This is a genomic window from Synechococcus sp. ROS8604 (genome assembly GCF_014279655.1).
Lineage (GTDB): Bacteria > Cyanobacteriota > Cyanobacteriia > PCC-6307 > Cyanobiaceae > Synechococcus_C.
In genome coordinates, this window is record NZ_CP047946.1 from 1,773,874 (window position 1) to 1,827,414 (window position 53,541).

Sequence of the window (53,541 nt, forward strand, 5' to 3'; positions counted from 1 at the left end):
TTCACGACGATGGGGAAGCCAATCCCTCAGCGCTTCATAGGTGAGCCAACGTCCCAACTCCTCGAGCGCTGTGCGATACAGCGACGGTGGTGTGCCGGCGTGGCGCAACATCGTGAGCCAATGAGCAATGAGTGGATGGGGGGGAACAACCACCCTCAAGGTTTTGGCCATGGCACGTGGAGGGGCAGCTGTCTGCCATAACGTGACCGTACAAGTTACGGCAGCTGCAACCTGAAGCCGGCTGCATCCATATCTGATGCCCCTTCCCGATTTGTTCCGCAAGCAATTGTTATCCGTTCTGTTCGGGTTGCTTCTTACGTCGAGCTTGATCTCTTTTCCCTTCGCTGCTCAAGCCATCACGGCGCCTGAATTGCGTGGTCAATTTGCGGTGCAAGACATCAGCAACGACATGCATGGCCGAGATTTAAAAGAAAAAGAATTTTTGAAAGCTGACCTCCGTGGTGTGGACCTGAGTGACACCGACCTACGAGGAGCTGTGATCAACACCTCTCAATTGCAGGGCGCTGATCTCCATGGAGCGAACCTTGAGGATGTGGTGGCGTTTTCCAGTCGATTTGATGAAACCGACCTCAGCGACGCCAACTTCACGAACGCGATGCTGATGCAAAGCCGGTTTGTGGATGCGCGCATTGAGGGAACGGATTTCACCAACGCCGTCATCGACCTCACGCAAATGAAAGCCCTCTGTGGTCGTGCCAGTGGCGTGAATAGTGTCAGCGGCGTGAGCACCCGCGAAAGCCTGGGGTGCCGCTGATGTCTGAACGCCTTCCAGTCACCGTGATTACCGGCTTTCTCGGAGCCGGGAAAACAACGTTGTTGCGCCATTTATTGATCAACAGCGGCCAACGCCTTGCGGTGATGGTCAACGAATTTGGAACCGTGGGCCTGGATGGCGATCTCATCCGAAGTTGCGGCTTCTGCCCAGAAGATGAAATCGATGGGCGTCTTGTCGAGCTGAACAACGGCTGTCTGTGCTGCACGGTGCAGGACGATTTTCTACCGACGATGGAAACGCTGCTCGCTCGCGCTGATCAGCTCGATGGCATCGTTGTTGAGACCAGTGGTTTGGCACTTCCCAGGCCCTTGTTGCAGGCCCTCGAATGGCCCGCGATCCGGGCTCGTGTTCACGTGAATGGCGTGGTGACTGTTGTGGATGGGGAAGCCCTGAACAACGGAAGCCCCGTGGGAGATCCTGAGGCCTTGGAGCGGCAACGACAGGAAGACCCAAGCCTGGACCACCTCACCGCCATTGATGAGTTGTTCGCTGATCAACTTCAATCCGCTGACCTGGTGTTGGTCAGTCGTTCTGATCGCTTAGAGCCCAACGAACTGGACCAGATTCAGCAATCGCTTGCCCCCAAGCTGCGATCCGGTACATCGGTGATCCCGATGACTCGCGGGCAAGTGGAGTCGAGTTTGCTTCTGGGGGTCGAGCGTGAGATATCTTCCGAACATGAACATGAACACCACGATCACGATCACACACACGATCATCACGATCACACGCACTTGGATGTGGTGGGCGGAAATGTTCGTTTCGAGGGCGTCATTCAACGTGCGGACTTTGAACGCATCCTTCCTCCCTTTGTGACTGAGCATCAGGTCGTGCGCCTGAAGGGACGGGTCTGGTTGCCTGGCAAATCCCTTCCTTTGCAAGTCCAAATGGTTGGTCCCCGTTTAGAAACTTGGTTTGAAGCCGCTCCGGATCAAGCCTGGACTCCCCAAAATAAATCTGGCGTGGATCTGGTTGTGATCGGATTTGATCCAAAGGCCTCTGAAAAACTCACAACTCTCCTGCTTCAGGCGAGTCAATAAGTTCTGGCAAAAGCTCTTAAGCATCCCCCTAAAACGAACGAATCCACAGAGCCATCAGACCCTAATATGACTTCAATCTCTAAGAGATTTTCAAAGAAACTTATATGCAGCTTGCTTAAAAACAAGCTCTGAATCTTTTTCATTGGTCAGTCTTCAACAACCAATAAACGCACATCACGGCCTTTGATTAGCTGAGACAGTTCCAACATGTCGTGTTTACGAATCAGCCCAATACATCCCAAGGTTCCGCTGTTTCCATTGAGCCCTGCGCTGGGGTCTTGATGAATCCCGAGCACCCTTCGGCCCGTGGTGAAGGTTGGTTCAATGCCAATCCAAACGGGGCCTAATTCTGGATAAGCACCATCGGCCAAGGGTTCCACTGGTCCGAGGGTGTAGCTCCCCGTTGGCAGGGGAGCCTTACTGCCCATCTGATCACGGTCCGCGTTCTGGCGATGGGCACGTCCGCTCACTGCGTCGAAATGACGCGCCGGTTCCCCCGGAATCTCAAGCCTTAAATCCCAAATGGGATCTCCTGTAGAGCGAATCTGTCTCTTGGTGCGGCCAAGGACGAGCTGAGGCTCAGGATCCGGTATGGCGACCGGAGGCTCCAAAATCGCCAGCAACCTTGAACTCACCTCAACAGGTGCGGAGCTGTTCAGCACAAAGTCGTTGGCCCAACTCGGAGCACTGATCCCGAGACCTACGCAGACAGCACTGAAGAGCATCAGGGAAGGAGTGGCCCTGCTCGCCAGCCGCTGAAAGGGCATAGACCGAGGCATTCGAAATGATCGAAAAGCGCCCCTTTCTTAAGAGGATTTTTGCGTTCTTTTGAAAAAAAGAAACGGTTGCTCAGCTGGCCCTAGCCCTTGCGCCAATCCAAGCCAGGAATGCGAGGCAGAATTGCTGGGGTATTGGAGCGATAGATCAAGTAGTCGGGATGGACGGCACAAAGCCGCTTTTCTTCTCGGCGGGCCTTGCCGTTGAGCAGCGCAACCAACAGCAAAAACAGCGCCAGGTGAAGCAGGCTTCCCTTCGCAAGCACGACACCAACAGAGCAGATCACAACAGCGCGATAGAGAGGGTGCCGGCAACGGCCGTACACCCCAGACGTGATTAAAGCTGCATTGGGCTTGGGATCCGGCAATGGAGAAAGGCTGGGGCCTAACGCCAAGAAACCCTGCAGAGCCAGGCCAAGCCCAACAACAAACAGCATCAACCCGCTGACATGAAGCCATGCAGGCCAACTCCAGGCATCGAGAAGCTCAGGGGACCAGCTCGGAAGAATGTGCGCACAGATCAAGACCACTTGAGCCAGCAACCACCACTCCCCCTTTTGATTGTTGAGCAATCCAATCCAGCTCAACCCCCAACCCTGAAAGCTCTCACGCCAATCAACCTGTTGCTCTGGCTCCTTGAGCGGAAGACCCTTCTTTTCCATCGTGATCAGCAGGATTAATCCATCGGCAGGTCGCCGCGAGCGCAGACCTGACCCCAGCAAAGCGCACCCTCCTCACTCCAACTGGCCTGCACGCTGTTCCAAGAAGAGCGCTCATTGATCCGCATCCGCATCAAGCCAGTGCCGTCATGCTCGAACTGAATCCTGTGGTCATTAAACGCCAAATTCCAACGGCTACCCACGGGATCGGCCTCAAAACGGCATGGTTCCCAGGCCTCATGACTCCAGCGACACTCCACGTCGACGGCCACCGGCTCAGCCAGTGCAGGTCGAACGATGCCTGGTGCGATCAGCAGCAATGGTGTGATCAGAGTGAGTGTGAATCCGATGGATGGGATCACAGACAAAGGACATGGAGTCGTGGTCTGTTTTCAACCTGAAGAGAAAGTGACTGGAACGGGACTACGGCCTGCCAAGATTTAACAATTCATGCTCCGAGCCAGTGCCGCGTTATCAAGCTCGTGTCCTGGTGCATTTGCGCCCTTCTGTCCTAGATCCAGCCGGTGAGGCCACCCGTTCAGCCGCCAGCCGACTAGGGGTGGAAGGCGTCGAGCGGCTCCGCATCGGCAAGGCTGTCGAGCTGGAGCTAGAGGCATCGGATGAAGCGGATGCACGCCAACAGGTTGAACTCTTGAGCGATCGACTCCTCGCCAATCCTGTGATTGAGAACTGGACCATGGAGCTCAAGTTGTCATGAGCATTGGTGTTGTTGTCTTTCCTGGTTCCAATTGCGACCGGGATGTTCGTTGGGCGACGCAGGGATGCCTGGGTATGCAAACCCAATACCTCTGGCATGAAGAGACAGATCTCAGCGGCCTAGACGCTGTGGTGCTGCCGGGAGGTTTCAGTTATGGCGACTATCTGCGTTGCGGCGCAATCGCCAGATTTGCCCCCGTACTGGGTGCGTTGATCGAATTCGCCAACAAGGGCGGGCGGGTGCTGGGCATCTGCAACGGATTTCAGGTGCTCACTGAGCTCGGCTTATTGCCAGGAGCACTCACCCGCAATAGCGGCCTCCATTTCATCTGCGAAGACGCTCCACTCGAGGTGGTGAGTGCGCGCACTCCCTGGCTAGCTCACGGACAAGCCGGACAAGAAATCCAACTGCCCATTGCCCATGGAGAGGGCCGTTATCAATGCAGCGAAGACACTCTTAAATCCCTTCAAGACAGTGACGGCATCGCGCTGCGCTACACCAACAATCCCAATGGCTCCGTTGCCGATATTGCCGGAATCACCAATCCAGCTGGCAATGTTCTTGGACTCATGCCTCACCCTGAGCGGGCCTGTGATCCTGCGACAGGGGGCGTCGACGGACGCCGATTAATCGAGGCGCTGATTGATCCCTCCTGACCAGAATGAGAATGATCAACTCTAAGAAGACAAGGATTCAAAAAGATTGTTTATCCATGCGGGCTTATAATTAATTCAACAAACGCCTTGATTCTTCGCTTGCATCAGTAAATAAAAAGTATCATCTTTTGCTCGTCAAAGATAAGATCTTCTTAAGATCGAATTTAACCCTAAATAGCATGGTCATACTTGAGTGCAATGGTAAATCAGGCCTTTGATGCGTCGTCGATCATTTTTTACGTTGGGAATCCCGGCGGCCTTGGCGATGGCCGTTCCATTCTCTGCGAATGCATTGGCAGCATCGAGCCCAAAAAAATCCTTCCTACGTCCCCTAAAAAGGGGCTCAAGGCTTCGGGCGGTCAATGCCGGAACTTGGATCGATCCTGATACTGATTTTGGCCTCCTCGTGCAGCGTTGTGAGGCTGAAGGATGGGCGCTTGAGATCCCAGAATCAGTGAGGCGTCAATGGCAATGGTTTTCAGGCACCGATCAACAGCGAGCCGATGATCTTGAGCGTGCCTGGAACAATCCTTCTCTTGATGGTCTGATTTATGTCGGTGCTGGCTGGGGAGGCGCCAGGGTTTTAGAAGTTGGCTTCCGCTTTCCCAAGCGACCTCTCTGGACCTTGGGATTTTCTGACACAAGCTCGATGCTGCTGGCGCAATGGTCGGCGGGTTTGCGTGGCGCTATCCACGGATCCACAACTGGACCGGACCAACAGTGGGAACGAACGGTCCATCTCCTGAAGGGGGAACCGGTCGCGCCACTGCAAGGCCGTGCCGTACGACCCGGGGTGGCCAGTGGTCCACTCGTGGTGACCAATCTCACGGTCGCAACCCATTTGATTGGCACCCCCTGTTTGCCTGATCTGCGTGGATCCATCCTGGTGCTGGAGGATGTGGGAGAAGCTCCCTACAGAGTGGATCGCATGCTCACGCAGTGGCGCAGCTCTGGGCTGCTTCGTGGCCTTGCCGGCGTGGCTACAGGACGGTTCAGCTGGAAAGGGGAGGTGGAGCCAGGTGATTTCTCCATGGATGGGATCCTTGAGGAGCGGCTCTCTGATCTAGGCATCCCCTTGGTCATGAATTTGCCCCTTGGGCATGGACTTCCCAACATGGCTCTCCCCCTTGGTGCAGCAGCCACGCTCGACGCGAACCAAGGAACGCTGCAACTGAATCCTGAGCGCACCCATCGATAGGACAGGCATCGATAGGACACCCATCGATCAACCCATCAAAAAGGGGGGCTGACGCCCCCCCGATTGATTGACTTTGACCGAACAATCAGGCAGCAACTGCTGTCTTGGGGTCAAGGGTGCCTTTTGCATAAAGGCCGGAGTAGAAGTTGATGTCGCGCTGCTTGATCTTGCTGGCATTACCGGCAGCCCAGAACTGCTGGTAGCGATCCAAACAAACCTGCTTCATGTACTTACGAGCCGGCTTGTTGAAGTGACGGGGATCGAAGTTGGCAGGATCAGCCATCGCAGCTTCACGCACGGCAGCGGTGAAGGCCAAACGGTTGTCGGTATCGATGTTCACTTTGCGAACACCGTTACGGATCCCTTCCTGAATTTCTTCCACGGGAACGCCGTAGGTCTCAGGAATTGCACCGCCGTACTTGTTGATCATTTCCAACCATTCCTGGGGAACGGAGGAGGAGCCGTGCATCACCAGGTGAGTGTTGGGGATGGCCTTGTGGATTTCAGCAATACGGCTGATCGCGAGCACTTCACCCGTGGGCTTGCGGGTGAACTTGTAAGCACCGTGGCTTGTACCGATGGCGATCGCCAAGGCATCCACCTTGGTTTTGGCCACAAAGTCGGCAGCCTCAGCTGGATCGGTTAGGAGCTGATCCTTGGAAAGCTCACCTTCAAAACCGTGTCCGTCCTCGGCTTCGCCTTTGCCAGTTTCAAGGGAGCCAAGGCAACCCAATTCACCTTCAACACTCACGCCGATGGCATGGGCAACGTCCACGACTTCCTTCGTGACGTTGACGTTGTAGTCGTAACTCGCAGGCGTCTTGGCATCGGCCTCGAGGGATCCGTCCATCATCACGGAGGTGAAGCCATTGGCGGCTGCTCCGAAGCAAGTTGCAGGGCTATTGCCATGGTCCTGATGCATCACGACGGGAATGTCGGGATAGGTCTCAACAGCAGCCAGGATCAGGTGACGCAGGAAATTCTCACCTGCATAGGTGCGAGCCCCACGGGAAGCCTGGAGGATCACAGGAGAGTCAGTCTCGTGAGCCGCCTCCATGATCGACTGCACCTGCTCAAGATTGTTGACGTTGAAAGCAGGGATGCCGTAACCGTTTTCCGCGGCATGGTCGAGCAGAAGTCGAAGCGGAACGAGCGCCATAGTGAAGTCCTAACGAAGGCCGATCAACGGACATAGGTCCGTAACCGCGCGACTTTACCTTTGAGTCGTGTGAATGTCACGACACTCCGTTGCAGAAATCACGCTGGAGTGCCAACAACTGATCGCTCAGGCAGTGGGGACCGCCCCGAAAAGCTGCTCATCCGCTGATGGTTTGGGGGCTAAGCGGCACGCTTTTGAGGCCTCTGAATTGGCCTAAGCACGCACCAACAGACGGCTTGGCCCGTGTTTCGCTCCCATCGAAACCAGCAAAAGGCCCAAGAGAGTCCCTTGCGCTATTCGTTTCCTCTTTTTTCGTGTTGCTGAGGTGTAGAGACGCCCTTGCAACCCGCCTGATCAAAGAAAAAGTCCAAGTGCATTCGTAACAACACAACGCCCGAACTCTTGATGCGCATGCTTGCAACCATTTGAGAATCGGATTGCTGAGCACAATCGGCTCATGCGTTGGAGCAGTCTTTGCCCCATGAATGGCGCCTAATCATCTATAGATCGCCCAAAAACGTTGGCAAGGGCCGTGCACTCTTTGGAGGATGCGCAGAAAGACCTCCGGATAACCAAGAGCTTGGGACAACAAAGAACTAGGGATGACGCACGAACAATGAAGAATGAAGCAGGCCAAAACCTACCCACAAAATCTCGGCAGAAACCCAATATTGATACCCAGATTTGTACCCAGATCCGTGATCAAGATCCGCAAAGAATGATCATTGTTTCAAGAATCAGTGCGATCCAATTGGATCATGCAATCGATTGATCGCATGCTTGCTGACTAAGCAGACCCTCTGAAAGGCCTGGAACCATAGGGGTTCCGGTTCGAATACTTTGAGCCCACCAGCTCTGGATGCGGGCCACCGGCGCCACACGACCATCACTCCAGGTGGTGGGGAACATGAACTCAGCGTCAGCCTCGATATTGCGCGTGGCTTCTCCCATCGGCGTGTGCCACAGCCCAAAGCCATGGACATAATCCTTTTGGTTTGAACTTCCAAGGGTGAGGCTGCCCTCAGACCCGTAGATCTCGAGCCAGCAACCTCGACCGTTGCGGGCAACAGATGCCAGGTTGACCTGGGCTGGAACCCTCTGATCCGTTCGGCCCTGCCAATCGAGCTGCATCTGAATCAGGGAAACATCTTCAGCGTCCACTGGCGCCATGCCTCCGCTGGGATGAGGACGCTCCTTGATCGACACGCTATTGAGACCTTGGACGGATCGAATCGGTCCGACTAACCAAGCCAGCATGTCGAAGGCGTGGGTACCAAGGGCACCCAGCACACCACCACCGGCTTCCCGTTGTGAATACCAGCTCCAAGGTCGGGACGCATCCGCACGGCTACTCATCAACCAGTCGAGTTTCACCAGCCAGGGAGTGCCGACATCACCTGCCTCCAACATCCTGGCGGCCTGCATGAACAAAGGCACGGCCCGATACTCATAATCCACCGCAACACTGAGCCGGTTCTGGATTGCGACGCGTTGGAGCTCTGCCACCAATTCAGCCTTGAGAGCAACAGGCTTTTCAAGCAACAAGTGTTTGCCCGCTTTCAGCGCTTGAAGGGCCAAGGCAAAGCGTGGCTCCGGAGGGGTGGCAATGATCACAGCTTCCACGCCAGGGTCGCTGAGCAAAGCCTCCCAATCGTCATAACCAGGGAGGTTGTGCTCAAGGCAGGCCTGATCCAGGCGTTCACGGCGGGGGTGCCAGAGCGCTACCGCTTCCAGATCAGATTGAGTGGCAAGGGCTTGCAGATGAACCGATTCACCAAAACCAAGACCCGCAACCGCCACGCCAATGGGGGAAGGGCTTGAAGTTGGGAGCGCCATAAGAAAAGCGGAGTAGGGATCAGGAAAGCGAGGAAAGCTCGTCCGATGAGCACACACCGGAAAGAACACCGTCGATCAAAGGATCAGAACCAGAAGGTTGCCATTCGGCTCTGAATTGAGGCAGACCATTTTTTTGCTTATCTCTGTAGAGCTGTTGGCTGCAGTCAATCTCCATCACAACAAGCGTTCCCAACGCGGGTCGGTCATCCTCCTGGCGCAAGCTGTAGCGGCTCAGAACTGACACGGTGCCATCCTTCTTGAGCCGCAAACTTCCGGCATCCCACCATTGCTGTCCCTCTCCACTGGAAGGCACTTCTCGCCATTCAACCTGACCTGCGTAAACAGGAGCAGCACAAAGAATCAGGGCTAAAGCAACAGCGGCAACTGCCCTCAAACGTGAGGTAAATAAGTGAATCATGAGCTAGCGACCCGAGATTCACAGCCATGCAATCTGAGCAAACTCGCCAAAGTGGATCGCAATTGTGTTCGTGGAACAATCGAATCCACGAATCCATGGTCTTGCAAATACTCGGCAGTCTGAAAATTATCCGGTAATTTTTCCCTAAGGGTTTGTTCAATGACGCGCCTCCCTGCAAAGCCAATCAGAGCCTTTGGTTCGGCCAAAATAAGATCACCCAGCATCGCAAAACTTGCTGTAACGCCTCCCGTAGTGGGGTGAGTGAGCAATGGCATGTACAACACACCCGCCTCGCGGTGGCGTTCCAAAGCACCAGAAATCTTGGCCATCTGCATCAGGCTGAGCATGCCCTCCTGCATCCTTGCTCCACCTGACGCACACACAATCAGGAGTGGCAGTTTTTTGGCGGTTGCCTCCTCCACCAAGCGGGTGATCTTTTCACCAACCACCGAACCCATCGAACCGCCCATAAAACGGAAATCCATCACGGCAAGAGCCATTGGGATGCCCTCGACCTCACAAAGCCCAGTGATCACACCATCGCGCAGCCCTGTACTGGCCTGCGTTTCGCGCAGGCGATCCGCATAGGCCCTGCGGTCTTTAAAACCCAATGGATCCGTGGGTTGCAGCTCTTGATCCATCGCCACGAAGCTGTTGGGATCCACCAACACCGCAATGCGCTCAGTGCTATCGATGCGGTGGTGATAGCCACAGTTGCTGCAAACACTGGCGTTGCTCAGCAGATCCTTGCGATACACCACCTGCCCACACTCTGGGCACTTGCTCCAGAGGCCGTCGCCTTCATCGGGCTCTTGATTCACCTTGCCGACGTACTGACCCTTACGGCGGTCAGCGAACCAGTCGAACAAACTCAAGGTTGATTACTCCTTAACAGCAACAGCAGATCTCAGTTGGCATTGGGGCTTTCGGTTTGTACGAGCGCCACATTGGGGAGATCCGAGGGTACGAATCACTCAAGGCTAGGACAGGGATGTTGCAATTCTTTCAAAGGCCCCCAAACAAGCCGAACCATTGCTGACCCCACCACTCAGCACCTCCGATCCAGGTCAGCCAGATTCCAAGGGCAATAAAAGGACCAAAGGGGAATGGCTGTCTCGGCCCTAACCGTCCAGATAGACGTCCAATCGTGCCAAACAAGGCACCGCTAAAAACGGCGATTGCCAAAGAAACCAAGACACCGCCCAAGCCGAGCCAGGCACCTGCGACAGCTGCCAATTTGGCATCACCAAGTCCGAGCGCAGGTTGTCCCAGCATTCGCTCAGCAGTACCACTTAATCCTTCCAGCGCCAGCAATCCTGCGGAAGCCGCCAACAGATGATTGAGGAGCACGGAACTCGCTTCCGGCCCTGGAATGACCAGATACAGAGCACCCGTGAAGGCAAGGCCGAGCAACACCCCGATTCTGCAAAGAGGTTCGGGCAGCCAGAGATTATCAATATCAATCAACACCAGGGGCAAAAGCACGCTGATCAGAACAATCCCCGCCAACACATTGAGCAAGGCCAGGCCTAATTGATCAGATGCGGCAAGCAATCCATGGCCCCACAACGCGCTCAACCAAAGAAGGGCACTGATCAGTTCCACCAATGGATAACGGCCCGAGATGCCCTGATGGCAATCGCGACAACGGCCCCGAAGCCACACCCAGCCCAGCACCGGCACATTGTCGTGCCAGCGCACCGCCTGGCCACACTTCGGACAGTGACTACCAGGCCAAACCACTGATTCTTGGCGCGGCAACCGCCAGGCCACCACATTGGCGAAGCTCCCCACACAGGCACCGCCAACCACAAGCATCAGGCTGAGCAAACCGGTCAAAGCCCTGACCCTCTTGGTCGATCTCGCCAGCCACGCGGGCGACGCAGCCGACGGCCGATGAGATCGATGCTGATGAAATGCTCTTGTAGCAACAGAGTGGGACTTTCGAACACAACCCTGCCTTCATCTAAGCGCTCATTCACAACAACACCCATCGGTTCAAGTTGCTGCCCAGAGTCACTTAAAAAGCGGAAGTAGATCCGTCGTGCCAAGGCGATTAGACGACGACTATCCACTCTGTCCCAGCGTGGTGGTGGAGTTGTTGATCCACCGGCACCTGCAATTTCAAAGGAGGGAGAGGACAAAAAAAGGACCCACCTGATCATTCAGATGAGTCCACGATAGATGTGATTGCTCAAGATGTTCGGCAGAAGCAATCAGGAGACCTTGCTTTGCTCTTCAATCATGCGGTGAATGATGGGAGTCAAGATGAGCTCCATCGCGAAGCCCATCTTTCCTCCATTCACAACAATGCTGGTGGGACTGCTCATGAAGGAGTCATGAATCATGCTCAGCAGATAGCTGAAGTCAATTCCCCACTTCTCACGAGCTCCTTTGCGGAAGTGAATGATCACGAAGCTTTCATCTGGCGTCGGGATGTTGCGACAGATGAATGGGTTGGAGGTGTCCACCGTGGGCACCCGCTGGAAGTTGATATCCGTGCGGCTGAACTGGGGACAGATGTGATTGATGTAATCAGGCATGCGGCGCAGGATCGTGTCCACGATCGCTTCGGCTGAATAACCGCGCTCAGCGTTATCACGGTGAATCTTTTGGATCCACTCAAGGTTGGTGATCGGAACAACACCCACCAGCAGATCGGCGAGGGAAGCCACGTCGTAACCGTCTCCGACAACGCCGCCGTGGAGGCCTTCGTAGAACAACACATCCGTCCCACCAGGGATGGATTCCCAGGGGGTGAACTGACCTGGATCCAAGTTCACGCCGAGGCGAGCGTTGTGCTCAGCAGCCTCTTCTGGACTGTGGAGGTAATAACGCTTCTGACCTCCACCCGTTTCGCCATAGACGCGGAAGAGCTCTTCGAGCTTGTCGAAGAGGTTGGCTTCGGGTCCGAAGTGGGAGAAATTCTCACCCTTCGCAAGCGATTCAGACATGGCGGCCTTCATCGCCATCCGCTCGAAGCGGTGGTAGCTGTCGCCCTCCACCACTGCAGGAGTGATGTTCTCCCGAGCGAAGATGTGCTCAAAAGCCCTCTTAACAGTGCTGGTGCCTGCACCTGAGGAACCCGTGACAGCCACGACGGGGTGACGCTTCGACATCGACGGAGGAAGATCTGGCCAAATGAGTTTGGCAGGTCAAAGGGCAAATTCCACATTTTTCCTGCCAGGTCGCATCAGAGTGTCTTGAGAAGTTCCTCCCCCATCGCCTGACAGCCCAGGGCAGTACAGCCTTCAGACATCAAATCTCCAGTGCGGAATCCGGCTGCCAAAACGCGATCAACAGCTTGTTCGAGATCGTCCGCTGCTGCGTTTTGTTTGAGACCGGTCCGCAACATCATGGCTGCGGAGAGCACCATGGCCATCGGGTTGGCCTTGTCTTGACCAGCGAGATCAGGGGCTGAACCATGAACGGGTTCATACAAACCAGGCCCTTCACTTCCCAGAGAGGCGGAAGGGAGCATGCCGATCGAGCCGGTGAGCATGGCAGAAATATCGCTGAGAATGTCTCCAAAAAGATTGCCAGTGAGCACCACGTCGAACTGGCGAGGGTCTCTCACCAGTTGCATCGCCGCATTGTCCACATACAAGTGACTGACATCCACTGCGGGGTAATCGCCTTTCATGCCCTCCACGCGATCACGCCACAGTTGGCTGACATCGAGCACATTGGCCTTGTCCACCGAGCAGAGCTGCCCACGTCGTTCACAGGCCAGCTTGAACGCCACCCTGGAGATTCTGTCGATCTCAGAATCCGAGTAGGTCATGGTGTTGAACGCACGCTCTTCACCATCGGCCTGCACACGACCTTTCGGTTGACCGAAATAAATGCCTCCGGTGAGTTCCCTCACCACCATCAGATCCACCCCTTCCACAACTTCGGGTCGCAGGCTGCTGGCACCAATCAGGGCAGGGACAATTTTGACTGGACGGAGATTCGCAAACAGCTCCATGCCAGAGCGCAGGGCCAGCAATCCACTCTCGGGCCGTTGTGCCCGAGGCAAGGAATCAAATCGAGGGCTCCCGATCGCTGCCAGCAAAACGGCATCGGCAGCCTTACACGCTTCAAGGGTGCTCGCTGGTAGGGGTTCACCCGTGGCATCGATGGCAGAGCCACCGATCGGCGCTTCACTGAATTCGAGCGTGAAACCATGCTTGCGCGACACGGCTTCCAAGAGCTGCCTCGCCACAGCCGTGATCTCTGGTCCAATGCCATCACCCGGAAGCAAAACAACGCGATGCAGTGGCATTGGAACTCAGAGGGGGGAGAACAAGAGAGGTTACTGAGCGGCTTTCTTGAGTTCCCGGATCTGCTTCGCCATCTCAGGCAATTTGCTGAACGCGGCCGAACAACGCAGCCAGAGCTTGTTGGGAATCGCCGGATAGCCACTCACCACCTCGCCGGGCTCCACCTCTCCATGGATCCCGCTCTTGGAACTGGCGATCGCACGATCGCCAATGATCGCTCGGTTGGCCACACCAACCTGTCCAGCCAAAATCACCCCATGGCCAAGGCGAGCGCCGCCCGCAATGCCCACCTGCGAGGCCAGAGCACAGCCCCGTCCGGTGACAACGCCATGGCCGATTTGCACGAGATTATCGATCTTGGTTCCCGCCCCAATCCGGGTTTCACCCACGGAGGGACGATCAATCGTGCTGCCGCATCCCACCTCAACACCCTCCTCCAGAACAACGAGCCCCGTTTGAGGCATTTTTCGCCACCCCTTGGCGGTTGGAACAAAGCCAAACCCCTCGGAGCCCACCACCGCGTTGGAGTGGACCACACAATGGTTGGCTAATCGCACGCCTGGGTGCAGCACCGCATTGGCATGCAGTTCGCAGAATTGACCGACCCTCACATCCCCGTAAATCACCACACCGGCATGAAGGGTGCTGTTGGCACTGATGCGTGTGTCGTCACCAATGCAAACGTGAGGGCCAATTGAGACCCCAGCATCGATCTGAACCCTGTCACCGATCACCGCCGAAGGATGGATGGTGGCTTCTGGTCTGGGGCGAGGATGTAAGCGCTCGAGGGCTTCGGCAAAGGCCAAACGGGGATCAGCCATCACAGCCCAAGCCAGCCCGCGCTGCTCAGCCATCGCCTTGAGGTCGTCCTGATTGGGAATCAAAACGGCACCAACATGGCTGGTTTCCAGGCTCTGAATCAGAGCGTTGCCCTTTTCAAGGAAGCTGAGTTGATCGGCTTCGGCTCTCTCCAAAGAGGCCGCTCCTCGGAGCTCAGGATTGCTGCCGAGCTGATGCTCCAGCAGACCTGCCTCTCCATCCTGAAGGACGGCGATTAACTGGCTGAAACGCATCGATTCAGGAGTCTGATGGGCGGATCGTAGGCGTGCTGAGGACAAGCACGTCTCGATGAACCACAACAGGCGAGCTGCCTTGCCGATCGGGTCGCGCTGGCTCTTTAACGAGACGTCGCAGGGACTCACTGCTGAGGGAGCTCAAGCCACGGGCTACTTCAAGGCCCTCATGATCGACGATCCTCACGGGTTGATTGGCCGTGAAGTCTCCGGTTAGGTCCGTAATTCCCACCAACAGCAAGGAGGCACCTCTATCGCACAACGCTTGGCAGGCACCGTGATCGATTTGCAGGCTTCCATGGGGTTGCAAGGCATGGGCCAGCCAGCTTTTTCGATGACCAAGGGGCTGGGGGTGGGGGTGAAACACCGTTCCTCCGCGCCCGCCAGCCAACATGGTTTCCAGCATTTGCTGATCGCGACCATCCGCCAAATGCACGGTGATTCCGCTCGCGGTGGCAATCCGAGCCGCCGCGAGTTTGGTGGTCATCCCACCCGTTCCCCAACGACCTCCGTCTCCTGCACCTTGTTCAAGGGCCTGCAGGTCTGCTGGGTGATGGACGTCCGAAATCGGGCGAGCCGAGGCGTCACTGCGCGGATCAGCGGAGTACAAGCGATCGATATCGGTCAACAGAATCAGATCATCCGCATCAATCGCTGCTGCAACGAGGGCTGAGAGCGTGTCGTTATCGCCAAAACGCAGCTCTGCCGAAGACACCGTGTCGTTTTCGTTAATGACCGGCAAAACCCGCCATTCGAGCAACTGATGCAGGGTTGCAGAAGCGTTTTGATAACTCCGACTGTCGGCCAAGTCAGATCGGGTGAGCAAAACCTGCGCGACTGGAATGCCATGAACGGCCATCGCTTCTTCGTAAAGAGCCATCAGATGGCCTTGACCGATCGCCGCAGCCGCTTGAAGACCGCTCAACGTTGAAGGCCTGGCCTTCAGGCCCAGGCGCTGACATCCGAGTCCAACAGCGCCACTTGTGACCAAGACGACACGGTCACCGCGCTGGAGACATTGGGCGAGATTTTGACACAAGGCCGAGATGGCATCAGCCGTGCTGCGATGGTCCGTGCTGCGCAGCAAACTCGTTCCAACTTTCACCACCCGCAGGCTCATGCGTGGCCTGCTCCAAGCCATCGGGCGAGTTGCCTCTCCAACACCTGAACGCGATCGTGACGACAAGGGGTTCCGTCTTCACGCAGAGGTCTGACCAAAACCGTATACAAACCAAGCCGGTTTCCAGCCAGAACATCGGTGAACACACGATCACCCACCATGGCGATCTGCTCCGGCTTGAGATCCAAGGCTTGGATGACGCGGCGGATCGCTCCGCGACGCGGTTTGGCGGCAGAGCTGGTGAATTCAATCCCAAGCTGCTCAGCCACAGCCCCGATTCTCTGACGGGAGGGATTGTTGCTGATCAAATGAAGGTGCGTATGGCGTTGAGCAGATTGAGCCCAGTGAAGAACGGAGGGAGGCAAGGCCACATCGCGCCCTGGTAGAAGCGTGCGATCAACATCAAGCAACAAAGCCTTGATGCCTCTGCCAAGTAAGGGCTCCAAGGGAAGATTGGCCAGGGTCACGCCCGGATCCCAATCAGGTCGCAGCCAATCACGACGCATCACTCAGATAGCTCACGCTCATCAAGCTCAGCCTCGATTCGAGGTTGAATTTGGTCGAACTCATCCCCTTCCACCAACACCGCAGCGCCATCATCCATGCGGGCGACAACAAAGAATGGATCTAAGGGGATGTAAAGCCCGTATTCCAATTCATCGGCCAAAAAGCTCACCAGCAATTCATAGGTCTCCGATTCATCGTCACCTGCCTCATCCTCATCGAGATCTTCAGGATCGGGCTCATCCAGCTCACCATTCACGGTGAGGGTGACCGCGGAGCGCACAAGGGTGAGGTCATGCTCTTGAAGCACCACATCAGCCACCGAAAGAATCGGTTCATTGCTGGTGATGCTGTCGATCAGCTCAGGCTCATCACCGTCCTTCAACCGGAACAAGCAGACCGGAGTGTCGACAGGGGTGAGTAACGCGTAGTCCTGACCATCGAGGGGAATGAGCTGCTCAAGAAAACAAAGAAGATCACGCCCTTCACTGTCTTTTACTAGCAGAGTTGGTACGTCTCCGCTGTTGTTCGGGCCGCTAGAACTCATTGCTCAAGAATCATTGCCTTCAGGATCCTTCATTGCCGTCCGTCTTGCTAGCAGACGGGGTCGCCATGTCGACCGGTTCGGGCTCTTGCCCATCCGAGAGCCATTGTTCAAGAAGCAGTGCAGCGGCTGCACTGTCGAGTCGGCCGCTGCGATCGCCTTGCAAGCCATGTCGGTCGGCCGCGGCCCAACTACTGCTGTGTTCATTCACGAGCGCCAGAGGCAGCTTTAAAGCCATGGCCAAGCGCTGTCCGTAGCGCTGGCAATGGCCTGCTTGCTCTGTGAATTGTCCCTCTGCATCCAGGGGGAGACCGACAACCAGGCCCTGCACTCGACGGGTCAGACAGACCTGTCCCAAATGCTCCAGGTCATGCTTAAACGTCCTGCGGAACAACGCAGGGAGAGGACGCACCGTGATGCCAAGGGCATCACACCCTGCCAAGCCAATGCGCTTGCGGCCCACATCCAGGCTCAACATCGATCGGGGTGATGGGCTCAAGATCAGCGCTCGCGACCCAGTGTTGGCGTCGGCAACGGCGGCTGCTGGGGCTGAAGACGTCCCAACATCGATTCCAGGGGACGGATGCCACTGAGCTCTCGGCTACCAAGCTTGCGCCAGAGGCTTCGACCCAGGACGAGCTGGGTTTGCTGCGACTGGAATCCACAACGCTGAACGATGGCCTGGAGCCGTTCATCATCCTCATCCACCAGGAGTTCAGGAGCGGGTTGAAGCCGGGCCAAGCGCTCCAAAGCAGGAGGCAAGGCATCCATGAGCCGGTCATCCCAGGCCACACCACGCAACAGTTCAAGCCTTGGCCTAGCAAAGCCAGAGGGTCTTGCCACAAGTCCTGCAAGCACCTGATTTTGATCAGAATCGATTCGTTCCAGAAGGCCGCAACCCTTCGAACGTTGATCCACAAGGTCTTGCCATTGGCGATCAAGAATTTGCCGATGATGCGTCGAACAACAGGCTTGCTCGAGAGCAAACAGTTGTCTTGCGGTGCTGTTGTCGAGAGCGCTCCAACGACACTGACTCGGCAACTCAGAGGTGGGTGGCCCCGAAACGGACGGTGGATCAACCCGCCAAACCCCAAATCGTCTCAGCGGTTGAAATCCCAGTTCACGGGCAAGGTCCAGCTGATCTTGATCGTTGCTATCGCATCGGATCAACCAACTCTGTGAACGGGCGACCCCATCGCTGAGGGCTTCATGGAGCAACTGCCGGACCACAGAAATTCTGCTGGTACCCGATGGCTCTTGCCGTTCCTCGAGCTCCAGCTGCCAACAACTCTTGCGGCGGTTGAGCGACCGCAAAATCACAAGAGACAGCAAACGATCCGCTTTTATGGCGTCCTGCTCCAAGGCGACGAGCACCCTCAGCTTGCGGAGAAGCCAGGTCTGGAGCATCAGGGCCTGCGGTTGATCGGCCCACTGGTTCGATGTGCTGACCTGAGCAGACGTCAACAGCAATCGCATGTGGGCTGCGTTGAGAGTTTCCACCCGTGGAGAGCTGCCGGATGCTTGATCCACATCGCGTCCGCTGTAGGTCATTAATGTATCGCTCACCTCGGGCCGCCGAGGATTTAGGCCGGTCGAACCAAGACAAGAGGCGTCCGCTCGTTGGCATTGCCGGCAGGGTTTGGCTTCAGGGCTCGGTGGAGCAGCGCTTCATCGCAGCCACGGCTGGAGGCCAGCACTTTGACCCGACCGAGATCGTTGACATCAACAATCGCCACCGACACGCCAAGCGTCTCTGCGGCGAGATTGCAAAGCTCTGCGGGTGAGTCCGGACCAAGAACAATGGTTTGGTCATAGGGAGGCGTAGTGCCAGTGATGTCGTCGATCAGTCGTGCTTGGTCACCTGCAAGGCGATAGAACCAACCCTTCAGGCCCACGAGTTTTAAAACGAACCCCACACTCCAAGCCATCAGAACCCGTGTTGGTCCCACCTGATCGATCAAGGTTTGAATGCCGCAGGCTGTTGCCAAGCTGCTCGTGGGGTGGAACACACGACAGAGCAAGCGGGCGATCCAACTCGGCTGAACCGTGGAGGGGTGCGCGTATCGACCCTGAATCACCGCAACGGGTGTTTCCCCAATCGTGAGCACATCTCCAGGCTGAATCAAACCACCTGCGTAGTGCTTGAGCACGTCAACCGTGTCATCCAAGGGACCGAGCAAGTGCGTTTTGATCGGCAAAACCGCGCATCCATCCCCCTGACGGAATGCAGCATCTGCCCCCTGAAGGGGTTCTGGTTGATGGGTTGGAACCACCATGCCTTGACGGCGATGCAAACGGCCAAAGGGCCCGTAATTCACCCAATGCACATCAACCCAAACGCTGTCGACCCGATCGTTGATGGCAACCTCTTGATCCGCACTGAAGGTGAGTTGCACCTTCACCCGGGTGCTCTTACGACCTTTCACGATGTAAGCAGCCCAATACCCATCCGGGCGGGCGTCCTCATCAGGGTGATGCGGAGTGATTTTGGTTTGAACGTTGACGGAACTCAGGTCGTTGTTCCCGAGCAATGTTGGTTCCACGCCCAGCTCTGGCACCATCACTTCCATGCGCTGATGGGGGTTGGTAATCGTCAACCAACCTTCAAGAACGAGGCTCTTGGACGTGTGCTGCACTTGCCAATCATGGGCCCGTACTTGAAGGGGTGACGACGGCCTGAGCCGATGCCGTGCCTCAATCCAAAGCACACCGATGCCGAGCAGGAGCAAGATCAGCAGCAGCGTGCACATAGGAAAACGGTCAGCCGACCGGAAACAATCAAGCAGCGTAAAGGGTTCCGGTGGATTGATCAGCGCGACAGCACTTCTGTATTGAGCTCGTTGAAACTGATGGTGGTGCTGCCCTCGGCAGGGGCCTCAATTCCTGTGGCTGCACTGATGGCAGCGTTGATGGCTTCCAGAGGAACCTGTCCGTCCTCATCGAGGAGGACCTTGCCCTTACCATCGATCACCACAACCTGCGGGATCGTGCCATGCCAGTAGGTCGCAGGATCGGATCGGTCTTGGCTGGCATCCCCTTGAAAGGCATCGGTGGTGAAGGGAAGCAAGTCCACCTCACGCCCCCACAAACGCTGAAGTTCAGACACCACAGGCGCAAAAATCTTGCTGGTGCTGCTGTCATCCAAGTAAAAAACGATCACGCTGGTGCGTTCTTTCTCAAAGGCGTCCTTCAGGTTTGTCGCGGGTGGAACAAGTGATCCATTGCCTGCATACAGCGCAAAAATATTGCCGTCGTAACTGTCGGTGTCCCTCGCCGCCTCAGCTGGATTCGCCATCAGCAGCAAGCACAATCCTGCAGCGACGAGAGAACGCAGGACCGCGCGCAAGATGCTGAGCAGAGGCATGGTGCTGAGCAAAGGCATGGTGCTGAACACTGGATGCAGCATTCTGACCGCTGGGATCAGCCTCGGTTGAAGCTGCGGCCCATCCCTTGAGCGATGCCTCGACCAACCAATCCAATAGCTCGACCGATCACTTGGGTCAGGACCAGCGCCAGCAGATTCCCCACCTTGCGCACGAAAAGTTGAACCTGAGGAGCCAGGGCATCTCGCGCTTCCAAAAGCAGCGCAACCTGTTGTTGCCACCAACCAAGACGACGCAACTCGTCGTCTCTGGGTTCCGTTAACAGGAGCGGTGCAATCGTTCCACCGTTGAGTTGGTACAGAAGCCGCTGGCTTTCGTAAAGGCGAATCGGACGTTGAATCCAGGTTTGCCAACGGGACTGGGTGTTGAGTTGGTTGCGTAGACGTTCCAACTCACGGGTGGAGATCAAGCGTTGATCGAGCAGGTAGCGCCTCAACTCAGGCCAGTCTCCGCAGACGCCAAGAAGCTCAGAACCAATCAGTTCCGCCGTGCGTACCAACCAATTGCTCACCAACGTTTCGAGCTGCAGCAAGGCACGGGGATCATCGGCAGGCAACAGTTGCCCATCCACCAGAACGGGCTGGTTGTCGAGAAAAGGGGCCAACATTCGCTTCGGATTGGGCAGTTCCTCGTCGCTGTCTTCGAGCTCTGTGTTGAGAAGCAGGTGATCGGCCACACCGCTTAATTCCTCGCCCATGGGAAGGCGTACGTAATGCCCCGCCATCGTGCAAAGAGCCTGCTGGCGCAATTCAGGTTGAAGAGCCTGCCAGTGCTCCGAGAGCGCGCGATCCGATCGTTTTTCAACGGAGGCTTGCTGATCAGAGCGCAACCTATGCAGCACCTCATTGAGCTGTCGCAAAAGGGCCAGCAAGAGTTCGCGTCGTCGTTCCGGCTGGAGACCTTCAATCGCCAGCATCTGCCCCGTGGCGTTGCTTAAGCCTCCAATCACCGCTGCTTCTAGACGTTGATGAATCGCATCCCAGACGGCGGCGCCATTCCTCTCTTTCAACTGAATCGAGGTTCCTGAAGGTTCGTGAAAAGGAGACGATTGTTGGAGAGGAACAGCACCGTCAAGACCTAATTGCAAGGGACCCCAAATCCAGAGCAACAGCTGACGGGCGCTGCGCAGTTCACGACAGCGCCCCTCCAGCATGAATCGCAACAGCGGATTCTCTGGAGGGGGATTCAACAGAACCTCGATCATGCGCAGGTCGTGATTGATTTGCTGCAGCCCAGTCCTCAACAACCAAGGACCCAGTCCTGGTGACGGGAACGGTGCAAACGTCTCGGAGCTGCGTTCCCAGGAACTGTGCGTTGTCAGTTCAACCACCCTGCCACCAGACAGCAGGGTTTCAATACCCTGCTGCAATTGCGCGAGATCAGGATCTTGAAGCAATCCTGCGCAGTCCAGAGACAGAAGCTCCGTGGGATCGCACGGAAGCTTGGCGGGAAGCAACAGCAAAAGAGGAGCTGATCCCCAACGGCTTTGAAGCTTCAAGACCTCAAGCTGAAGAAGGTCCGGTGAGGCAATCGATTCAATGGACCAGATCACCAGATCAGGTTGGCCATCCAGCTGATCCGTTGAAACAGAAATGACCAGCTCTTTATTGCCAGCCAGCCCGGACAAAAGAGATTCAGCAAGCAGATTCCTTGCGATAAGCAAAATCTTGTTTGGAATCCCGTTCACCGCTGTAATCCGTCCCGCACAAATGATCGCAAGGAAATGGTGAAGGAGCAAATGCTCCTGCAGGCGGGATCAATCGCCATCTAACGCTCTTGGACGCCCGCTGAGTTGAAGCGTGTAAGTCTCAATTGTGTAGCCAGTGCGCTCCTCGATTTCCCGGACGAGTTCATCAGGCAATTGCACATCGAGGTCTTCGATTCGTCCGCTCTCAAGGCAGGTGAGATGACTGTGTGGGTCGCTTCGATAGCCATAGAGGCGACCACTGGCCCGATCCAGACATTCGATCACGCCAGCTCTCTGAAGAGCTTCGAGATTTTGATACACCGATGTATGTCTAATCCTTCGTCCCTGATCATTCAATTTCTCAAAAATATCCTTCGCACTCAAGTGGCTGGCTTCAGTCCAAAGCAGATCGAGAACCATTCGCCTCTGCTGACTGAGGCGCATCCCAAGCTTTCGGCACAACTCAAAAGTGGCTTGCAGTCCACTGGAAGCAGCAGACATTTCCGAACTTTGATGCGTGCTATCGACCGCCACTAATGCAATTTTATTGATCGCATCTTAAAACCCTATTCAAGACTTCGTCGCAAACTTCGAATCAAGCAATTGTGCGGCTCTGCCCAAGAAGAGGGTCTTGAAGACGGCCAGCCGCCATGGCCTGGATGGCTTCATGCAAGTCGACGCGACCGTCATAAAGCGCTCGACCCACGATCACACCCTCCACGCCCAATGGTTCCAGGGCTAGGAGTGAAAGGAGATCTGCCATGCAGCCCACACCTCCAGAGGCAATCACTGGAACCGCACTCGCTTGAGCCATGGCGCGCAATGCGTCGAGATTCGGCCCAGCCAACGTGCCATCTGTCGCGATATCGGTGCTGATGATGGCCGCGATACCAGCCGCACTAAAACGTCTGGCCAGAGCTGTCGCTTCGACGTTGCTCTCCTCCACCCATCCTCGCGTGGCCACAAAACCGTTGCGTGCATCAATGCCCACCACAATTTTGTGAGGGTGACGGCTGGCAAGCTCCACCACCAACTCGGGCTTCTCAATCGCGACGGTGCCGAGAATGACCCGATCGAGTCCACAGCTGAGCAACTCTTCAGCCCTCTCCAACGAGCGCACTCCGCCACCCAGTTGCACGGGAATCGCTAATTCTTTGGCAATCAAGCGCACCGCTTGATCATTGATGGGCTCACCACTTCGCGCACCATCGAGATCCACCAGGTGGAGGCGGGTTGCTCCCTGTTTCACCCATTGTTGAGCCTGGGCCAAAGGGTCATCACTAAAGCGAGTGACCTGGTCGTAGTCCCCCTGATGCAGACGAACACAGCTGCCCTGCAAGAGGTCAATGGCGGGGATGATCTCCATGACGCCTGTGGCACGTTTCGCTCTCCCCATCCTGCAGGCCAGAGGGGCATGGTTCATGACTGCTGTTGAAGGGCCGCGCTTCAATGGCTGGGTTGAGCGGCTTGCTGATGAAAATTCTCGTAATGGGTGGCACCCGCTTTGTCGGGAAGCCATTGGTGGCAAGGCTTCAGGAGCAGGGGCATGCACTCACCCTGTTCACACGAGGTCGACTTCCCGCACCCGAAGGTGTGGAGTCCGTCCGGGGAGATCGCAGCGTTGATGCTGATCTCGACCAACTCAAGGGACGGACCTTTGAGGTGGTCATCGACAGCTCGGGGCGCAGTTTGGACGACAGTCGACGCGTTTTGGCCGTGACGGGCGCCCCAGCACACCGCTTTCTGTACGTGAGTTCCGCCGGGGTCTACGCCGCGTCGACGCAGTGGCCATTGGATGAAACAGCTGCCATCGATCCCGCCAGTCGCCATTCCGGCAAAGCTGACACCGAACAATGGCTGCAAGAGCAGGGGATTCCCTTCACCAGCTTCCGTCCCACTTACATCGTGGGGCCTGGAAATTACAACCCGGTGGAGCGTTGGTTCTTTGACCGCATCGTTAATGATCGACCGATTCCTCTTCCAGGATCAGGCGAAACCATCACCCAGATCGGCCATGCCGAAGACCTGGCTGAGGCCATGGCTCGCTCGATTGAAGTGGATGCCGCTAGCAATCGGATCTACAACTGCAGCGCCAGCCGGGGCATCACCTTCCGGGGCTTGATCGAAGCGGCAGCCGTGGCCTGTGGCCGCGACCCCAAAGGACTGGATCTACGCCCCTTTGACCCCAGCGGACTCGACCCCAAAGCCCGCAAAGCGTTTCCTCTAAGGCTCAGTCACTTTTTAACCGACACCACCCGCGTCAGGCGTGAACTGGCCTGGGAACCACGCTTTGATGCCTGTGCCTCGCTCGCTGACAGCTACCAACGGGAGTACAAGGATCAGCCCACGTCCGATCCCGACTTCAGCGCTGACCGGGCTCTGATCGGTGGGGCTTGAGATACCCCCAGGCTGACCACAGAGCCAACAGCAACGAGGGCCAAAACAAACCCACACCAACCAGTTTTAAACCCTGAACCAGGGATGGATCCCCCCAAAGGGGGGGCCAAAGCATGAGCGCAAGGCTGAGGAATTGAAGGATTGTTTTGGCTTTCCCCGCCATGGATGCGGGGGCCCCATCACGGCTGTCACCGCGCCACCCCGAGATCAGCAATTCACGGGCCAGCAAAAGCCAGACCGCCCAAACAGGAAGGATTCCCTCTGACGCCAACCAGATCAGAGGGGCACTGATCAACAACTTGTCAGCAAGCGGGTCCAAGCGAGCTCCCCAGGTGCTGCCTCCATCGGCTCGTCTTGCCAACCAGCCATCCGCTGCATCACTCCAACCTCCAATCAGCAATAACCACCAGGCCAAAGCGTCGTAATCCGTCGCCAGCGCGAGAAGCAGCGGGAGTCCCAACAGGGCTCGAGCCAAGGTGAGTCGATCAGCCCAGAGGCGCCAGGGAGAGATCAAGGCTCAGAATGCATTGAGATGCGTGGATTCCATGGTGCTTCAGCAGACGGTTAAGGAGGTGATGTCATCGCCCGTATTGACTGTGACACCAGAAACGGCATTAAAAGATGCCGTGAGTCTGCTGAGCGATCACCACATCAGTGGCCTGCCAGTGGTGGATCAGAGCGGAGTCTTAATTGGGGAGCTCACCGAGCAAGACCTGATGGTGCGCGAAAGCGGAGTTGATGCCGGCCCCTACGTGATGCTGTTGGACAGCGTGATCTATCTGAAGAATCCACTCAATTGGGACAAGCAGGTTCATCAAGTGCTGGGCACCACGGTGAGCGATCTGATGGGACGTGATCTTCACAGTTGCGCAGAGAGTCTTCCTCTGCGCAAAGCAGCATCCCTGCTGCATGAACGCAGCACCCAGCGCCTGATTGTGGTGGACGACAACAAACGCCCCGTGGGTGTTTTGACACGGGGGGACATCGTCCGAGCCTTGGCCTCAGGGCAGCCTTAACGAGACGCGAGTGGCGTGATTCGAATCGCCACTGGCTTGATGAAACGGAACTCCACAAAATCGCCGAGCGCTAGCTCGTCAAAAGCCTTTCCAGGCATTCGCTTGCTGACGTCGAGATTGTGAACCTTCCCGAATGGCCCGCGGAGACTCAAGGTGCGATCGGACCGCGAAATCCTCACCACTTCAGCGCTGCCTGTGGCCATCGCCACGCGCGTGCCCTTCGGAACGGGACCAAAGTCTCCAGCGATCTCCACATCCTGGCGCTCAAAACTCAGGGCTTTGATGGTGGAAGGGCGTAGTTCCACCACTAAGCCATCGAGAAGATCCACGGATATGTTGCTTCCAGGACGCAACCTCAACGTGTTGAGATCCACGGCTGACGTCACAAGAATGTTGTGCCCTTCGGGGCCTTCAATTTCCAGCACCTGCTGGTCTGGAAGAAGGCGGGTCACAGTGGCGTGGAGGTGGGTGATTTCAAACGACTCAAGAAGTTCCGCCTTCAGAGTGGTTCCAGACCGAAGCAAATCGGCGGCCAAGGGGGGCGTGAAAACAGAAGGGCCGCGCGCAGGAGTAGGGAGTTTGCGAACGTCTACGGCGACGGGCTGAACCAGGCGGAAATCAACGAACTCGCCAACCTTCAAATCCTCAAGCGGATCATTCTCTGGCGTCACTAAGACGTCGAGATTGTTGATGCCGCCAAACGGACCCATCAGGCTCAGACTTCCATCTTGACGATCAAGCTTGACCACCCTTCCCGTTCCTGAGGCAAGCGCGACACGCGTTCCTTTTTTCAACTTCCCCATATCAGTGGGAAGGATGATGTCTTCACGACTAAAGCTCAGCTCTTGATCTTGACTCGCCTCAAGGTCCACTAACAAACCATCGAGAACGGAGAGGCTCACCTCATCCCCAGGTTGTAAGCCGAGGGGCGCTAAATCCAGGCCAACCGTGTAGATCTCGGTGTGCCCCTCAGGATCCACAATTTCGATCACCTTCTCTTTGGACAGAGCTTCACTCACGGTGCCTGTGAGCTCCGTCACCTCAAAACCAGCCAGTTGCTTTTCAGTGAACCCAGCAAGAGCACGCTGAGGGGGAGTCAGCAAAGCTGACGCCAGCAAAGAACAGATCAGCAGCACTCGGCCATGGAGTTGGTGACGGGACTTCTGGCGCGATGGGCGGATCATTGGTTGAACATCTGTCGTGCAGAGACGGTAGCTCCCTATTTTGATGAGTCAAAATACGCAGAGTTTTACGAGCGCCGCATGTCAAGTTCTTGGGTGCGCCAAATGGCGCTTTGCATCGGTCTCGCTGTTGTCGCTTCAGCGACACAGCTTCCAGCACGCGCTGAGAAGACGATTGAGATCAGCTTGAAGGATCGCTACTTGAAGCTGCTGGATTCCGGGGTTGTGGTGGCTCGCTATCCCGTTGCGATTGGTGCGCCGGAATCACCGACGCCAGCAGGGAGCTACGAGATCACCCGCATGGAAGATGCGCCGGTCTATCACAAGAAAGGGAAAGTGATCGCTCCAGGTCCAAAGAATCCTGTTGGGGTCCGTTACATGGCTTACTTCCAGCTTGGGACTGGTGAATACGCCATTCATGGAACAGCCTGGCCCAACTGGGTCAATCTCAGAGCGGCTGTCAGCCTTGGCTGCATTCGCATGCTCAACAAAGATGTAATCAACCTGTTCAATCAAGTCGACGTCGGGACGCCCGTCGTTGTGACATCCAAATAACCACTCCATCAAGCCATGCATTTAAATCCACTTCTTCTGGTTGCGATTTCAGCCTGCATCGCCGCCCCCCTTTCAGCTCAGGGCTCATCAAGCCAAGAGTTGCCGGAGCAAACGTTTTTAGATCAAGTTGAAGCCCCTGGCCATGTGCTGATTACAGCCCGTGGTGCTGATGCGGTGAACGCTGAAGCCCGCCGTAAAGGCCTGAAATTTCCTGCCGTGGGCTATTGGTCTCCAGACAATGTGTGTTTCAGCAATCCCCCCAAAGGTGATTGCAATGGATTGTTCACCCGTTGATTCCCTCAGCAGCAGCTGAGAGCCTCAAAAGGTTGTACGAAGGGCAATCAGTGCTGAAGGTCCTTGGCTGCGCTCAGTTCGTCTCCCACGATTACCGCTAAAAACAGAGAGCACAACAAGCAATCAATATTCATCCAAAAAATAGACTCAACTAAAAACAAATGACTGCTGAAACGAATGCCAGCTGCAAGGTCTAATCCCAGCTTTGCCACTCCTTAATCTGCAAAAAAAGACTCCGCCATCACAAGCGAAGTCTTTATCGGCGTTCTTCTTACAAAGCTCGGAAGTGATGATCACCCACAACAAAACTTCCTTATATCTCCACCTTGTGCCCACTGAAAACATCTTCACCACCTAATGGCGCGAGGATGACGTCCTTTACAGATGGGGGCACTTTGCATTCAATGCCGCTTTTAATGCCATCTGGTTTTGCAAAACACCTCCACCAGCGATGTTTTGAAGTTGTTGTGGAGGTAATTCCCGCCGATGCACATACCATCTCGCAAATGCTTGGAGCAGACGATGACCAGCCTCAAGCCGATCTGTGATCTAGCTCACAGACGCTTAAGGCAATAAAAAACCCCCACCGATTCGGTGAGGGAAGCTTGAAGTGAACTCAATCAATCACTTGGCGTAAACAACGCCCCTGTAAATAAGATGGATTTTATTAGAAGCGATGCTCGATGCACTCTTAGCGGGTGCATACTGCTTGCCACGATAGGTCAAGGTCATGAGAGGTTCCTCAGAAAGACAGGCCCCCGTTCCTTGGCCTGGATTGTCTGCGCCTCGCAGATGGGGATACGAGGTGAACGTCAGGAGTAGATGAGCTACCACTCTTTTGTACCGATCAAGTCAACACAAATAGCGTTCAGAATGATACAAAGAAGGCGATTTTATGTGCCTTCTGAATACGAAACAAAACTGAAAGCTACACAGTCATTGTTCAAATCACTACAGAGTTTTCGTTCAAACCACGATTGTGTGCTTCAACGATACAAAACAAACAAAGGCCTCCACCCACAAGGGCGGAGGCTTAAGGCTCGCACCCAAACGCCAGCCCGGACTCATCGGGCTTTCTAACGCTTGGTTTAAGTCAAATCACTCAACTTGGTTGTCGTCTCAAGGAAGGCAACGAGAATTCAGTGTTAGAGAGCGAGCTGAGCAATGGCTTTGATTTGCTGCATCCATTGCGGACATTTCCATTCGGGGCTGAGGCATGCCTGCCCTGAATGCGGCATCAAGCCTCAAGAAAGATCAGGTCAAACAATCGCCGATCAAGGCATGGCAGATCAAGGCATGGCAGCAGCTCCCTCAGAGCAAGGAGGGGGCGGTCTTGGTCAATCCAACGAGATTGTCCAGATCCACTGATCGAAGAACGGCCTTCTCAGCCTGGGGGGAGAGGACCGCATGCACGACACCACCAGAGGCTTTCTCATAGCTGCAGACGTCAAACGCAGCTGGGTCTGATTCCACAGTGACGCGGGAGCCATCGCGGAGGAGGAATTGAGGCATTGATCTGATGAAGATCCCCAAGTTATCTCGTGCTGTCGGCCCAAAAGCCAGAGATGTCAGAGGATCCATTCCACGCGGTATCAGCAGCCTCAGGGCAAAGGCGGAGGAGGAAGCACTGGAGGAGGTGGTGCTCCATAGATGATGCTCTCCTGTTCATCAGCTGAAGACACCGGTTCCTGTTCCTTAAGCGCAGGGGCCGGAGGAATGGGCTGAGGCCACGCTTCCGGATCCTCTGGAAGGATCTGGTCCTCCTGAAGCAACACAGGTGGAGGTAAATCCGGAGGCAGATCGAAATCCCATGGCTGGGTCTCAGCATCTGATGGGAACGACTCGTCCTGATCGGCCTCCGCATCAGGCCGTTCTCGGAGCACAAGTGGGTCAGCAGTAATCGGTGGTTCCCGGAGCGGTTGCCTGGTAGGAAGCGTTTCGGTGACAGGCGTGGTCTGGTTGTGATCGAGGCGTGGTGAGGGCTTAGGTGCCCAGATCATGCGCGCAATCGGCTCAACACCTTGCTCCATGACACGGTTCAAACCAGCCAAGGCGCGGTCCATCAGCTGCCCTCCATAGAAAGAGGCGCAGTCCGATGGGCCTTCACAGCGCTTGCTGCTTTCGATCCGTCTGGTCAAGTCAGCCATCAGCCCACCTTTCAACGGGACGCGACGCTCACTCAATCGGAGCAAGTAAGGAACATGCACAAAACTGGTGGCGCCACCGCTAATCCAGTTGGCATCCTCCTCCGTGAAACCTTTCACCCCCGGAATAATCAGACGACTTTTGGATGCATGGTCGGGCATGTAGGCCGCCACAAGACCCCGCCTGCGGGCCAGATCCTTCGTCTGCTCCAGCGTGAGGCCATCCTTACTCATCAGCATTTCGATTCGGCCATCAGATTTCAAGCCGTAGACCATGCGAATGCGTGGCAGGTAGTAACGAATCCGTTGCCCCATGCTGATGCTGTAAGCCCCCTTGTAGCTCTCAGGTGGCTCCTCCAGGTCGTTGTAAATGCTGTGCAAACCGCCCACAAACATGTCGTAGGTCTTCGCCCGGGCGGGGGTTAATTCTCCGTATCCAAAGTCAACGCTTCCATCCTTGAGGATGCCAATGAAGGCCCGTTGCCTTGAGGCCGTTCTATTGCGTCCACGCCAGACCCTGCTCCCAAGTTTCAAGTCACCGAGTGGAACGGTGATTTCCTGCCCAAACTCATCGATATGCCGCTCGTACATCGGTCCAGAGACGTAGGCCAGAGCGGCGGTATCTTCAAAGGCATCCTGTTCGCGATCCCAGCCCTCAAGCAGGCCTAGGCGCACATCGCGAGGATCGAAATCAAGGGCATACACCTCATCGTCTGGTTGGTATGCAAAAGGCCCTGCTAAGGCATTAGACGTTTCAACAGGCTCGAGCTCAGGGGAGGTCTGCTTTTTTTCGGGAGTTCCGGGCGCAAGAGCAATCAGGCCCGCGAACACCGTGACTGGAATCACGACAATCAACCAGCGCTTGCGCCATAGGCGTGAACGCTGGGGCTGGTGCTTGCGCTTACGTTTCTTTTTCTGAGAGGAGGTGTCTGCAGAAGAAACTGACGTCCGATGTCGAATCACCGGACCAGCCTTCCTTTTCGAGCTCGGGATTCGGGGTTCTGCCAAGGAACGATGGTGCCCTCAGCCACCAGCCACTTGCGATCAAGCTGACCGCATTCATATCCTCCCGTCAACTCACCAAAGGATGGAATCAACATTCTTTCCTCAGTGGCGTCGTAGGCAAAGCAGGGAAGTCGAAGGCGATCACCCCCATAACTGAGGGTCGCAACAGGATGAATGTGCCCGCAGATATTAAGCAAACAAGCTTTTTGGCTGGAATGATCCGGTGGATGCTCAGGCTCATGGCTCAACCAAAGCTGTCCGAGTTGATAGCTCGGATGCTGAGGCATCCCCACGAGTTGACAGGGTCGATCGTGGTTCCCCCCCACCAGGTTGATGGCACAACCGGTGAGCTCAGGCAATGCCTTCAACGTCTCGCGAAGCGAGTGGGTCAAGCCAAGCGGACCATGAACCAAATCACCAAGGATGATCAGGGTCTTGGGCTTCACGCGTGCGCAGAGATCCAACAGTGGATTGAGCGTGCCGCGATCGCCATCACTGGGAAGGGGGATGCCGTGGGCTTGAAACACCTCGGCCTTACCCAAATGCAAATCGGCAATCAGCAGTTCACGCCCTTCAGGACGCCAGAGAGCTTTCTCAGGGAGCAACTCAAGCCGCTCCTGCTCCCAGGTCCAGGACGTGCCATACCCTTCTCGCGAAGGGACACCATTTCGTAATCGGCTCAACTCTGCACTCAAAAGGTGACCCCTTCACACCATCCTGACGTCTTCAGCAGGCCGGTCAAAGCCAGGAAAGCAGAAAGGATTTCTGCCAAGACCCTCCAATCCCACAGCACGGGTTTCCAACAGCCATTTGATTGCGGATATCACACATCCCTTGCTTGGGGAGTTCCCTGAAGACAGCTGTGATGAGAGTCTTTGGAGTAAGACGCATTGGATTGATGACCCTGGCATTGATACTGGCCCTCCTTGGATCGTTGATGGCCATGGGTTTGATTATTCGACGCCTTGAAAGGGGCTAACCAGACGAGGACACAGTGATCCGTACTCTTCTCTTAACAGGAATCGTCCTGATTTCGCTTCCCATTCAGGGATTCGCCAAAGAGTTGCGGGTGGGAGTTAGCGGATCCCCTCCCTTTGTGATGGAACAGGATGGTGTGCTGAGTGGAATCAGTATTGAAATCTGGAAAGACGTCGCCAAGCGTCTCGATCACCAGTACAAATTTGTTGTTCAGCCGAACACGAATGCAAATGTGCAGGCTGTCGCAGAGGGCAGCATTGATCTAGCCATTGGCCCCATCAGCATTACTCCAAAGCGATTAGCCAATCCAAAGATCGATTTCACCCAACCCTATTTCCATGGCTACGAAGGATTACTCATCCCCCAAAAGGCGCCAGGACTGATTGCACGCCTACGACCTTTTATTGGCTGGGCAGCATTGTCATCGGTTGGCATCTTGGTTTCTCTTCTATTCATTTTTGGAAATCTCATATGGGTGGCTGAGCGACGTAAAAACACGGAACAGTTTCCTCGTGAATACCTGCATGGCGTTGGGAACGGAATGTGGTTTGGGCTCGTCACGCTTACCACGGTCGGATACGGCGATCGGGCACCACTTTCAAAAAGTGGGCGCACAATTGCCGGTGTTTGGATGGTAATGTCTCTGGTAGCAGTTTCATCAATCACCGCAGGTCTTGCATCAGCATTTACATTGTCACTAGCGGAACTGGCACCTGCATCCATTCGAAACAAAGGTGATTTAAGGGGAAAACGAATAGCCATCGTAGAAGGAACAACAAGCTTAAAATGGGGGAGATTGTATGAAATCAATCCATTCCCAACCAAAAACCTAGACGAAGCAATCGAAACCTTAAAGGAGAGAAAGGTGGAAGGAATTATCTTCGACGAAGCCCCCCTACGACACTATCTCAAAGAAAACAAAGAGAGCCATTTGAAATTAGCCAACTTTCCACTAGCCGTCCAAACCTACGGATTCGTCCTACCAACGGGAAGCCCATTAAGGAATCCATTAAATATTGAGCTGCTAGGAATGGAGCGGAGTGGAGAAACAGAACAAATTGAAAACAGATTATTGGACTAGGAATTCTCTTATTGAATAACCGTGTGCCGTCTTAAACCATCTTCGATCAAAAATGTTGCCAAGCTGCTGCAGCTCCTCCCCTCCTTGAGAGCCTGCTGCTTGAGCCGATTCATAATGCCAGCCGGAAGCGTCACGTTAAGCCGCTCGGACGTGGCCGCCTCGGCCACTTGACCTGCGCTGATTGCAGAATCCCCAGGAAGGAGCTGATCCTGCAACTCATGCAGAAGACTTTCGAGGAATGACACAATTACGTTACGCAGACGATACCAAAGCGTACCGTAATAAGGCATCTGGCTCCGGCTAGTCTCTTTGTTATCAAAGGGAAGAGCAACTCGACGAATGGATACGCTGACGCTTCATCTTGAGCCAGGCCAAGACCTGCTGCTATCGCTCTCGGCGATAGCCCAAGAGAAACGAATCAGCGGATATTTACTCGGTGTTGTTGGAAATTTATCAAAAGCATCTTTTCAGTGTCCAGGACGCGACAAACCAACCGTTCTAGAAGGTGAACTAGAGATCATCACCTTAAATGGCACCTTTGATGCCGATGGGGTTCATCTCCACCTAAGCCTTTCCGATGGAGCGTGTCAGGTTTGGGGCGGGCATCTCGAACAGGACTCGCTGATCATGAAAGGCGCCGATCTACTTCTAGGCATTCTCAAACAGGGTCAAGAAGCGCAAAGGGCCCACAAAACACGCTTAGAGATCGCCGTCCTTCCTGGATGTCCATGGTGCGACAGTGCCCTACGTCTATTAGAGGCTTACAACATTCCACACCGAGTCATCACTGTTGACAACGACCTCACCTTTCAACAATGCAAACAACGCAGTGGGATGAATACGTTCCCACAAATTTTTATTGACGGAACAACAATTGGTGGCTTCGACAGTCTTGAACAGCTACAGCGATCAGGCGAATTGATCGCACTCAAATAAGAAAAACGATCTTCAAAGTTAAGGCTTTAAACAACACTTAGACAAGAAACATTCCCTGATTGACCCGAAAAAACAAAATTCTTTTACAGTGGATGGTTGTTTCAAGGTGAACAATTACTTTTCTCTAAACTGCTGTTTCTCGTGAAGCAACTCAGTTTCTAGTTGTTGAATCAACTTCGTAACAAGCGCCTGAAACTCAGGCTGGCAACCGCGGAACGCAGCTTTATGGCGAATCGGCTCGTTTCGCGTTCTGAGATCCGTCAGCATCAGCTGCAAGGCATCAATTTTTGCTGTGAAATTCATAGCCGAGTGTGTCTCACAAAAAGAGACTATGACACCATTGGGATCTTGAGAAGCATTTGTAACCGAAGCAGTGGTACTGAGAGAGCCAAGGCAGACCACCAAAGGCAAAAAAGCTATTCAAGCGTGGACTAAAAATGCATTTATCACAGACAACATGAACGCAGCAAGGGTTTAACCACAAAAAGCCTGAGTAAAACAGACGAGATTAATCACTGCACCCCATTCCTGATGGGAGAAGGCGCGATTAAAACGAGTATAATTTTGATGCAAAGGATGTACCCTGCAGGGCTAATAACCCCAGGAGAAAACAGTCAATGTCCAATCGATCCTGCCCGCGCTGTGGATCAAACTCTCTCCGGGCCGATCGCTCCCTTGGTGGACGCATCGTTTGCACAAATTGTGGTGCGCCAGTTGGTCAAGGACAAACCTACAGAGCCAATCAACAATCATTCCGCACAAATAATCGGCCCTGGATTTGGTGGGCCATCGGACTCGGAACCCTGCTCATTATTATCATGATTCAGTCCGGTTAATATTACCTAACAAGAATCCGCCAGGAAGCCAAATAAACATCAACAAATTAAATTCACAAGGTAGTAAAATATCTCCAAGGAATACCAAATGTCGCTAGTGCATGACCATTGTCACCAGTCTCAGCAGGAAAGACCGCTGCAATGGCCAACTCATCATCTTCAAAGCAAGTGCGTGATTTAACAACAAAACCAGCGAAATCATCTGCTCCCCACATCAATGTGCCAGCTTTTTTCTCTTCTTGATATTCATCAAAAACTTCAGCAAACTCTTTTCCATGCTGACCGTTTAGCATTTCATCGATAGCAGCATCAGAGCCACGATCCGGGTAAATATCAAATAGCTTACGAATTAAGGGATGGTCAATCTTGGTTGAGACGCGCAATACATTTCCCAAACTCCCAACCGACGATTGCATCAACACAGGTGGTTCTTGTCGCGCATCAATGACAGCCACTGGAAGGTTGAAATCCCATACCAGGCGCTTTCTCACGTCAGCGGCAACGACAGCCAAAGGCCCAGACAACTGCTCCACCAATCGCTTGACACGGTCTTCTGAAATAGTCATGCATACAAAATAACGGTTAGAAACGAAAGCCGTAATGGCTCCATCATGGTGTCAACAACAAAGTGCTGGATACCAATGGGTCATACGGTCGCTCCACCACCATTCAAATAACAATCATGGACTATCAAAAGCAATCATATCAACAATTTCATCTAAAGAAGATTTTGCAGAGAACTACAGAACCAAGCCTGAGATCCATAGGCCAGAAGTCAAACGAGTCCATCCGCATACATCCACATCGCAGTCATCACTCCCACTGCAATAGTAATCATCAGCACACTCATGCTGATGGTGTTAAAGCGAATCCGCCTTTGAATTTCGGCCATAACTTTTATCCTTAGAGCTGCCATGACAATACGACAAATAAAAGATCGTGACGAATTCTTATTATTCCTTCGTGAAAGATATCTCAATTCCGCATCTCAATCCAAGAAATCCAGTAAGGCCAATGGATCTCAAGGAGTGCATGCAAGGCCGGATCAGGCGAAAACGAGAAAAATCAAGATCGCTCAAAGCCATGAGCTGACATAAAGACTGTTGCCTGAAGACAGGAGCATGCAGGCATCGTGTTCGACGCAAACAAAGATCTAAAAAAAGTCCAATATTTCTGAATACATGTCTATTCAGAAATATTGAATGAATCAACAAAAGCTCAAAAGCGTTCTAACGAATGCTCGCAGCTTGCAATCAACAACATCTCCATGAAAAGCCAAAGAAGCCAAGGTCAATACAATATAATCAAGAGTCTGTAGAATTTGCCGAGTAAGGACAATGAAATGCAAATTTTCATCCCTAAAAGGCAAGCCTTTATTAATTTTCTATTGGTAGCAATCTCAATCCCAAACCCAGTCTCTGCAGACAACAAAAAAAATGAAGAATGGGTTGATATTGGAATATCAGAAGAACGCGAAAAGATCTCTATCAAAAAAACAAGAGAATTAGGGGATAACGAGTTTTCCTATCAAAATTCAGACAACAACATCATTCTTGTAAAATGCAAAGACGACAAAATCTTGATGAGATATTGGTACATCACCCAAATCGACACCTACAACAAAGAAGAGGTTACGAGCAAGATGCGATGGCATAGGGCAACTCCCCAATCACAAGCACAACAAGAAAGCGAATTTATATGCAACAATCATAACAATTAAAGAGATTGATCTGAATCAAGACATGATCTCAAAATCAAAAGTAAAGATCAAGACACACCAACACAAATCCCGCGAATCAACCTCGGTAAAAATAGATTCCTTAGCCTTTAGAGCTACATCGGCAGACAAAAGCAAATTAAGAATAGAATGCATAAGTACATGGAACGTCAAAAGAGGCATTCATCGCAGACAAGCGCATCTTCCGGCTCTCGAAAGTCTCCAAAGCATTGGAAATCATCTAAAGCACGACGTTATGCACTCGCCGTGAAAGAGCTTCATTTTTGTTTTGTAAAGTCAAGACCAAAATCGAACAGACTGACTATGGACCCTTGATCAACTGAGCCATGATTCGAACTGTGCACTCTGCACTTTTCGCCTTCGCACTGGTGGCCTGCTTCGTCATCTATCCGTCCACTGCCATCGCTTGTGTTGAAGGATTGGCTTGGGGAATGCCCCAATCAGAGATCAACGACCACCTCCACGGTGCCATCAAACAGGAAGACCTCAACTCTCAACGCTTGATCGCTCGTAACGTCCATCTCGATCAATTACCTGTTCCACAGCTCACGTTAGACATGAACGAGCAAGGTGGACTGGAGTCACTGGCTTACGAATTCAGCATGGATGACATGACAGAAGTCCTTGCTGGTTTAAGTGCTCGGCACGGCAAGCCAATCAGCACATCAATCAAAGAAGACAGCTATGAGGATCAGCTCTGGGTCTGGAACACAGGTGAGGACCTGATCACAGCCGTAAAACGAACGAACGGACATGTGCAGAAATTTCTGATTGCCTACCGACCAAGCCGACTCAACCCCGAAATGCTCTAAGCATTTCATCCCCTGAAAAGCTTGCTATCACTGCAAAGAGAACCCAATACCATCAGCAGATGAGCGATTTTTTTTACTCTCTAGCAAGCTGGAGATGGCCGATCGCACTCGTTCTTTCCTTCTTTTTTGTGAGTCGTGCCCTCATTGTGATTGCAAGAATGGGGATCCGAGTTGAAATTTTCACGCGTCTCCCCATTCTTGTAGGGACAGGAAGGGAACCGATCAAAGCGGAGGTTGGCAAAGTGCGGATCTAAGAGACACGCACCCAACACCGATTGAATTCAGATTCTCTCGATCTCTCGATTGATCTCCTCTTCACTGAACGCGTGACGATGAGGATGGGTGATTTTCCATCCTTGAATCAAAAGAGCGCCCCCCCAACCGATTAGTGGATAGATCGGCCAAAAAAAGCCAAACCCAGAGAAAGCCCACACCACAATCAAGAGACCATTCACCCAGAAGTAATTGATCACTTGATGGCGATAGGCCCTCTTGCGGCTAAGACGGCTGATGGCTAAGCGGCGAATATCATCTGCATAATTCATAAGTGTTAGGAGATCAGATCATAAAAATGCTAGCAATCATCAAAAACTAAAGCTAACACCCGTACCAATATGATGCTGCCAACCTATGCCCCATCCCCCTCCTTTGCGTTCATCGGTGCTATAGATAGGCTCCCAATGAGCAAATAAAACGACTTGGTCGTTAATCGGGTATTCAAGAGCAATTTCACCACCCCAGTCAGTTCGTTGAGATAGTCCTGAGTAGTTTCCTGGTGTATAAAAACGTGGTCCTCCCGTAAGAGTAACATTTAACAAATCAACGTTGAAACCGAAACCAAGCCACGTATCAGTGTAATTCCCTAAATAAGTTCCGTCACTTTCCCATCCACTCCGATTTTCAGCTGAAACAAAGATGCCGTCTGCAATTGACTCAAGCCCATCACCAAGTGCAAAATTCAGATCACCGTCTCCGAATGCATAGGCGAGTTTAGCTCCGACTTCATGTTTAAGGCCCTTTGTGTCTTCGGCGATGCTAGAAGTTACATAGTAGGGCTTCCAATCAACTGAAACAGAGAAACGATCATTGGGCTGATATCTAGCTGCTAAATAAGCTTTTGCATCAACTCTTCGAAAGGGTGCCCCAGATTCTTCCTCTTCTTCCTCTTCACCTTCTTCCTCGATTTCAACTCTGCCATAAAAGTGCTCCGCTTCACCGTAGACAGCAGCTGGACCGATCAATGCTTCAATTGCAAAAGCACCATCGTTTTCGAGCCCCCACTCAAAAACACCTCCAAACTGGAGATCAATGGCGTAATGCCTTGGTTGACCTTCGAGATTATCTTCTAATCCTGCATGACCTTCTATGGTCAGGACTGGCGAAGCTTTAAATTCTCCAGCTTCTAATGATTCGCCCCCTGCAGCGCCATGAGCTCTTACTGATGTAAAAGATGAAGTTGAAATTACAAGAAAAGCTGCTGAAGCGCCAGCACGAATGAGTTGTCGACTGAATGATGAAAACATGAAATTAGTGAAATAGAATGAAGTGGAATTAAAGCTAATTATTTAATAGAATTCCATTGATTTTGAAGCTTGCTAGCAGCGGCTTCATTACAACTACCTCCTTGAGCATTTACAAAAATGCAAATATTGCTCGTTGCCGTTTGAACCAAACTTTTCCCTGGTGCTTGACCATCACCAAAAAGCACTTGCTTGGCAATCGGAACTCCGCTACTACGACTAATCCGTCGCATTGTTTTAGAGGGAGGAAGTGACTCGGGGAAGATGGCCTTACTGCCAGAGGCTTTGATCGACTTGCTGATCGCAGACAAGCTCGAAGGACGCAATGTTCCACCCGTGGTGTAATCATCCAAAACGGGAAGTTCACGAAAGCCATAACGCTTCGCCAAGAAGTCATAAGTGCGGTGACCGGTCACAACCACACGCTGCTTTTCAGGAACAGTTGCTATTTGTTGACCAATCCAACCTCCAAGAGAGACAAGAACGCGATCAGCTTGTGCCCGGCGTTGATCAATTTGAGCATCACCATTGGCATCAAACAGAGGCTTCAGGCTCGATGCAACGGTGTTGGCCATTGCAATCACATTGGCTGGATCGTGCCAGATATGAGGATCATTCTTCGGGTTGTTAGGGACAGCAATATTTCCAACTTTTACGACGGTGCCAGGGGTTCTGATCTTGTTGAGCGCTGGCGTGAGGTCATATCCATTCAGCAACACAAGTTGGGCTTTCGCGAGATTGCCTCGATCAGCTGGGCGCAAGGCCATGGAGTGCGGATCTGTACCCGGCTTGATCAAGCAGATCACTTTTGCTTGATTTCCCACCAAAGTGCGCGTGAGATCACAAAGAATCCCATCGGCAGCAACCACGGTGGGAGTTGCCGTATTAGCTGCCGCCAGCAAGACACTGGCAAACGGTAAAGAAGCGGGCAGGGGCACTTGAGAAAAGAGAATGTCCAAAAATGATAATCATTCTCAAAAGTTTGTCTAGGTACTTCTGCTTGCCAATGGGCAAAGCAACACAACACATGCCACCCCGATCAAAGGACCTGGGGGGAGATTGAGAGGCAAGGCCAAAAGGAAACCACCGCCACTCAGGGCCAAACCCACAACAGCTGCCTGAACCATTGCGGCACGAAGACTTTTTACCCGGCGTAGCCCTGGAAGAACCGGTGCGCATAGCAAGCCAATCACCAGAATCACTCCCACTGCTGCCATTGCACTGACAATCACCGCAGCCGTAACCGCAGACATGGCAAGCCGTAGACCTCGCACCGGCAGCCCCGCCGCCGCTGCACCCTCTGGATCAACACCCACATAGACAAGCTGCCTATAGCGAGTGCCAAGAAGCAAGGCCACAGCCAGGCAAGCACACAACACCCGGCCTATATCAAGCCAACCCACCGTGAGCAAATCACCAAACAGCAAGGCTTCAAGATCCAGGCGCAAACCCAGCAAAGGGATCAGCAAAACGCCGAGCCCAAGAAAACCGGCAAGCACGGTATTGATTACAGCTTCCTCATTCAGCTTCGAGCTGCGCTGCAATCGTTCCGCCAGCAGGGAACCAAGAATGCCGCTGATGACGCCCCCCACTGCTGGGTCAAAACCAAACGCAACGGATACCGCCAGTCCTGGAAGAACGGCATGGGAAATGAGGTTGGCCTGAAGCACCCGGCGCTGGGTCACTAACAGAGTTCCCATGACAGGACACAAAATTCCCACCAAAAGTGCCATCAACAGAGGCAACAACCAAAAAACGATCTCATCCACAGTGATGATTCCCCGGATTAACCAAACCTTTAAGAGAGCTCCTCACCTCTGCAGGAGGGCCATCAGCAAGAACACGCCGATCAACCACGATCACGCGGTCATAGGAATCGAGCGCCTCACCCCAGTCATGACTACTCACCAGCAAGGTATGACCAGCATCAGCTAATTGGCGCATCAGGACTAACAACTGATCACGAGAGGGCGGATCAATCGCAGCACAGGGTTCATCGAGAAGAAGCATGCGAGAGGGTTGTACCAAAGCGCGGGCCAGCAAAGCGCGTTGCTGCTGCCCACCTGAGAGTGCATCAAGGCGTCGGTTTCCAAGGTCTGCCAGCCCAACCCGTTGCATCGCAGCCTCCCGATCGCAGCACCCAAAGGCTTGACCGTTCATGGCGCCAAGATCCACGAGATCACGAACACTGATTGGGAACGACCAATCAATCCGACTGCGCTGAGGCATCAACACCACCCGTTCACGGCAAGTTTCGATCGGATCCCCATCGCAGTAAACCGAGCCACTTGACGGACGTAATTGCCCCTTAAGCACATGCAACAGAGTGGATTTACCGGCTCCATTTGCACCAACTAGAGCTGTCAATGTCCCTGATTGCAGCGACAGCGAGACGTTTTCCAACACAACGTTATCGCCATATTGAACATTCACATCCCTTGCTCTGAGAACTGGCTCTTCCAAAAATTGAAACGTCAAGTTGGCTCAACCTATCGACGGACCTTGGAGAATTCACCCAATTCGCCACCTGCTGGTAACCATCGCGCCAACACAACCTGAGGCTTAAGAAGTTCAAACTCAAGGCTGCTGCCATCAATGAGGGCAGCTCGGCGTTGCATACCATCCCCATCTGTCATCACCGTAAGAAGACGATTCGTGGCGGGATCAACATCAAGAATCGCGCCTGAAGCCAAATACCATCCAGGCAAAGACCTTCGCTTGAGCACTGTTCCAGAGCTGTTCAGAAGCAGTAATTCATCGCGAAGAGTCGGAGATGCATCACGCAGAACAATCCAAATCTTTTCTCCCCGGTTATCGCAAGCTGTGGCCATCACTCCCGCCTCTCCCAACCAAACCTGTCGTGGGGGCTGTCCTGGAATAACGAGCTCTATCGACCGTCGATAATCAGGCCAATTCCTTAACAACACCGCGCGACCAGAGCCAGTGCAAAACGACTTGAGCTCCCTGCTTCCAGGCAGGCTCTGCGAAGCATTCCTATTTCGATCAGGGTGCATTGGTAAAAGATCAAGCCCGTCGTAAGAGGGAACAACCATTCCGCTTCCATCAGGAAGAAGACGAATTGCGCCTGCAACCTCGAGGTTGAGATCCCGTCGCTTGGCGTTAACTGAACGAATCCAGGTGCGATCGCTACCAGCTTCAATACCACCAACTTGCACGAGTAATTCCCCGCGCTGATTGCTACTTAAGTGGGCAAACAAAAGTGACCCAGATGCCAAGGATTGGATGGCACCTGGGCGGGGATCTGCCAATCCTTCCGCTTGATGGCTAATGGCCCGCGGAGTGAGCTGGCGAAGCAACACCTCAAGCTTGGAAGCATCGTTATCGGTCACGAAGGCAACGCCCTCTCCATTGCCAAGCGGCTCAAGCTGAAGAATGCGCTGCTCAATAGACGACAACGGCAACCAACTGCCATCCTTACGACGCAGTTTTAACTGCTCTCCCTCCTCCTCGACCACCACTGCAACGAGAGTGGAACGAGGGTCCCACCAAAGCGAGTGGTTAGGCAGAGCAAGCCCCCGTTGATCATCACCAGCAAGAACAAGCCTCTGAGGCGAACGAATGAGGGCGCCAGGATCCAGAAGCAAGCGGAACTGATCCTGATGACCAAACCACTGATGGGGCTGATCGGGGAACAGACCACTGTTTTCAGCCACCGACTTGCGGTTCATCGTTCGGCTGAAACGCACGTCAAGGGCTGCAGCACCTGAACGCATGGATTGAATCGCAACGGATCGCAAACGCGGCGGACGACGCAACAAAATCTGCTGCTGGACCAAAGCAACCAGGCCCAAGCCCATCAATGCGACGCTTAAAAGTCGAATTTTTGCGCTCGATGAGCCAAACCCCTTAGAGCTCATGGTTCCAGAGGCCGTTCAGGCCTAGGGATGGATTGAATTGTGGTGGGCTTCACCATGTTGATTAGCAGTCCATCCATGGTCTTTGTTGTCATCGTTCCCTCGATAGCCAGCCATTCATCCGGCTTCGGATCCGCGTTTGCAGGCCATTCAATGGGGAGGCCAGCAGGGGTGGCATCAGCCAGACAGCACCGAACCGTGAGACGGGCGAGCTGGGGCTGCATCCCAGGGCGTTGAAGCACAAAACCACTAATTCGCACAGGATCACCTGCATGCAAATTGGGATCGGGCTGACTGCGCAGCAGCCGCACCCATTCCGTCAACGTGCGTTGTTCCGGCGGAAGGAAAAAACTCAATCGCGGCGCCTCAGGCAAGGTTTCGCTGCGATTCGCAGCCAAATCACTGAAAGAAGGTTCAGGGGGAAACAGCAAAACCAACAAGGCCACCGCAACCGAAACCAACCAACTCAAAGGAGTTAGAGGAGTTTTCAAGCGTGGAGCAGAGCGAAGCTGTATGGCTCCGAGCACCATCAGCACAACTCCTGCAATCGCAACCACCGGATGGAAAACCGCATTCAGCAGTAGATCCAAACGAGCCGACACACTGCTCCAAACCAACAACCATCCCCAAAGCAGCAAAACAAGGGGAGGTACGTATCGCGCTTGTCGAATCCGGTTCAGACGTGGCATTGCGTTAAAGCAGCACAAGATTGACCCATTGCCCGATCAAGAGAACGAGCAACGATGCCGCAACTGCGGTGATGGCAATGGCTCGCGTTGAAAGAAGCACAGTGAACAAGCCAGCAAGCTTGAGATCCACCACTGGACCAAGCAGCAGAAAGGCCAACAAGGCACCGGGCGTGACCTGGGCGGCAAAGCCAAGCGCAAGAAAGGCATCAACGCTGGAACAAACCGAAACCACGAGTGCCAAGAGCATCAGAGCTAGCACCGAAACGGTGGGGCCTGAGCCCAAAGCCAGCAGCCAACTGCGCGGCAACCAGGTTTGCACCGCAGCGGCAAGGGCACAGCCAAAGACGAGCAGGGTGAGCAGGCTCAAGAATTCACGCGTGCTGTGTTGAAGCAGCTCTGCAGGTCGCAGCGGCACCTCCTCCAGCCGACGTTCCGAAGCATTGAAGTCCACACCCACCAGCCCACTACGACGTTCAAGCAGTCCCACCCGAGAAAGGGGTTGACTCAGTCTTCGCTCTTCGAGCAAGGCAGACGCCAACAAACGTGATTCAGGCAGCAAGCCGAGAAGAGCGCTGAGCCCGATCGCAATCAGGAAAGCACCAATGGGTCGTCCCCAAAGCAACCAGGTCTGACCTGGAAAGGCTGCCCAAGTGCTCGCTAACACGATCGGATTGAGAACTGGCGCTGCAAACAAAAAACCAAAACCAGTGCCCAGCGGTGCTCCGCTTGCAAGCAAACGTCGTGCAACGGGAACATTTCCGCATTCACAGGCAGGCAAAGCAAATCCGAGCAAAGCCCCAACAACTGGGGCCAGAAGCGGGTGGCGTGGCAATCGCTTGATCCATGATGACTGGGGGACCAGCCATCTCGCCAAACCAGCAATCGCAACGCCCAGAAGCAAGAAGGGGAGCGCTTCGATTAACAGACCTTGAAAAATGGCCCAGCCAGTGGCGAAACGTGTCATCAACCCTTGAAGTGGCTAACTCCAGCCATGACTGGCTTGATCTTCAACGTAAGCCGCAACATCGGCAATTTCATTTTCACTGAGGACATCCAAAAATGCTGGCATTGCGTTACGCCCGTAGGTGACCTGAGCCACGATTCCGGTCTCATGCCCAGTCACGTAGTTGGGGAGAAAAGCTTCAAGGTCGGCCTGCCGCAATGTCCGCTCACTCTTCACAATATTTCCACCGCCGGCATGGCATGCGGCGCAATTGGTATTAAAAATCTGACCACCCCTCACGGTGTCAGAAGCCATCGCACGAATTGGCAGGCTTAAGACCAGCAGCAAAGCAAAAGCAGCAGATAGCAAAAAACGCATGGTTCCCAATATCAATCCTCACCATTCTCAGGAGATCTGAAGCAGCGGTGCTGACGTTGCTGCAGAACGTTATGGAATGAATCTGAGAGTGGTAAGGCCAGCCGAGAAGCCCAACCACTCGCGTGTTCTGAGCACCAAGGGCATCCAGCAATCGCATCGATTGAACAAATCGGCGAGCGTTCTGACGTCTGCTGATGAAATTCAGCAGTTCACAGCTGCCGGACAGCAAAAGATTTTCAGAGCTCTTTCCCCGTTTTCTCAAGTGTCTGAACCCCAAGAGAACCAAAAAGACGGATCGAATTCAGTTCAAAGTCAGTGATCTGCATGAGGGCCATGGTTATGGGAATTGCAAGGCATCCATTTCGCCCCCATCTGATGGGCGCCTTTGCAGTTGAACAAGGTTGCGGCCTCCTCTGCCTCTGCCTTGGTGTCATACATCGCTTTGATGGGCGCAGTGCCGAGTTTCGATGGGGAGGGCTCTTCCCCCATCGCTAGAGCCATGGACGGAGTTGTCAAAACCAGCAAGCTCATGAGCAGTTGAGCTGATCGAAATAGACGCATCTCAGAATGAGTGGCAACAAATTGAGTTTGCTGCATCAAGCCCGCTGGACGAATTCACGGCTTAACAAAGAGCAAAGAAAGCGATACCCCCTTTTGCACCACGCCATCATCACAGTTCCAATTGGGTTGGGAAACAACCCAATGATCCTTAAAACACTTTTCTTCTTCAGCAATCTTCTTCAGCAAATCCTCAAAGATTAGACACTGTTCAAATTGACATTGAGGATGCGAATCGATGGCGCAAAATTCCATGCTTAGGAGCAAAGAGGAACGCAATCAAGAACAAACCGGTCTGTACAAGAACGATGCAACCAGCGGTGGAACTATCCGTCCAATAGCTTGTATAAACCCCAAGAATGCTTGAAAGGATGCTGCTTCCTATCGCCAACCAACTCATTCGATCAAAGCGATCGGTGAGTAAATAAGCGGTAGCTCCAGGAGTCACCAACATGGCAACGACCAAAATAATGCCTACGGTTTGCAAGCCAGCAACCGCCGCTAGAGAAAGAACAGAGAGAAGCAAATAGTGGAGAACGCCGGTATTAATGCCAATCGAGCGTGCATGCGTAGGGTCAAAACAAAACAGAAGCAGATCACGACGAAACAACAAAAGAACAGCCGTTACAAGGGCTGAAATCAGCATGGTTTGTTGGATATCTGCAATAGAGATGCCAAGCACATTGCCAAAAAGAATATGTGTGAGGTCAATATTGCTACGAGTCTTCGAGACCAACACCAGCCCCAGAGCGAAAAAGCCTGTAAACACGAGGCCAATCACGGTGTCTTCCTTGATTCGAGATTTCTGCTTAACGAAACCAATCGTGGCCACTGATCCCACACCAAAGACAAAGGCCCCAACCGAAAAAGGTAGCCCTAATGCATAGGCCAAGATCACCCCTGGCAAGACAGAATGCGAAACAGCATCACCCATCAAAGCCCAACCCTTCAGGGTCATATAGCAAGAGAGGAGACCACAGACGCCACCGACGGTGGCACTGATCAGCAAAGCCCGCACCATGAAGGCGTGCTGAAGAGGCTCAAGCAGAAATGTGATCAAGCGTCCTCCGAGGAACTATGGCCGGTCAATAAATCTGGAGGAAGGCCCCCGAAGGCCAAGGAAAGATTTTCCGGAGTGAACACCTCAGAGGTTTCACCGTAAGCCAAGACCGTTTTATTGATCAGAACTGTGAGATCGCAGAAGTCTCTGACATGACTGAGATCGTGGGTGGAAATCAAAATGGTGCGTCCTTCCGTACGCAACTGAAAAAACAATTCGGCCATCAACTTTTCCGTACGTATATCCACGCCATTGAAGGGTTCGTCCAACAACAACACCGATGCACGCTGGGCAATAGCTCTTGCCAAAAATGTCCGCTTCCTTTGACCTCCAGAGAGAGCAGCGATCGGACGATCCCTCAGGTCAAGAAGCTCAACCCGCTCCAGGGCATCGCGAACGGCCACCCTGTCTGACTGTCGTGGAATCCGGAGCACATTCATGGCTCCATAGCGACCCATCATCACCACATCCCAAACAGAGACGGGGAAATCACAATCGATGCCTTCACTCTGAGGCACATAGGCAACGGCTTGATCGCGCTGAGCCCGGGCAACACTGCGGCCATTGATTCTGATGTGGCCGCGAGAGGGGCGGATAAAGCCAGTTAACGCCTTGAAGAGGGTCGATTTGCCGGACCCATTCATGCCCACCAATCCACAGATGCATCCCGAAGGCAAATGAAGAGAAGCGTCGTAGAGAGCCACTGTGCCGTTGTAGTCAACACAGATCTGATCGGCTTCAATCCGCATCAATTCACTCTGAGTCATGAGGACTTTTCGGCGGACGCAGCCAACCCCTGCCTAAGAAGTTTCACATTGTGGCGTTGAAGGTCGAGCAGCGTTGGCGCAGGACCGTTGCGTTTTGATAAAGAGTCCACATAAAAGCTGCCACCAAATCGAGCACCCGAAGCTCGAGCAACCTCCCGTTGGGCCTTATCACTCACTGTGGTTTCACAAAACACGGCGGGAACCTGATCGTTCTTGACACGCTCGATCAGACGGGCCATGCGTTTTGGAGTGATCTGACTTTCAGCGTTCACCGGCCACAAATACGCCTCATCAAATCCATAGTCTTGGGCGAGGTAAGAAAATGCCCCTTCACAGCTGACAAGGACACGTTGTTGCTTGGGAATGACAGCGAGCAGATCGCGTAACTCAGCATCCAATTGTTCCAACTGGAGCTTGTAGCGGTTGCCATTGTTTCGATACAACTCGGCCCCACCTGGATCAAGTTGAGAAAAGGCATCCACAAGTCGATCCACGTACCCTTGAGCCCGATGAGGTGACATCCAGGCATGGGGATTGGGCTTACCGGCATAGGCATCCCCCTCAATGAGCAAGGGCTCCATCCCCTCGGTGAGAGTGACCGTGGGTACATCACCAGCCGATTGAACAAAACGACGAGCCCAAAGTTCCAATCCCAACCCATTTTCTACAATTAAATCTGCTCTTGATGCTTGCTCTAAATCCTTTGGAGAAGGCTCATAACCATGAATTTCTGCTCCTGGTTTCGTAATGGATTTAACTTGTAAGCGATCACCAGCAACCTGACGGGCCATATCAGCGAGGATTGTAAATGTTGTCAAAACAATCGGACGATCATCAGAATGATTACTTCGTTTCCCAGGCAAGTAATCCTGCTTTGTGCAAGCAACAGCAAGGGGTAAAGCGATAGCAAGTGCAGTAAAGCGTCGCAAAAAACGACGTCCAAACATCCTTGCTAGGTAGATGCTGATGATCTTCAAAACAGCTGAATCCGTGACGGAAAGATCATTGGTTCATGAGGGACGTTGTGCTGAAGTTTTCCCACGCCGGCGTCTGCAGCGCTCAGAGCAATAACGCACCTCTTCCCAAACATCTTTCCATTTGCGCCGCCATTGGAATGAGCGACCGCAGACGGCACAGATTTTTGTGGGGCGATCCAGCGATGGCGCCATCAGATGAGAACACCCTAAGGAACGGCTAATCAGGCTTAGAAAACCTCGATCCTGTCCATTTTAAAGGCTGATGATGCTGAGTTGAGCCTCATTGAATGGTGAAGCAGAGGAGGAGACCACTTTGGTTTTGCTTCAAGCTGACGGCAACGTCTCTTAAGCACCAATTGTTTATTTGCTGCTTTCATTCCTGCCAACGACTGGCAAGTCAATCAACAGAAAATTATGACTAGATCATTCCAAGAATGAATCCCATACACACTCCAATCAAGGATTTCAAACAGAGGTGCTCGCTTCTTCTTGATCAAGCGACAGATACGTGACGTTTTCACGAGCCACAATTTTCAAAGCTCAGGAATCGAAATCTGCTGGATCTGTCCAGCGTCGCTCAACTTGAACAAACAGAAACCAAGCCAACGACGCTCCTGCTCCCGCCACCCAATCAGAGCGGAGCAACTCAACCAAGGCCACCGTGCTTGCCGCGATGCGCAACGCTCTCAAACCAAAACGGCTGTATTGACGCAAGCGATGGTCCATAAGCGAAAGCAACAATCATCGGAGTCCAAGCAGGGTGCAGAGAGGGAGGAGCCAAGCAAAACCTGCACAACGACCGCCAAACACAGCAGCGTCCAGCTACTGCCATCCCTGAGCGGTGGAGAACCGAACGAAAAATTGCACGCAGTTGCCGATTCAGGAGCATAGCTTTACATAACTTCTCATCTACACGTCATGGTCGAGCTTTACCTGGACGCCACCTTGCACAACCAGATCAGTGTTGAGCACTATCGCGAGGTTTTACTGAACCGCGGAATGGATGAACAAGATCAAAAACTGAGAAGCAATCTCTTAAAACGCATTGAAGCAGGAACGATTCAGCTGTCATCCTGAATGATCTGTTGAGTGTTTCTCCATGTATCAAACAAATGACCCCCGTTTCTGGAGAGCGCTTGCTGGAATCATTTCATTGGTCGTAAGCTGCTCACTCGCTTGGCTGATGCTTAAAATTTAAACCTTGCATGCAATTTCTTCTCAAATTTATCATTAGAGCTTAATATTCAAATTCTTGCAGTCTCGCTTGAGCCAACGATTAGTGGTCGCGACACAAAATCAAATTAATTTAAATTCAAACAAGCTAAAATTCATAACAGCAAACTAGCAATTGTTATTAGCAAGAATCCAAACACTAGAGCTGATAACACGGCAAGAACAATCAGGCCACCACTAGCAATCAAAGCGAGCCGTTTTGCCGTCTCTGGAAACAGCAAATAAAAACTGAGACCTGCGGCAATGCCCCAAAGAGGAGGAATCAGCACACAAACACCTGTCAAAACGATCAAACGCACACGTCTGTGACGTTGCTGTTCGATCACCCTCAACGCTTTGGTCTCCTCCTCTTCCAGGGCCAAACGCTCTTCATCGCTCAGCCAGCGTCCAAACTGTTGTGCCTGCTTGAGCTCTTGTTCAAGTTTGTCCGTAGTGAAAGAAGGTTCCATACCCCAAATTTATCGCCGTTTTCAGCGCGGACTGCGCTCCCATGCCCGTTCGAGGGCCTCTCTCATCGCTTTGCTAGAGGGCTCAGCCAATCCATTGTTTCGACGAAAGGCTGCTGTGATCCGCCAGAAACGGGTTGCGCAGGCAATCGCGACGACGAACCAAGCCAACAAGATCCAAGCAGAACCGTGCACGACAACATTGTGAATACCTCCATGATGGTGTCTGTGAGGATTTCTGCGATGAACGGCAAGCTCGTGGTTGGAGCCATTGGACTGTTAGTAAGCGCCGTCGCGATTTATGAATTCTTGTTGTTGAGAGGGTTAGCACCCTCCACCTGAGCCTCACAGGCATAGGTTTCAATCGAGGCTTTCCTCTGGCGGAATTCAGGATGATCCGCATCTTCCACCCGCCACCACCAACGGCCATCGGTGTAGCTGGGTGGACCTGCATTGTTGGTGCGTGGCAGTTGCAGGCTGAGGTCTCGCCAATGGATCAAGATCCCATCGCCAGGCACTGTTCCATCGGCACTGTTAGGGATCGGTTCCACCACAGCGCCGATCGCCTCCCGACCCAAATTGGTTCGCTCCGCCGTCAGCAAGTCTCCTTCACACCAATAGCTGTCTGCAAACACAGGCGCACAGGGCACGAGCCAACACAAAGCCACAAAACACAACGAAAACAGAGAGCGCAAGGCAGGCGAAGTCATTCACCCCACCCAAGCACTGAACACGACAGAGTGTCCTGAAGACAAAGCGTTTTGATGACTCCAACAAGAGAACAGGTGCTCGCCGCATCCGCTGGCTGGGTGGCTGTTGTGCTCAACGTGGTGCCCGGTCTTGGGGCTGGTTATTTGTACCAACGACGCTGGAAGGCTTACTGGATCACCTCGCTCCTGGCCACAACCTGGTTTGTGGTGGGTGCCGTCTTGGCTCAAAACTCCGCGACTGCAGCTGAACCGCAAAACCAACTCGTTGGACTGATCGGTTTGATTGTTCTCGCCGCTGTGACGAGCGCGGAAGCAGGCTTGGCGGTGAAGGCAGTGCGTCAAGACAACTGATGGAGACCAGCCCGAAAGCGGTGCTCCACTTCTGGTTTCAAGACTGTCGCCCGCACCAATGGTTTCGCAGCAATGCGGAGTTTGATCAGGTGGTGTTGGACCGCTTCGGCAAGATCACGTCATCAGCATTGAAAGGTGAACTAACCCACTGGGAGAAGGACGCGACCAGTGCTTTGGCACTGGTTTTGATGATGGATCAGTTCACCCGGCAGATATGGAGGCACGAACTCCGTGCGTTTGCTGGCGATGCTTATGCCCTAAGGCTTACCCGCAAAGCGATCGCGGAGGGATGGATCGCCGAAGAACCAAAACGGGTGCGTCGCCAATTTTGGTTGATGCCAATGCTGCACAGTGAGGACTTGGCAGTGATTGAGGAAGCAATCACCTACCTGGAGCGCTGGAGCGACCCAGCCACCGTTGCAGTCGCCTCACGCCACAAGAATCTGATCCAGCGTTTCGGACGTTATCCCCAACGCAATGCCGCCCTGGGAAGGGCTTCCAGCGACGAGGAACTGAAGTTTTTAAAGGATTGGCAATCCCGTGGCAAACGCAAACGCTCCCAATCGCATGCTTGTGATCAATGCTCCAGTCATGGGCCCATTCATTACAGGGTGAAAACTGCAGCCCAACCTCACTGGCAATTGGCATGCCCCAGCTGCTGGAACAAGCTGCAAAACCATCCCGGTTATCAATATGGGGGAACGCGAAAAGCAAACCGACGCGACCGACAACGCCGATCAACAACGAATCCATCTGAGCTAAGAAAAAAATCCCCATGAACAAAACGTGTTTGGGGCCCGTGGGATAAGGGGTAGATGTGCTGGCATTTCAACCATGAGCCCCATGTTTCAGTGTTTGCTCTGCAAGCAGACAATCGAACGTTCGACCCGCACCTATTGGAAACACAAGGGTCATCTGCTTTGCTCAACCTGCAAAGACAACATCGAGGCCGAAGTTGGTCAAAGTAGGCAGCAGAAGCGGCCCAGCTCTTGACCCTGTTCCAGATGGTGGCTTGCGTTGTAGGAGTGACAGCCCTAGCGGCTGCGCTTGGACTGAGCATCCTTCTTCTCGGCCTACAACGCGTGTTTGCATCAGCTCCAACGCTCTGGCACCAGAACGATCAGGACATCAGCAAGACCAGTCTCACCGTTGTGATCCCAGCCTTCAACGAAGCGCTCAATATTGAAGGTTGTCTGACGCACGTACTGGAGTCTGATAAGCCTTGCTCTCACTTGGAGGTGATTGTTGTCGACGATCAGTCGAGCGACAACACGGTCAACATTGCGGAACAGACCATCCGTGCTTTCGCCGGTTCTGATCAACCCAATGCAGCCGTTCTCCAAGCTGGCCCACGCCCCAAGGGAGAGCGTTGGGTAGGAAAGAACTGGGGTTGCAGCCAAGCCATGGAGCAGGTCCAAAGCACATGGGTGCTGTTCATCGACGCCGATGTCAGCCTGGCACCCGATGCCATCCGTCGAGCACTCCACCAGAGCATCCAGGAGAAGGCCGATCTCTTCAGCCTTGCTCCACGCTTGACCTGTGGATGTCTCAGCGAATGGATGGTTCAGCCCATCATGGCGAGCTTGCTAGGGCTTGGGTTTCCGATCCTCGAAGCCAACGATCCTGATTCAACGGTGGCCTTTGCGGCAGGACCCTTCATGTTGTTCCGAAGGGACAGCTACAACGCCATCGGCGGCCACAGGGCCCTCGCGGGGGAAGTTGTCGAAGATCTGGCTTTGGCGCGGCTGATTAAGGAGGGGGGGTTTCGCCTTCGATACGTGCTCGGAATTGATGCCGTCGACCTACAGATGTACGCCAATTTCGAGGCTCTTTGGGAAGGCTGGAGCAAAAACTGGTTCCTTGGTCTGGATCGCAGCATCAGCAAATCCTTAGGAGCTGGCGGCGTGGTGCTGTTGATGTTCACGCTGCCATGGCTACTCCTGCCGACCAGCCTGACGATGGCGTGTCTGAGCAGTCATGATCAAAGTCTTTGGCTCGGTGATGCTGGTCTCGGATTGATCGCAATCCTGATGCAACTCAGCGTTCGCCTCTGGACACGAGCCCGATTTTCGGTGCCCTTACGCCATTGGTGGCTCATGGGCATTGGCGGCCTCATCATCGGGCTGATCGCACCCACATCCGTTTGGAAGAGCCTGACGGGAAAGGGCTGGACCTGGAAAGGCCGCTCCCTTGCCGAGGCTCAGGCGCACTAACAGTTAGAGCCGTCGTCCAGACAAAATGAATGCATCTGTAAACACCCCATGTACCGACTTGGTGCACTCCTGGCTCTGTGTTTGGCATTGCTGATGCCTGCAACCGTGCAAGCCAGCGCGATTGAAATCACGATCAACAGCATCACCAGTGAGGGAATCGGCGAATCCATCGGCACGATTAGTGCACGAGACACGGATCAAGGATTGGTGATTATTCCTGAACTCAGTGGACTGAGTGAGGGCGAGCATGGGTTCCACTTGCATGCTGGCGATGAGTGCGCTGCACAAACCAACGCAGAAGGAGACTCCGTCGCAGGCCTTGCAGCGCTGGGACATTGGGATCCAGATCAAACCGACACCCATCTCGGACCTTTCGGGAATGGCCATCGCGGTGACCTCAGCCGATTAGTGGTGGACCGAGATGGCAACACCTCCACAAGCGTGGTGGCACCACGGCTCAAGGCCTCCGACCTGCGCGGACGGGCTCTGGTGGTCCATGCAGGGGGAGACACCTATACGGATACGCCTCCCCTAGGTGGAGGTGGTGCTCGTATTGCCTGCGGTGTGGGGTCTTGAGCTCATCACGCTTGCTTCTCATTCATCCCATTGGGGTTGGTTTATCCAGTCGCTTTTGGGATCGTTTCATCAGGTGTTGGCAAGCCTCTGACGACACGACGACCTTGCTGGCTCCAGACCTACTCGGATGCGGTGACAACGAGCATCCAAATCAACAGCTTGCCCCCGAAGATTGGGCGGCCCCACTGGTCGATCTTCTAAGAGACCAAACCAACACACCAACGGTCCTGGTCTCACAAGGAGCCTCTCTTCCCATTGCCTTGGCTGTAGCCAAGTCCGCACCGGAACTCGTCGCCGGCCTGGTTGCAATCAGCCCACCGAGTTGGCGCATTCTTGAGGAACCCTTTCCGCAAACACAATCTCAATGGATCTGGAGATTGCTGTTTCAGGGCCCCATCGGCTTTTTGTTTTTTCGCTATGCACGCCGTCGAGCCTTTTTA

70 protein-coding genes (2 of these 70 cut by a window edge) are annotated in these 53,541 nt (G+C 53.7%); 20 read left to right on the plus strand and 50 right to left on the minus strand.

Annotated features, from left to right (window positions below):
• Window positions 1–171: the beginning of a uracil phosphoribosyltransferase gene (locus tag SynROS8604_RS09365; RefSeq protein WP_186543789.1), read on the minus strand. It extends 447 nt beyond the left edge of the window; the window shows 171 of its 618 coding nt (coding positions 1–171); its start codon is at window positions 169–171; the stop codon falls past the left edge of the window.
• Between the two features lie 85 nt (window positions 172–256).
• On the opposite strand from SynROS8604_RS09365, the gene SynROS8604_RS09370 reads away from it, so the two are divergent.
• Both SynROS8604_RS09370 and cobW read left to right on the plus strand, forming a co-directional pair.
• Window positions 257–775 (plus strand): pentapeptide repeat-containing protein, encoded by a 519-nt coding sequence (locus SynROS8604_RS09370; protein WP_006853047.1) that lies wholly within the window; start codon window positions 257–259, stop codon window positions 773–775.
• Window positions 775–1,836, plus strand: coding sequence for a cobalamin biosynthesis protein CobW (gene cobW / locus SynROS8604_RS09375; RefSeq protein WP_186543790.1), 1,062 nt, complete (start codon window positions 775–777; stop codon window positions 1,834–1,836). The genes SynROS8604_RS09370 and cobW overlap by 1 nt, the downstream gene beginning before the upstream one ends.
• 146 nt (window positions 1,837–1,982) lie before the next feature.
• Here the strand turns inward: cobW and SynROS8604_RS09380 are convergent, their stop codons facing one another.
• The 3 genes from SynROS8604_RS09380 to SynROS8604_RS09390 form a co-directional block, all read right to left on the minus strand.
• Window positions 1,983–2,615 carry a L,D-transpeptidase gene (locus SynROS8604_RS09380; protein ID WP_255444985.1) on the minus strand — a complete coding sequence of 211 codons (633 nt, stop codon included), beginning with the start codon at window positions 2,613–2,615 and terminating at the stop codon, window positions 1,983–1,985.
• 80 nt (window positions 2,616–2,695) lie between these two features.
• Window positions 2,696–3,274: an isoprenylcysteine carboxylmethyltransferase family protein gene (locus SynROS8604_RS09385; RefSeq protein ID WP_186545915.1), complete on the minus strand. Its 579-nt coding sequence runs from the start codon at window positions 3,272–3,274 to the stop codon at window positions 2,696–2,698.
• Window positions 3,275–3,288: 14 nt separating this feature from the next.
• Window positions 3,289–3,633 (minus strand): hypothetical protein, encoded by a 345-nt coding sequence (locus tag SynROS8604_RS09390; protein WP_255444986.1) that lies wholly within the window; start codon window positions 3,631–3,633, stop codon window positions 3,289–3,291.
• 101 nt (window positions 3,634–3,734) lie between these two features.
• On the opposite strand from SynROS8604_RS09390, the gene purS reads away from it, so the two are divergent.
• The 3 genes from purS (at window position 3,735) to SynROS8604_RS09405 (ending at window position 5,843) form a co-directional block, all read left to right on the plus strand.
• Complete coding sequence (purS, locus tag SynROS8604_RS09395) at window positions 3,735–3,989, plus strand: phosphoribosylformylglycinamidine synthase subunit PurS (protein ID WP_006853053.1); 255 nt, start codon at window positions 3,735–3,737, stop codon at window positions 3,987–3,989.
• On the plus strand, window positions 3,986–4,645 hold the full coding sequence (gene purQ / locus SynROS8604_RS09400; RefSeq protein ID WP_186543792.1) for a phosphoribosylformylglycinamidine synthase subunit PurQ: 660 nt from the start codon (window positions 3,986–3,988) through the stop codon (window positions 4,643–4,645). The genes purS and purQ overlap by 4 nt, the downstream gene beginning before the upstream one ends.
• Window positions 4,646–4,862: 217 nt before the next feature.
• Window positions 4,863–5,843, plus strand: coding sequence for an LD-carboxypeptidase (locus tag SynROS8604_RS09405; RefSeq protein ID WP_370586496.1), 981 nt, complete (start codon window positions 4,863–4,865; stop codon window positions 5,841–5,843).
• Between the two features lie 85 nt (window positions 5,844–5,928).
• Here SynROS8604_RS09405 and fba read toward each other — a convergent pair whose 3' ends face one another.
• Window positions 5,929–7,002, minus strand: coding sequence for a class II fructose-bisphosphate aldolase (gene fba, locus SynROS8604_RS09410; RefSeq protein WP_006853056.1), 1,074 nt, complete (start codon window positions 7,000–7,002; stop codon window positions 5,929–5,931).
• Window positions 7,003–7,075: 73 nt separating this feature from the next.
• Between fba and SynROS8604_RS09415 the strand changes: the two genes are divergently transcribed.
• Window positions 7,076–7,219: a hypothetical protein gene (locus SynROS8604_RS09415; protein WP_186543793.1), complete on the plus strand. Its 144-nt coding sequence runs from the start codon at window positions 7,076–7,078 to the stop codon at window positions 7,217–7,219.
• A gap of 539 nt (window positions 7,220–7,758) precedes the next feature.
• On the opposite strand, the gene SynROS8604_RS09420 is transcribed toward SynROS8604_RS09415, so the two are convergent.
• The 18 genes from SynROS8604_RS09420 to hisA form a co-directional block, all read right to left on the minus strand.
• A complete protein-coding gene (locus SynROS8604_RS09420) occupies window positions 7,759–8,838 on the minus strand; it encodes a Gfo/Idh/MocA family protein (protein WP_186543794.1) in 1,080 nt (359 codons plus the stop codon).
• A gap of 19 nt (window positions 8,839–8,857) precedes the next feature.
• Window positions 8,858–9,256 carry a hypothetical protein gene (locus SynROS8604_RS09425; protein WP_186543795.1) on the minus strand — a complete coding sequence of 133 codons (399 nt, stop codon included), beginning with the start codon at window positions 9,254–9,256 and terminating at the stop codon, window positions 8,858–8,860.
• Window positions 9,253–10,131, minus strand: a complete 879-nt coding sequence (gene accD, locus SynROS8604_RS09430; RefSeq protein WP_186543796.1) for an acetyl-CoA carboxylase, carboxyltransferase subunit beta — start codon at window positions 10,129–10,131, stop codon at window positions 9,253–9,255. The genes SynROS8604_RS09425 and accD overlap by 4 nt, the downstream gene beginning before the upstream one ends.
• A gap of 130 nt (window positions 10,132–10,261) precedes the next feature.
• On the minus strand, window positions 10,262–11,074 hold the full coding sequence (locus SynROS8604_RS09435; protein WP_186545918.1) for an A24 family peptidase: 813 nt from the start codon (window positions 11,072–11,074) through the stop codon (window positions 10,262–10,264).
• Between the two features lie 17 nt (window positions 11,075–11,091).
• Window positions 11,092–11,421 (minus strand): hypothetical protein, encoded by a 330-nt coding sequence (locus SynROS8604_RS09440; protein ID WP_186543797.1) that lies wholly within the window; start codon window positions 11,419–11,421, stop codon window positions 11,092–11,094.
• Between the two features lie 51 nt (window positions 11,422–11,472).
• Complete coding sequence (locus SynROS8604_RS09445) at window positions 11,473–12,375, minus strand: phosphoribulokinase (RefSeq protein WP_186543798.1); 903 nt, start codon at window positions 12,373–12,375, stop codon at window positions 11,473–11,475.
• Between the two features lie 74 nt (window positions 12,376–12,449).
• Window positions 12,450–13,523, minus strand: coding sequence for a 3-isopropylmalate dehydrogenase (gene leuB, locus SynROS8604_RS09450; protein ID WP_186543799.1), 1,074 nt, complete (start codon window positions 13,521–13,523; stop codon window positions 12,450–12,452).
• A gap of 30 nt (window positions 13,524–13,553) precedes the next feature.
• Window positions 13,554–14,594 carry a UDP-3-O-(3-hydroxymyristoyl)glucosamine N-acyltransferase gene (gene lpxD / locus SynROS8604_RS09455; protein ID WP_186543800.1) on the minus strand — a complete coding sequence of 347 codons (1,041 nt, stop codon included), beginning with the start codon at window positions 14,592–14,594 and terminating at the stop codon, window positions 13,554–13,556.
• Window positions 14,595–14,598: 4 nt separating this feature from the next.
• Window positions 14,599–15,714 carry a glutamate 5-kinase gene (gene proB, locus SynROS8604_RS09460; RefSeq protein WP_186545919.1) on the minus strand — a complete coding sequence of 372 codons (1,116 nt, stop codon included), beginning with the start codon at window positions 15,712–15,714 and terminating at the stop codon, window positions 14,599–14,601.
• Window positions 15,711–16,220 (minus strand): YqeG family HAD IIIA-type phosphatase, encoded by a 510-nt coding sequence (locus tag SynROS8604_RS09465; RefSeq protein ID WP_186543801.1) that lies wholly within the window; start codon window positions 16,218–16,220, stop codon window positions 15,711–15,713. Before SynROS8604_RS09465 ends, proB begins: the two co-directional genes overlap by 4 nt.
• Entirely contained in the window at window positions 16,220–16,765 is a 546-nt protein-coding gene (locus SynROS8604_RS09470) for a DUF3727 domain-containing protein (RefSeq protein ID WP_186543802.1), read from the minus strand. Before SynROS8604_RS09470 ends, SynROS8604_RS09465 begins: the two co-directional genes overlap by 1 nt.
• A 19-nt stretch (window positions 16,766–16,784) precedes the next feature.
• Window positions 16,785–17,240: a Holliday junction resolvase RuvX gene (gene ruvX / locus SynROS8604_RS09475; protein ID WP_186545920.1), complete on the minus strand. Its 456-nt coding sequence runs from the start codon at window positions 17,238–17,240 to the stop codon at window positions 16,785–16,787.
• Window positions 17,241–17,263: 23 nt separating this feature from the next.
• Window positions 17,264–18,328 (minus strand): hypothetical protein, encoded by a 1,065-nt coding sequence (locus SynROS8604_RS09480; RefSeq protein WP_255444987.1) that lies wholly within the window; start codon window positions 18,326–18,328, stop codon window positions 17,264–17,266.
• A 17-nt stretch (window positions 18,329–18,345) separates the two neighbouring features.
• A complete protein-coding gene (locus tag SynROS8604_RS09485; RefSeq protein WP_186543803.1) occupies window positions 18,346–19,512 on the minus strand; it encodes a F420-0:Gamma-glutamyl ligase in 1,167 nt (388 codons plus the stop codon).
• A 59-nt stretch (window positions 19,513–19,571) separates the two neighbouring features.
• Window positions 19,572–20,168 carry a thylakoid membrane photosystem I accumulation factor gene (locus SynROS8604_RS09490; protein ID WP_255444988.1) on the minus strand — a complete coding sequence of 199 codons (597 nt, stop codon included), beginning with the start codon at window positions 20,166–20,168 and terminating at the stop codon, window positions 19,572–19,574.
• A gap of 14 nt (window positions 20,169–20,182) precedes the next feature.
• Entirely contained in the window at window positions 20,183–21,832 is a 1,650-nt protein-coding gene (locus SynROS8604_RS09495) for a DUF3685 domain-containing protein (RefSeq protein WP_186543804.1), read from the minus strand.
• A gap of 69 nt (window positions 21,833–21,901) precedes the next feature.
• Window positions 21,902–22,333, minus strand: a complete 432-nt coding sequence (locus SynROS8604_RS09500; protein WP_186543805.1) for a Fur family transcriptional regulator — start codon at window positions 22,331–22,333, stop codon at window positions 21,902–21,904.
• A gap of 94 nt (window positions 22,334–22,427) precedes the next feature.
• Window positions 22,428–23,198, minus strand: a complete 771-nt coding sequence (gene hisA / locus SynROS8604_RS09505; RefSeq protein ID WP_186545923.1) for a 1-(5-phosphoribosyl)-5-[(5-phosphoribosylamino)methylideneamino]imidazole-4-carboxamide isomerase — start codon at window positions 23,196–23,198, stop codon at window positions 22,428–22,430.
• Between the two features lie 83 nt (window positions 23,199–23,281).
• Between hisA and SynROS8604_RS09510 the strand changes: the two genes are divergently transcribed.
• Complete coding sequence (locus SynROS8604_RS09510) at window positions 23,282–24,229, plus strand: NAD-dependent epimerase/dehydratase family protein (RefSeq protein WP_255444989.1); 948 nt, start codon at window positions 23,282–23,284, stop codon at window positions 24,227–24,229.
• Here the strand turns inward: SynROS8604_RS09510 and SynROS8604_RS09515 are convergent.
• A complete protein-coding gene (locus SynROS8604_RS09515) occupies window positions 24,195–24,743 on the minus strand; it encodes a CDP-alcohol phosphatidyltransferase family protein (protein ID WP_186543807.1) in 549 nt (182 codons plus the stop codon). The genes SynROS8604_RS09510 and SynROS8604_RS09515 overlap by 35 nt on opposite strands.
• Window positions 24,744–24,774: 31 nt before the next feature.
• On the opposite strand from SynROS8604_RS09515, the gene SynROS8604_RS09520 reads away from it, so the two are divergent.
• Complete coding sequence (locus SynROS8604_RS09520; protein ID WP_186543808.1) at window positions 24,775–25,245, plus strand: CBS domain-containing protein; 471 nt, start codon at window positions 24,775–24,777, stop codon at window positions 25,243–25,245.
• Here the strand turns inward: SynROS8604_RS09520 and SynROS8604_RS09525 are convergent.
• On the minus strand, window positions 25,242–26,429 hold the full coding sequence (locus tag SynROS8604_RS09525) for a hypothetical protein (RefSeq protein WP_186543809.1): 1,188 nt from the start codon (window positions 26,427–26,429) through the stop codon (window positions 25,242–25,244). The two genes, SynROS8604_RS09520 and SynROS8604_RS09525, sit on opposite strands and share 4 nt — an antisense overlap.
• Here SynROS8604_RS09525 and SynROS8604_RS09530 point away from each other — a divergent pair.
• Together SynROS8604_RS09530 and SynROS8604_RS09535 are read left to right on the plus strand one after the other, a co-directional pair.
• Window positions 26,388–26,981, plus strand: coding sequence for a L,D-transpeptidase (locus SynROS8604_RS09530; RefSeq protein ID WP_186543810.1), 594 nt, complete (start codon window positions 26,388–26,390; stop codon window positions 26,979–26,981). The two genes, SynROS8604_RS09525 and SynROS8604_RS09530, sit on opposite strands and share 42 nt — an antisense overlap.
• 15 nt (window positions 26,982–26,996) lie before the next feature.
• On the plus strand, window positions 26,997–27,275 hold the full coding sequence (locus tag SynROS8604_RS09535; protein ID WP_186543811.1) for a hypothetical protein: 279 nt from the start codon (window positions 26,997–26,999) through the stop codon (window positions 27,273–27,275).
• Between the two features lie 624 nt (window positions 27,276–27,899).
• Here SynROS8604_RS09535 and SynROS8604_RS16240 read toward each other — a convergent pair.
• The 4 genes from SynROS8604_RS16240 to pdeM all read right to left on the minus strand — a co-directional run bounded on the left by SynROS8604_RS16240 (window position 27,900) and on the right by pdeM (window position 31,119).
• Window positions 27,900–28,007, minus strand: coding sequence for a DUF4278 domain-containing protein (locus SynROS8604_RS16240; protein WP_186543812.1), 108 nt, complete (start codon window positions 28,005–28,007; stop codon window positions 27,900–27,902).
• A gap of 579 nt (window positions 28,008–28,586) precedes the next feature.
• Window positions 28,587–28,787, minus strand: a complete 201-nt coding sequence (locus tag SynROS8604_RS09545) for a hypothetical protein (RefSeq protein ID WP_186543813.1) — start codon at window positions 28,785–28,787, stop codon at window positions 28,587–28,589.
• Between the two features lie 89 nt (window positions 28,788–28,876).
• Window positions 28,877–30,382, minus strand: a complete 1,506-nt coding sequence (locus tag SynROS8604_RS09550) for a hypothetical protein (RefSeq protein WP_186543814.1) — start codon at window positions 30,380–30,382, stop codon at window positions 28,877–28,879.
• Window positions 30,379–31,119, minus strand: coding sequence for a ligase-associated DNA damage response endonuclease PdeM (gene pdeM, locus SynROS8604_RS09555; protein WP_186543815.1), 741 nt, complete (start codon window positions 31,117–31,119; stop codon window positions 30,379–30,381). The genes SynROS8604_RS09550 and pdeM overlap by 4 nt, the downstream gene beginning before the upstream one ends.
• Before the next feature lie 299 nt (window positions 31,120–31,418).
• On the opposite strand from pdeM, the gene SynROS8604_RS09560 reads away from it, so the two are divergent.
• Entirely contained in the window at window positions 31,419–32,483 is a 1,065-nt protein-coding gene (locus SynROS8604_RS09560; RefSeq protein ID WP_186543816.1) for a transporter substrate-binding domain-containing protein, read from the plus strand.
• An 8-nt stretch (window positions 32,484–32,491) separates the two neighbouring features.
• On the opposite strand, the gene SynROS8604_RS09565 is transcribed toward SynROS8604_RS09560, so the two are convergent.
• On the minus strand, window positions 32,492–32,728 hold the full coding sequence (locus tag SynROS8604_RS09565; RefSeq protein WP_186543817.1) for a CopG family transcriptional regulator: 237 nt from the start codon (window positions 32,726–32,728) through the stop codon (window positions 32,492–32,494).
• 94 nt (window positions 32,729–32,822) lie between these two features.
• Here SynROS8604_RS09565 and SynROS8604_RS09570 point away from each other — a divergent pair, with 94 nt between their 5' ends.
• The gene (locus SynROS8604_RS09570; protein ID WP_186543818.1) at window positions 32,823–33,419 is read left to right on the plus strand and encodes a PCC domain-containing protein; all 597 of its coding nucleotides are present in this window, start codon (window positions 32,823–32,825) and stop codon (window positions 33,417–33,419) included.
• 114 nt (window positions 33,420–33,533) lie between these two features.
• On the opposite strand, the gene SynROS8604_RS09575 is transcribed toward SynROS8604_RS09570, so the two are convergent.
• Window positions 33,534–33,722, minus strand: a complete 189-nt coding sequence (locus SynROS8604_RS09575) for a hypothetical protein (protein ID WP_006853093.1) — start codon at window positions 33,720–33,722, stop codon at window positions 33,534–33,536.
• 586 nt (window positions 33,723–34,308) lie between these two features.
• Complete coding sequence (locus SynROS8604_RS09580) at window positions 34,309–34,821, minus strand: hypothetical protein (RefSeq protein WP_186543819.1); 513 nt, start codon at window positions 34,819–34,821, stop codon at window positions 34,309–34,311.
• A 776-nt stretch (window positions 34,822–35,597) separates the two neighbouring features.
• Here SynROS8604_RS09580 and SynROS8604_RS09585 point away from each other — a divergent pair.
• On the plus strand, window positions 35,598–35,975 hold the full coding sequence (locus tag SynROS8604_RS09585; RefSeq protein ID WP_186543820.1) for a hypothetical protein: 378 nt from the start codon (window positions 35,598–35,600) through the stop codon (window positions 35,973–35,975).
• 344 nt (window positions 35,976–36,319) lie between these two features.
• Window positions 36,320–36,805 carry a hypothetical protein gene (locus tag SynROS8604_RS09590; protein WP_186543821.1) on the plus strand — a complete coding sequence of 162 codons (486 nt, stop codon included), beginning with the start codon at window positions 36,320–36,322 and terminating at the stop codon, window positions 36,803–36,805.
• Between the two features lie 281 nt (window positions 36,806–37,086).
• On the opposite strand, the gene SynROS8604_RS09595 is transcribed toward SynROS8604_RS09590, so the two are convergent.
• From SynROS8604_RS09595 to SynROS8604_RS09665, 15 genes are all read right to left on the minus strand, one after another.
• Window positions 37,087–37,350, minus strand: coding sequence for a 2TM domain-containing protein (locus SynROS8604_RS09595; RefSeq protein ID WP_186543822.1), 264 nt, complete (start codon window positions 37,348–37,350; stop codon window positions 37,087–37,089).
• Window positions 37,351–37,389: 39 nt separating this feature from the next.
• Entirely contained in the window at window positions 37,390–38,328 is a 939-nt protein-coding gene (locus SynROS8604_RS09600; protein ID WP_186543823.1) for a hypothetical protein, read from the minus strand.
• A 38-nt stretch (window positions 38,329–38,366) separates the two neighbouring features.
• Complete coding sequence (locus SynROS8604_RS09605; RefSeq protein WP_255444991.1) at window positions 38,367–39,284, minus strand: metal ABC transporter substrate-binding protein; 918 nt, start codon at window positions 39,282–39,284, stop codon at window positions 38,367–38,369.
• 27 nt (window positions 39,285–39,311) lie between these two features.
• Window positions 39,312–40,094, minus strand: a complete 783-nt coding sequence (locus tag SynROS8604_RS09610; RefSeq protein WP_186543824.1) for a metal ABC transporter permease — start codon at window positions 40,092–40,094, stop codon at window positions 39,312–39,314.
• Window positions 40,087–40,803, minus strand: a complete 717-nt coding sequence (locus tag SynROS8604_RS09615; protein WP_255444992.1) for a metal ABC transporter ATP-binding protein — start codon at window positions 40,801–40,803, stop codon at window positions 40,087–40,089. Before SynROS8604_RS09615 ends, SynROS8604_RS09610 begins: the two co-directional genes overlap by 8 nt.
• Window positions 40,804–40,814: 11 nt before the next feature.
• Window positions 40,815–42,143 carry a hypothetical protein gene (locus SynROS8604_RS09620; protein ID WP_255444993.1) on the minus strand — a complete coding sequence of 443 codons (1,329 nt, stop codon included), beginning with the start codon at window positions 42,141–42,143 and terminating at the stop codon, window positions 40,815–40,817.
• 56 nt (window positions 42,144–42,199) lie between these two features.
• Window positions 42,200–42,889, minus strand: a complete 690-nt coding sequence (locus SynROS8604_RS09625; RefSeq protein WP_186523139.1) for a TIGR03943 family protein — start codon at window positions 42,887–42,889, stop codon at window positions 42,200–42,202.
• A 4-nt stretch (window positions 42,890–42,893) separates the two neighbouring features.
• Entirely contained in the window at window positions 42,894–43,853 is a 960-nt protein-coding gene (locus SynROS8604_RS09630; RefSeq protein WP_186543826.1) for a permease, read from the minus strand.
• A 15-nt stretch (window positions 43,854–43,868) separates the two neighbouring features.
• Window positions 43,869–44,210, minus strand: coding sequence for a c-type cytochrome (locus SynROS8604_RS09635; protein ID WP_186543827.1), 342 nt, complete (start codon window positions 44,208–44,210; stop codon window positions 43,869–43,871).
• A gap of 312 nt (window positions 44,211–44,522) precedes the next feature.
• Entirely contained in the window at window positions 44,523–44,741 is a 219-nt protein-coding gene (locus tag SynROS8604_RS09640; RefSeq protein ID WP_255444994.1) for a DUF3721 domain-containing protein, read from the minus strand.
• A gap of 238 nt (window positions 44,742–44,979) precedes the next feature.
• Window positions 44,980–45,825 carry a metal ABC transporter permease gene (locus SynROS8604_RS09645; protein WP_186545925.1) on the minus strand — a complete coding sequence of 282 codons (846 nt, stop codon included), beginning with the start codon at window positions 45,823–45,825 and terminating at the stop codon, window positions 44,980–44,982.
• Window positions 45,825–46,577, minus strand: coding sequence for a metal ABC transporter ATP-binding protein (locus tag SynROS8604_RS09650; protein WP_038013367.1), 753 nt, complete (start codon window positions 46,575–46,577; stop codon window positions 45,825–45,827). The genes SynROS8604_RS09645 and SynROS8604_RS09650 overlap by 1 nt, the downstream gene beginning before the upstream one ends.
• A gap of 14 nt (window positions 46,578–46,591) precedes the next feature.
• Window positions 46,592–47,542, minus strand: coding sequence for a metal ABC transporter substrate-binding protein (locus SynROS8604_RS09655; protein WP_186543829.1), 951 nt, complete (start codon window positions 47,540–47,542; stop codon window positions 46,592–46,594).
• Window positions 47,543–47,605: 63 nt separating this feature from the next.
• Window positions 47,606–47,764: a DUF2256 domain-containing protein gene (locus tag SynROS8604_RS09660; RefSeq protein WP_186543830.1), complete on the minus strand. Its 159-nt coding sequence runs from the start codon at window positions 47,762–47,764 to the stop codon at window positions 47,606–47,608.
• Between the two features lie 348 nt (window positions 47,765–48,112).
• Window positions 48,113–48,298 carry a hypothetical protein gene (locus SynROS8604_RS09665; RefSeq protein ID WP_186545926.1) on the minus strand — a complete coding sequence of 62 codons (186 nt, stop codon included), beginning with the start codon at window positions 48,296–48,298 and terminating at the stop codon, window positions 48,113–48,115.
• 192 nt (window positions 48,299–48,490) lie between these two features.
• Between SynROS8604_RS09665 and SynROS8604_RS09670 the strand changes: the two genes are divergently transcribed.
• A complete protein-coding gene (locus SynROS8604_RS09670; RefSeq protein WP_006853116.1) occupies window positions 48,491–48,649 on the plus strand; it encodes a hypothetical protein in 159 nt (52 codons plus the stop codon).
• A gap of 251 nt (window positions 48,650–48,900) precedes the next feature.
• Here SynROS8604_RS09670 and SynROS8604_RS09675 read toward each other — a convergent pair whose 3' ends face one another.
• From SynROS8604_RS09675 to SynROS8604_RS09685, 3 genes are all read right to left on the minus strand, one after another.
• Window positions 48,901–49,254, minus strand: coding sequence for a hypothetical protein (locus tag SynROS8604_RS09675; RefSeq protein WP_186543831.1), 354 nt, complete (start codon window positions 49,252–49,254; stop codon window positions 48,901–48,903).
• A 21-nt stretch (window positions 49,255–49,275) separates the two neighbouring features.
• Window positions 49,276–49,446 carry a hypothetical protein gene (locus SynROS8604_RS09680; protein WP_170952814.1) on the minus strand — a complete coding sequence of 57 codons (171 nt, stop codon included), beginning with the start codon at window positions 49,444–49,446 and terminating at the stop codon, window positions 49,276–49,278.
• Window positions 49,447–49,550: 104 nt separating this feature from the next.
• On the minus strand, window positions 49,551–49,961 hold the full coding sequence (locus tag SynROS8604_RS09685; protein WP_186543832.1) for a hypothetical protein: 411 nt from the start codon (window positions 49,959–49,961) through the stop codon (window positions 49,551–49,553).
• Window positions 49,962–50,015: 54 nt separating this feature from the next.
• Between SynROS8604_RS09685 and SynROS8604_RS09690 the strand changes: the two genes are divergently transcribed.
• From SynROS8604_RS09690 to SynROS8604_RS09710, 5 genes are all read left to right on the plus strand, one after another.
• Window positions 50,016–50,312, plus strand: a complete 297-nt coding sequence (locus SynROS8604_RS09690) for a hypothetical protein (protein ID WP_006853119.1) — start codon at window positions 50,016–50,018, stop codon at window positions 50,310–50,312.
• Window positions 50,312–51,091 (plus strand): DUF924 family protein, encoded by a 780-nt coding sequence (locus SynROS8604_RS09695; protein ID WP_186543833.1) that lies wholly within the window; start codon window positions 50,312–50,314, stop codon window positions 51,089–51,091. Before SynROS8604_RS09690 ends, SynROS8604_RS09695 begins: the two co-directional genes overlap by 1 nt.
• A 225-nt stretch (window positions 51,092–51,316) precedes the next feature.
• Window positions 51,317–52,525, plus strand: coding sequence for a glycosyltransferase family 2 protein (locus tag SynROS8604_RS09700; protein ID WP_186545927.1), 1,209 nt, complete (start codon window positions 51,317–51,319; stop codon window positions 52,523–52,525).
• A gap of 48 nt (window positions 52,526–52,573) precedes the next feature.
• The gene (gene sodC / locus SynROS8604_RS09705) at window positions 52,574–53,101 is read left to right on the plus strand and encodes a superoxide dismutase family protein (RefSeq protein ID WP_186543834.1); all 528 of its coding nucleotides are present in this window, start codon (window positions 52,574–52,576) and stop codon (window positions 53,099–53,101) included.
• Window positions 53,098–53,541 carry the 5' portion of an alpha/beta fold hydrolase gene (locus SynROS8604_RS09710; RefSeq protein ID WP_255444995.1) on the plus strand. The gene runs 405 nt beyond the window's last position, so only the first 444 of its 849 coding nucleotides appear in the window; its start codon is at window positions 53,098–53,100; the stop codon falls past the right edge of the window. Before sodC ends, SynROS8604_RS09710 begins: the two co-directional genes overlap by 4 nt.

Bases quoted from the DNA above. Each gene is read 5' to 3' on its own strand.
- SynROS8604_RS09650 (WP_038013367.1), bottom strand. From the start codon at position 46,577: ATGCGGATTGAAGCCGATCAGATCTGTGTTGACTACAACGGCACAGTG.
- SynROS8604_RS09370 (WP_006853047.1), top strand. From the start codon at position 257: ATGCCCCTTCCCGATTTGTTCCGCAAGCAATTGTTATCCGTTCTGTTC.
- SynROS8604_RS09445 (WP_186543798.1), bottom strand. From the start codon at position 12,375: ATGTCGAAGCGTCACCCCGTCGTGGCTGTCACGGGTTCCTCAGGTGCA.
- leuB (WP_186543799.1), bottom strand. From the start codon at position 13,523: ATGCCACTGCATCGCGTTGTTTTGCTTCCGGGTGATGGCATTGGACCA.
- SynROS8604_RS09490 (WP_255444988.1), bottom strand. From the start codon at position 20,168: ATGCTGCATCCAGTGTTCAGCACCATGCCTTTGCTCAGCACCATGCCT.
- SynROS8604_RS09595 (WP_186543822.1), bottom strand. From the start codon at position 37,350: ATGAATTATGCAGATGATATTCGCCGCTTAGCCATCAGCCGTCTTAGC.
- SynROS8604_RS09630 (WP_186543826.1), bottom strand. From the start codon at position 43,853: ATGACACGTTTCGCCACTGGCTGGGCCATTTTTCAAGGTCTGTTAATC.
- proB (WP_186545919.1), bottom strand. From the start codon at position 15,714: ATGAGCCTGCGGGTGGTGAAAGTTGGAACGAGTTTGCTGCGCAGCACG.
- SynROS8604_RS09570 (WP_186543818.1), top strand. From the start codon at position 32,823: ATGGATACGCTGACGCTTCATCTTGAGCCAGGCCAAGACCTGCTGCTA.
- sodC (WP_186543834.1), top strand. From the start codon at position 52,574: ATGTACCGACTTGGTGCACTCCTGGCTCTGTGTTTGGCATTGCTGATG.
- SynROS8604_RS09670 (WP_006853116.1), top strand. From the start codon at position 48,491: ATGGTCGAGCTTTACCTGGACGCCACCTTGCACAACCAGATCAGTGTT.
- SynROS8604_RS09600 (WP_186543823.1), bottom strand. From the start codon at position 38,328: ATGTTTTCATCATTCAGTCGACAACTCATTCGTGCTGGCGCTTCAGCA.
- SynROS8604_RS09700 (WP_186545927.1), top strand. From the start codon at position 51,317: ATGGTGGCTTGCGTTGTAGGAGTGACAGCCCTAGCGGCTGCGCTTGGA.
- SynROS8604_RS09690 (WP_006853119.1), top strand. From the start codon at position 50,016: ATGACTCCAACAAGAGAACAGGTGCTCGCCGCATCCGCTGGCTGGGTG.
- SynROS8604_RS09530 (WP_186543810.1), top strand. From the start codon at position 26,388: ATGGAGTTGGTGACGGGACTTCTGGCGCGATGGGCGGATCATTGGTTG.
- SynROS8604_RS09510 (WP_255444989.1), top strand. From the start codon at position 23,282: ATGGCTGGGTTGAGCGGCTTGCTGATGAAAATTCTCGTAATGGGTGGC.
- SynROS8604_RS16240 (WP_186543812.1), bottom strand. From the start codon at position 28,007: ATGACCTTGACCTATCGTGGCAAGCAGTATGCACCCGCTAAGAGTGCA.
- SynROS8604_RS09585 (WP_186543820.1), top strand. From the start codon at position 35,598: ATGCAAATTTTCATCCCTAAAAGGCAAGCCTTTATTAATTTTCTATTG.
- SynROS8604_RS09405 (WP_370586496.1), top strand. From the start codon at position 4,863: ATGCGTCGTCGATCATTTTTTACGTTGGGAATCCCGGCGGCCTTGGCG.
- SynROS8604_RS09500 (WP_186543805.1), bottom strand. From the start codon at position 22,333: ATGTCTGCTGCTTCCAGTGGACTGCAAGCCACTTTTGAGTTGTGCCGA.
- SynROS8604_RS09625 (WP_186523139.1), bottom strand. From the start codon at position 42,889: ATGCCACGTCTGAACCGGATTCGACAAGCGCGATACGTACCTCCCCTT.
- SynROS8604_RS09385 (WP_186545915.1), bottom strand. From the start codon at position 3,274: ATGGAAAAGAAGGGTCTTCCGCTCAAGGAGCCAGAGCAACAGGTTGAT.
- SynROS8604_RS09545 (WP_186543813.1), bottom strand. From the start codon at position 28,787: ATGCCTCAATTCCTCCTCCGCGATGGCTCCCGCGTCACTGTGGAATCA.
- SynROS8604_RS09695 (WP_186543833.1), top strand. From the start codon at position 50,312: ATGGAGACCAGCCCGAAAGCGGTGCTCCACTTCTGGTTTCAAGACTGT.
- SynROS8604_RS09635 (WP_186543827.1), bottom strand. From the start codon at position 44,210: ATGCGTTTTTTGCTATCTGCTGCTTTTGCTTTGCTGCTGGTCTTAAGC.
- SynROS8604_RS09665 (WP_186545926.1), bottom strand. From the start codon at position 48,298: ATGGACCATCGCTTGCGTCAATACAGCCGTTTTGGTTTGAGAGCGTTG.
- SynROS8604_RS09520 (WP_186543808.1), top strand. From the start codon at position 24,775: ATGGTGCTTCAGCAGACGGTTAAGGAGGTGATGTCATCGCCCGTATTG.
- SynROS8604_RS09425 (WP_186543795.1), bottom strand. From the start codon at position 9,256: ATGATTCACTTATTTACCTCACGTTTGAGGGCAGTTGCCGCTGTTGCT.
- SynROS8604_RS09415 (WP_186543793.1), top strand. From the start codon at position 7,076: ATGTCACGACACTCCGTTGCAGAAATCACGCTGGAGTGCCAACAACTG.
- SynROS8604_RS09655 (WP_186543829.1), bottom strand. From the start codon at position 47,542: ATGTTTGGACGTCGTTTTTTGCGACGCTTTACTGCACTTGCTATCGCT.
- SynROS8604_RS09470 (WP_186543802.1), bottom strand. From the start codon at position 16,765: ATGAGTTCTAGCGGCCCGAACAACAGCGGAGACGTACCAACTCTGCTA.
- cobW (WP_186543790.1), top strand. From the start codon at position 775: ATGTCTGAACGCCTTCCAGTCACCGTGATTACCGGCTTTCTCGGAGCC.
- ruvX (WP_186545920.1), bottom strand. From the start codon at position 17,240: ATGTTGAGCCTGGATGTGGGCCGCAAGCGCATTGGCTTGGCAGGGTGT.
- SynROS8604_RS09640 (WP_255444994.1), bottom strand. From the start codon at position 44,741: ATGAGCTTGCTGGTTTTGACAACTCCGTCCATGGCTCTAGCGATGGGG.
- SynROS8604_RS09575 (WP_006853093.1), bottom strand. From the start codon at position 33,722: ATGAATTTCACAGCAAAAATTGATGCCTTGCAGCTGATGCTGACGGAT.
- SynROS8604_RS09685 (WP_186543832.1), bottom strand. From the start codon at position 49,961: ATGACTTCGCCTGCCTTGCGCTCTCTGTTTTCGTTGTGTTTTGTGGCT.
- SynROS8604_RS09660 (WP_186543830.1), bottom strand. From the start codon at position 47,764: ATGGCGCCATCGCTGGATCGCCCCACAAAAATCTGTGCCGTCTGCGGT.
- SynROS8604_RS09535 (WP_186543811.1), top strand. From the start codon at position 26,997: ATGCATTTAAATCCACTTCTTCTGGTTGCGATTTCAGCCTGCATCGCC.
- purQ (WP_186543792.1), top strand. From the start codon at position 3,986: ATGAGCATTGGTGTTGTTGTCTTTCCTGGTTCCAATTGCGACCGGGAT.
- fba (WP_006853056.1), bottom strand. From the start codon at position 7,002: ATGGCGCTCGTTCCGCTTCGACTTCTGCTCGACCATGCCGCGGAAAAC.
- SynROS8604_RS09435 (WP_186545918.1), bottom strand. From the start codon at position 11,074: ATGCTTGTGGTTGGCGGTGCCTGTGTGGGGAGCTTCGCCAATGTGGTG.
- SynROS8604_RS09380 (WP_255444985.1), bottom strand. From the start codon at position 2,615: ATGCCTCGGTCTATGCCCTTTCAGCGGCTGGCGAGCAGGGCCACTCCT.
- lpxD (WP_186543800.1), bottom strand. From the start codon at position 14,594: ATGCGTTTCAGCCAGTTAATCGCCGTCCTTCAGGATGGAGAGGCAGGT.
- SynROS8604_RS09465 (WP_186543801.1), bottom strand. From the start codon at position 16,220: ATGCGTCGTGATTGGCTGCGACCTGATTGGGATCCGGGCGTGACCCTG.
- SynROS8604_RS09525 (WP_186543809.1), bottom strand. From the start codon at position 26,429: ATGATCCGCCCATCGCGCCAGAAGTCCCGTCACCAACTCCATGGCCGA.
- SynROS8604_RS09580 (WP_186543819.1), bottom strand. From the start codon at position 34,821: ATGACTATTTCAGAAGACCGTGTCAAGCGATTGGTGGAGCAGTTGTCT.
- SynROS8604_RS09675 (WP_186543831.1), bottom strand. From the start codon at position 49,254: ATGGAACCTTCTTTCACTACGGACAAACTTGAACAAGAGCTCAAGCAG.
- SynROS8604_RS09440 (WP_186543797.1), bottom strand. From the start codon at position 11,421: ATGATCAGGTGGGTCCTTTTTTTGTCCTCTCCCTCCTTTGAAATTGCA.
- SynROS8604_RS09620 (WP_255444993.1), bottom strand. From the start codon at position 42,143: ATGGGCTTGGGCCTGGTTGCTTTGGTCCAGCAGCAGATTTTGTTGCGT.
- SynROS8604_RS09485 (WP_186543803.1), bottom strand. From the start codon at position 19,512: ATGTGCACGCTGCTGCTGATCTTGCTCCTGCTCGGCATCGGTGTGCTT.
- SynROS8604_RS09590 (WP_186543821.1), top strand. From the start codon at position 36,320: ATGATTCGAACTGTGCACTCTGCACTTTTCGCCTTCGCACTGGTGGCC.
- hisA (WP_186545923.1), bottom strand. From the start codon at position 23,198: ATGGAGATCATCCCCGCCATTGACCTCTTGCAGGGCAGCTGTGTTCGT.
- SynROS8604_RS09420 (WP_186543794.1), bottom strand. From the start codon at position 8,838: ATGGCGCTCCCAACTTCAAGCCCTTCCCCCATTGGCGTGGCGGTTGCG.